At 40.3% G+C, this 57,671-nt stretch carries 54 protein-coding genes, 1 tRNA gene and 3 pseudogenes (1 of these 58 running past the window's edge); 28 read left to right on the top strand and 30 right to left on the bottom strand.

Annotation, left to right across the window (positions count from 1 at the left end):
- Window positions 1-300: 300 nt before the first annotated feature.
- The 4 genes from D1092_RS07295 to groES all read right to left on the bottom strand — a co-directional run bounded on the left by D1092_RS07295 (window position 301) and on the right by groES (window position 3,502).
- A complete protein-coding gene (locus D1092_RS07295) occupies window positions 301-507 on the bottom strand; it encodes a hypothetical protein (RefSeq protein ID WP_148255694.1) in 207 nt (68 codons plus the stop codon).
- 79 nt (window positions 508-586) lie between these two features.
- Window positions 587-1,126: a hypothetical protein gene (locus D1092_RS07300; protein ID WP_148255695.1), complete on the bottom strand. Its 540-nt coding sequence runs from the start codon at window positions 1,124-1,126 to the stop codon at window positions 587-589.
- Window positions 1,127-1,501: 375 nt separating this feature from the next.
- Window positions 1,502-3,145: a chaperonin GroEL gene (gene groL, locus D1092_RS07305; protein ID WP_120121123.1), complete on the bottom strand. Its 1,644-nt coding sequence runs from the start codon at window positions 3,143-3,145 to the stop codon at window positions 1,502-1,504.
- Window positions 3,146-3,205: 60 nt separating this feature from the next.
- On the bottom strand, window positions 3,206-3,502 hold the full coding sequence (groES, locus tag D1092_RS07310) for a co-chaperone GroES (protein WP_005774667.1): 297 nt from the start codon (window positions 3,500-3,502) through the stop codon (window positions 3,206-3,208).
- A gap of 230 nt (window positions 3,503-3,732) precedes the next feature.
- On the opposite strand from groES, the gene fumC (D1092_RS07315) reads away from it, so the two are divergent.
- The 3 genes and pseudogenes from fumC (D1092_RS07315) (at window position 3,733) to D1092_RS07330 (ending at window position 7,984) form a co-directional block, all read left to right on the top strand.
- A complete protein-coding gene (gene fumC, locus D1092_RS07315; protein WP_120121125.1) occupies window positions 3,733-5,121 on the top strand; it encodes a class II fumarate hydratase in 1,389 nt (462 codons plus the stop codon).
- A gap of 136 nt (window positions 5,122-5,257) precedes the next feature.
- Window positions 5,258-5,416, top strand: a pseudogene (fumC, locus tag D1092_RS07320) (class II fumarate hydratase); the annotation flags it as partial.
- A gap of 1,677 nt (window positions 5,417-7,093) precedes the next feature.
- Window positions 7,094-7,984, top strand: coding sequence for an outer membrane protein (locus D1092_RS07330; RefSeq protein ID WP_120121131.1), 891 nt, complete (start codon window positions 7,094-7,096; stop codon window positions 7,982-7,984).
- A gap of 1,519 nt (window positions 7,985-9,503) precedes the next feature.
- On the opposite strand, the gene D1092_RS07335 is transcribed toward D1092_RS07330, so the two are convergent.
- Window positions 9,504-9,588: transfer RNA gene (locus D1092_RS07335), tRNA-Leu, on the bottom strand.
- Window positions 9,589-9,812: 224 nt separating this feature from the next.
- Between D1092_RS07335 and D1092_RS07340 the strand changes: the two genes are divergently transcribed.
- A complete protein-coding gene (locus D1092_RS07340; RefSeq protein WP_120121134.1) occupies window positions 9,813-10,418 on the top strand; it encodes a YqaA family protein in 606 nt (201 codons plus the stop codon).
- A 12-nt stretch (window positions 10,419-10,430) separates the two neighbouring features.
- A complete protein-coding gene (locus D1092_RS07345; RefSeq protein ID WP_120121136.1) occupies window positions 10,431-11,000 on the top strand; it encodes a disulfide bond formation protein B in 570 nt (189 codons plus the stop codon).
- A 1,077-nt stretch (window positions 11,001-12,077) separates the two neighbouring features.
- Here the strand turns inward: D1092_RS07345 and D1092_RS10060 are convergent.
- The 3 genes from D1092_RS10060 to D1092_RS07360 all read right to left on the bottom strand — a co-directional run bounded on the left by D1092_RS10060 (window position 12,078) and on the right by D1092_RS07360 (window position 13,542).
- Complete coding sequence (locus D1092_RS10060) at window positions 12,078-12,203, bottom strand: hypothetical protein (RefSeq protein WP_277623151.1); 126 nt, start codon at window positions 12,201-12,203, stop codon at window positions 12,078-12,080.
- Window positions 12,204-12,353: 150 nt separating this feature from the next.
- Window positions 12,354-12,569 (bottom strand): hypothetical protein, encoded by a 216-nt coding sequence (locus tag D1092_RS07355; protein WP_120121138.1) that lies wholly within the window; start codon window positions 12,567-12,569, stop codon window positions 12,354-12,356.
- 337 nt (window positions 12,570-12,906) lie between these two features.
- Window positions 12,907-13,542 carry a hypothetical protein gene (locus D1092_RS07360; protein ID WP_120121140.1) on the bottom strand — a complete coding sequence of 212 codons (636 nt, stop codon included), beginning with the start codon at window positions 13,540-13,542 and terminating at the stop codon, window positions 12,907-12,909.
- Window positions 13,543-14,601: 1,059 nt separating this feature from the next.
- Here D1092_RS07360 and D1092_RS07365 point away from each other — a divergent pair.
- Together D1092_RS07365 and dut are read left to right on the top strand one after the other, a co-directional pair.
- Window positions 14,602-15,411, top strand: coding sequence for a VIT1/CCC1 transporter family protein (locus tag D1092_RS07365; RefSeq protein ID WP_120121144.1), 810 nt, complete (start codon window positions 14,602-14,604; stop codon window positions 15,409-15,411).
- Window positions 15,412-15,810: 399 nt separating this feature from the next.
- Window positions 15,811-16,350 carry a dUTP diphosphatase gene (gene dut, locus D1092_RS07370; RefSeq protein ID WP_120121146.1) on the top strand — a complete coding sequence of 180 codons (540 nt, stop codon included), beginning with the start codon at window positions 15,811-15,813 and terminating at the stop codon, window positions 16,348-16,350.
- Between the two features lie 1,208 nt (window positions 16,351-17,558).
- Here dut and D1092_RS07375 read toward each other — a convergent pair.
- Entirely contained in the window at window positions 17,559-18,149 is a 591-nt protein-coding gene (locus D1092_RS07375; protein WP_120121148.1) for a biopolymer transporter ExbD, read from the bottom strand.
- Window positions 18,146-19,021, bottom strand: coding sequence for a MotA/TolQ/ExbB proton channel family protein (locus tag D1092_RS07380; RefSeq protein ID WP_120121150.1), 876 nt, complete (start codon window positions 19,019-19,021; stop codon window positions 18,146-18,148). Before D1092_RS07380 ends, D1092_RS07375 begins: the two co-directional genes overlap by 4 nt.
- Window positions 19,022-20,071: 1,050 nt before the next feature.
- Between D1092_RS07380 and D1092_RS07385 the strand changes: the two genes are divergently transcribed.
- Both D1092_RS07385 and D1092_RS07390 read left to right on the top strand, forming a co-directional pair.
- Complete coding sequence (locus D1092_RS07385) at window positions 20,072-20,410, top strand: ElaB/YgaM/YqjD family protein (RefSeq protein ID WP_120121153.1); 339 nt, start codon at window positions 20,072-20,074, stop codon at window positions 20,408-20,410.
- Window positions 20,411-20,413: 3 nt separating this feature from the next.
- The gene (locus D1092_RS07390; RefSeq protein ID WP_120121156.1) at window positions 20,414-20,866 is read left to right on the top strand and encodes a phage holin family protein; all 453 of its coding nucleotides are present in this window, start codon (window positions 20,414-20,416) and stop codon (window positions 20,864-20,866) included.
- A 34-nt stretch (window positions 20,867-20,900) separates the two neighbouring features.
- On the opposite strand, the gene D1092_RS09920 is transcribed toward D1092_RS07390, so the two are convergent.
- The 3 genes and pseudogenes from D1092_RS09920 to D1092_RS07400 form a co-directional block, all read right to left on the bottom strand.
- Window positions 20,901-21,257 (bottom strand): hypothetical protein, encoded by a 357-nt coding sequence (locus D1092_RS09920; protein ID WP_241440176.1) that lies wholly within the window; start codon window positions 21,255-21,257, stop codon window positions 20,901-20,903.
- Between the two features lie 294 nt (window positions 21,258-21,551).
- Window positions 21,552-21,746: a helix-turn-helix domain-containing protein gene (locus D1092_RS09925; protein WP_241440178.1), complete on the bottom strand. Its 195-nt coding sequence runs from the start codon at window positions 21,744-21,746 to the stop codon at window positions 21,552-21,554.
- A gap of 172 nt (window positions 21,747-21,918) precedes the next feature.
- Window positions 21,919-22,651: pseudogene (locus D1092_RS07400) on the bottom strand (nuclease).
- 149 nt (window positions 22,652-22,800) lie between these two features.
- On the opposite strand from D1092_RS07400, the pseudogene D1092_RS07405 reads away from it, so the two are divergent.
- The 17 genes and pseudogenes from D1092_RS07405 to virB11 all read left to right on the top strand — a co-directional run bounded on the left by D1092_RS07405 (window position 22,801) and on the right by virB11 (window position 35,264).
- Window positions 22,801-23,149: pseudogene (locus tag D1092_RS07405) on the top strand (TrbC/VirB2 family protein).
- A gap of 28 nt (window positions 23,150-23,177) precedes the next feature.
- Window positions 23,178-23,504 (top strand): VirB3 family type IV secretion system protein, encoded by a 327-nt coding sequence (locus D1092_RS07410; RefSeq protein ID WP_120121158.1) that lies wholly within the window; start codon window positions 23,178-23,180, stop codon window positions 23,502-23,504.
- The gene (locus D1092_RS07415; protein WP_120121160.1) at window positions 23,501-25,861 is read left to right on the top strand and encodes a VirB4 family type IV secretion/conjugal transfer ATPase; all 2,361 of its coding nucleotides are present in this window, start codon (window positions 23,501-23,503) and stop codon (window positions 25,859-25,861) included. The genes D1092_RS07410 and D1092_RS07415 overlap by 4 nt, the downstream gene beginning before the upstream one ends.
- On the top strand, window positions 25,858-26,613 hold the full coding sequence (locus D1092_RS07420) for a TrbJ/VirB5 family protein (RefSeq protein ID WP_120121162.1): 756 nt from the start codon (window positions 25,858-25,860) through the stop codon (window positions 26,611-26,613). Before D1092_RS07415 ends, D1092_RS07420 begins: the two co-directional genes overlap by 4 nt.
- A 25-nt stretch (window positions 26,614-26,638) precedes the next feature.
- A complete protein-coding gene (locus D1092_RS07425; RefSeq protein ID WP_120121164.1) occupies window positions 26,639-26,929 on the top strand; it encodes an EexN family lipoprotein in 291 nt (96 codons plus the stop codon).
- Window positions 26,930-27,066: 137 nt separating this feature from the next.
- Window positions 27,067-27,447: an EexN family lipoprotein gene (locus D1092_RS07430; protein ID WP_120121166.1), complete on the top strand. Its 381-nt coding sequence runs from the start codon at window positions 27,067-27,069 to the stop codon at window positions 27,445-27,447.
- A gap of 36 nt (window positions 27,448-27,483) precedes the next feature.
- Window positions 27,484-27,678, top strand: a complete 195-nt coding sequence (locus D1092_RS07435) for a hypothetical protein (protein WP_120121168.1) — start codon at window positions 27,484-27,486, stop codon at window positions 27,676-27,678.
- A 59-nt stretch (window positions 27,679-27,737) separates the two neighbouring features.
- A complete protein-coding gene (locus D1092_RS07440; protein ID WP_120121171.1) occupies window positions 27,738-28,121 on the top strand; it encodes an EexN family lipoprotein in 384 nt (127 codons plus the stop codon).
- 280 nt (window positions 28,122-28,401) lie between these two features.
- Window positions 28,402-28,806 (top strand): EexN family lipoprotein, encoded by a 405-nt coding sequence (locus tag D1092_RS07450; protein WP_120121175.1) that lies wholly within the window; start codon window positions 28,402-28,404, stop codon window positions 28,804-28,806.
- 290 nt (window positions 28,807-29,096) lie between these two features.
- The gene (locus D1092_RS07460; RefSeq protein WP_120121180.1) at window positions 29,097-29,516 is read left to right on the top strand and encodes an EexN family lipoprotein; all 420 of its coding nucleotides are present in this window, start codon (window positions 29,097-29,099) and stop codon (window positions 29,514-29,516) included.
- Between the two features lie 290 nt (window positions 29,517-29,806).
- Window positions 29,807-30,190 carry an EexN family lipoprotein gene (locus tag D1092_RS07470; RefSeq protein WP_120121185.1) on the top strand — a complete coding sequence of 128 codons (384 nt, stop codon included), beginning with the start codon at window positions 29,807-29,809 and terminating at the stop codon, window positions 30,188-30,190.
- A 47-nt stretch (window positions 30,191-30,237) separates the two neighbouring features.
- Window positions 30,238-31,134 carry a TrbL/VirB6 family protein gene (locus D1092_RS07475; protein ID WP_120121187.1) on the top strand — a complete coding sequence of 299 codons (897 nt, stop codon included), beginning with the start codon at window positions 30,238-30,240 and terminating at the stop codon, window positions 31,132-31,134.
- A gap of 6 nt (window positions 31,135-31,140) precedes the next feature.
- On the top strand, window positions 31,141-31,431 hold the full coding sequence (locus D1092_RS07480; RefSeq protein ID WP_120121189.1) for a type IV secretion protein VblB7: 291 nt from the start codon (window positions 31,141-31,143) through the stop codon (window positions 31,429-31,431).
- On the top strand, window positions 31,428-32,099 hold the full coding sequence (locus D1092_RS07485; protein ID WP_120121191.1) for a VirB8 family type IV secretion system protein: 672 nt from the start codon (window positions 31,428-31,430) through the stop codon (window positions 32,097-32,099). The genes D1092_RS07480 and D1092_RS07485 overlap by 4 nt, the downstream gene beginning before the upstream one ends.
- Window positions 32,100-32,101: 2 nt before the next feature.
- The gene (gene virB9, locus D1092_RS07490) at window positions 32,102-32,953 is read left to right on the top strand and encodes a P-type conjugative transfer protein VirB9 (protein WP_120121192.1); all 852 of its coding nucleotides are present in this window, start codon (window positions 32,102-32,104) and stop codon (window positions 32,951-32,953) included.
- Between the two features lie 29 nt (window positions 32,954-32,982).
- Window positions 32,983-34,164 carry a type IV secretion system protein VirB10 gene (virB10, locus tag D1092_RS07495; RefSeq protein ID WP_120121194.1) on the top strand — a complete coding sequence of 394 codons (1,182 nt, stop codon included), beginning with the start codon at window positions 32,983-32,985 and terminating at the stop codon, window positions 34,162-34,164.
- A 47-nt stretch (window positions 34,165-34,211) separates the two neighbouring features.
- A complete protein-coding gene (gene virB11 / locus D1092_RS07500) occupies window positions 34,212-35,264 on the top strand; it encodes a P-type DNA transfer ATPase VirB11 (protein WP_120121196.1) in 1,053 nt (350 codons plus the stop codon).
- Between the two features lie 106 nt (window positions 35,265-35,370).
- On the opposite strand, the gene D1092_RS07505 is transcribed toward virB11, so the two are convergent.
- The 11 genes from D1092_RS07505 to D1092_RS07565 all read right to left on the bottom strand — a co-directional run bounded on the left by D1092_RS07505 (window position 35,371) and on the right by D1092_RS07565 (window position 48,035).
- A complete protein-coding gene (locus tag D1092_RS07505) occupies window positions 35,371-35,592 on the bottom strand; it encodes a helix-turn-helix domain-containing protein (RefSeq protein ID WP_241436031.1) in 222 nt (73 codons plus the stop codon).
- A 450-nt stretch (window positions 35,593-36,042) separates the two neighbouring features.
- Window positions 36,043-36,153, bottom strand: coding sequence for a type II toxin-antitoxin system RelB/DinJ family antitoxin (locus D1092_RS09930; protein ID WP_241436032.1), 111 nt, complete (start codon window positions 36,151-36,153; stop codon window positions 36,043-36,045).
- A 170-nt stretch (window positions 36,154-36,323) separates the two neighbouring features.
- Window positions 36,324-37,847, bottom strand: a complete 1,524-nt coding sequence (vbhT, locus tag D1092_RS07520; RefSeq protein ID WP_120121198.1) for a type II toxin-antitoxin system protein adenylyltransferase VbhT — start codon at window positions 37,845-37,847, stop codon at window positions 36,324-36,326.
- Window positions 37,834-38,022 (bottom strand): antitoxin VbhA family protein, encoded by a 189-nt coding sequence (locus D1092_RS07525; RefSeq protein ID WP_120121200.1) that lies wholly within the window; start codon window positions 38,020-38,022, stop codon window positions 37,834-37,836. Before D1092_RS07525 ends, vbhT begins: the two co-directional genes overlap by 14 nt.
- Before the next feature lie 195 nt (window positions 38,023-38,217).
- Window positions 38,218-38,466 carry a HigA family addiction module antitoxin gene (locus tag D1092_RS07530; protein WP_120121202.1) on the bottom strand — a complete coding sequence of 83 codons (249 nt, stop codon included), beginning with the start codon at window positions 38,464-38,466 and terminating at the stop codon, window positions 38,218-38,220.
- 397 nt (window positions 38,467-38,863) lie between these two features.
- A complete protein-coding gene (gene glmM, locus D1092_RS07540) occupies window positions 38,864-40,234 on the bottom strand; it encodes a phosphoglucosamine mutase (protein WP_120121203.1) in 1,371 nt (456 codons plus the stop codon).
- A 557-nt stretch (window positions 40,235-40,791) separates the two neighbouring features.
- The gene (gene ftsH, locus D1092_RS07545) at window positions 40,792-42,963 is read right to left on the bottom strand and encodes an ATP-dependent zinc metalloprotease FtsH (protein ID WP_120121205.1); all 2,172 of its coding nucleotides are present in this window, start codon (window positions 42,961-42,963) and stop codon (window positions 40,792-40,794) included.
- A gap of 115 nt (window positions 42,964-43,078) precedes the next feature.
- The gene (tilS, locus tag D1092_RS07550; RefSeq protein ID WP_120121207.1) at window positions 43,079-44,557 is read right to left on the bottom strand and encodes a tRNA lysidine(34) synthetase TilS; all 1,479 of its coding nucleotides are present in this window, start codon (window positions 44,555-44,557) and stop codon (window positions 43,079-43,081) included.
- Between the two features lie 18 nt (window positions 44,558-44,575).
- A complete protein-coding gene (locus D1092_RS07555) occupies window positions 44,576-46,570 on the bottom strand; it encodes a tol-pal system YbgF family protein (protein WP_148255696.1) in 1,995 nt (664 codons plus the stop codon).
- A 51-nt stretch (window positions 46,571-46,621) separates the two neighbouring features.
- Window positions 46,622-47,143, bottom strand: a complete 522-nt coding sequence (gene pal / locus D1092_RS07560) for a peptidoglycan-associated lipoprotein Pal (protein WP_120121211.1) — start codon at window positions 47,141-47,143, stop codon at window positions 46,622-46,624.
- Window positions 47,144-47,339: 196 nt separating this feature from the next.
- Entirely contained in the window at window positions 47,340-48,035 is a 696-nt protein-coding gene (locus D1092_RS07565) for a DUF1013 domain-containing protein (RefSeq protein WP_120121212.1), read from the bottom strand.
- A gap of 380 nt (window positions 48,036-48,415) precedes the next feature.
- On the opposite strand from D1092_RS07565, the gene D1092_RS07570 reads away from it, so the two are divergent.
- Window positions 48,416-49,162, top strand: a complete 747-nt coding sequence (locus tag D1092_RS07570; RefSeq protein WP_005774608.1) for a YebC/PmpR family DNA-binding transcriptional regulator — start codon at window positions 48,416-48,418, stop codon at window positions 49,160-49,162.
- Between the two features lie 995 nt (window positions 49,163-50,157).
- Here D1092_RS07570 and tolB read toward each other — a convergent pair.
- The 4 genes from tolB to tolQ form a co-directional block, all read right to left on the bottom strand.
- The gene (tolB, locus tag D1092_RS07575) at window positions 50,158-51,483 is read right to left on the bottom strand and encodes a Tol-Pal system beta propeller repeat protein TolB (RefSeq protein ID WP_120121214.1); all 1,326 of its coding nucleotides are present in this window, start codon (window positions 51,481-51,483) and stop codon (window positions 50,158-50,160) included.
- Between the two features lie 39 nt (window positions 51,484-51,522).
- Window positions 51,523-52,905 carry a cell envelope biogenesis protein TolA gene (locus D1092_RS07580; RefSeq protein ID WP_120121215.1) on the bottom strand — a complete coding sequence of 461 codons (1,383 nt, stop codon included), beginning with the start codon at window positions 52,903-52,905 and terminating at the stop codon, window positions 51,523-51,525.
- Between the two features lie 108 nt (window positions 52,906-53,013).
- A complete protein-coding gene (tolR, locus tag D1092_RS07585; RefSeq protein WP_120121216.1) occupies window positions 53,014-53,466 on the bottom strand; it encodes a protein TolR in 453 nt (150 codons plus the stop codon).
- Between the two features lie 15 nt (window positions 53,467-53,481).
- Window positions 53,482-54,195 (bottom strand): protein TolQ, encoded by a 714-nt coding sequence (tolQ, locus tag D1092_RS07590; protein ID WP_120121218.1) that lies wholly within the window; start codon window positions 54,193-54,195, stop codon window positions 53,482-53,484.
- Window positions 54,196-55,136: 941 nt separating this feature from the next.
- Between tolQ and D1092_RS07595 the strand changes: the two genes are divergently transcribed.
- Window positions 55,137-55,499, top strand: a complete 363-nt coding sequence (locus D1092_RS07595; protein WP_148255697.1) for a helix-turn-helix domain-containing protein — start codon at window positions 55,137-55,139, stop codon at window positions 55,497-55,499.
- Between the two features lie 563 nt (window positions 55,500-56,062).
- Here the strand turns inward: D1092_RS07595 and ybgC are convergent.
- Together ybgC and ruvB are read right to left on the bottom strand one after the other, a co-directional pair.
- Window positions 56,063-56,503 carry a tol-pal system-associated acyl-CoA thioesterase gene (ybgC, locus tag D1092_RS07600; protein WP_120121222.1) on the bottom strand — a complete coding sequence of 147 codons (441 nt, stop codon included), beginning with the start codon at window positions 56,501-56,503 and terminating at the stop codon, window positions 56,063-56,065.
- A 213-nt stretch (window positions 56,504-56,716) separates the two neighbouring features.
- Window positions 56,717-57,671, bottom strand: partial view of a Holliday junction branch migration DNA helicase RuvB gene (gene ruvB / locus D1092_RS07605; RefSeq protein ID WP_120121225.1) — the 3' portion only. Its footprint extends 137 nt past the window's final position; 955 of the gene's 1,092 nt are visible here — the last part of the coding sequence; the start codon falls outside the window, past its right edge; its stop codon occupies window positions 56,717-56,719.

A 57,671-nucleotide genomic window follows, 5' to 3' on the forward strand; every position in this document is an offset into this window, starting at 1 on the left:
ACAAAATAAAAGGGATAAAAGATGACCGGCTGCTCTTGGGAACATCACGGACCGTGGTACATTGAGAGTCATAGAGGCTATAGTGTATTTTGTATCTTATTTTACACCTGTCAATTGTTTGAAGAAGAATGATACCAATCAACAGGCTTTGAGAGCGATGATGACTGGGATGATGATTATCGAATCCCGACTGTTTTATGTAAATTTGTAAAATCGTAAAAACGTGTAACTGTAAAAATAAAGGGCGTGCGCTTTATCAAGAGCATGAGAGTTTGGGAATAACACGACACCAACCCCGCATTACGATACCAACCCCGCACCACGACACCAACCCCGCACCACACACCAACCCGCACCACACACCAACCCCGCACCACACACCAACCCCCGCACCACGCACCAGCCTCGCACCACGCACCAGCCTCGCACCACGACACCAACTCGCACCACGGCACCAACCTCGCACCACAGCACCACCCCCATCGCAAAATCGGCTTGAACGCGCAAAGTCTCTTCCCTACTGTTTTATGTAAATTTATAAAATCGTAAAAACGTGTAACTGTAAAAATAAAGGGTGTGCGCTTTGTCAAGAGCATGAGAGTTTGGGAATAACACGGCACCAACCCGCATCACACACCAACCCCGCACCACGCACCAACCCGCACCACACACCAACCCGCACCACGCACCAACCCCGCACCACACACCAACCCCGCACCACACACCAACCACGCACCACGCACCACGCACCAGCCTCGCACCACGCACCAGCCTCGCACCACGCACCAGCCTCGCACCACGACACCAACCCCGCACCACGGCACCAACCTCGCACCACACACCAACCCCATCGCAAAATCGGCTTGAAAGCGCAAAGCCTCTTCCCTGCCGTTTTATGTAAATTTGTAAAATCGTAAAAACGTGTAACTGTAAAAATAAAGGGTGTGTGCTTTATCAAGAGCATGAGAGTTTGGGAATAACACGACACCAACCCCGCACCACGGCACCAACCTCGCACCACACACCAACCCGCACCACGCACCAACCCCGCACCACGCACCAACCCCGCGCACCACACACCAACCCGCACCACACACCAACCCCGCACCACGCACCAGCCTCGCACCACAGCACCACCCCCATCGCAAAATCGGCTTGAAAGCGCAAAATCTCTTCCCGACTGTTTTATGTAAATTTGTAAAATCGTAAAAACGTGTAACTGTAAAGTGAGCCATAAGAATGTGTGCTTTATAAGAAAAATAACGAGTAGGGAAAAAGGCACAAAATAAAAATAAAAGGGATAAAAGATGACCGGCTGCTCTTGGAAACATCACGGACCGTAGTACATTAAGAGTCGTAGAGATAGACCACTAGAGATAGGCGTTTGGAGCCTTCTTTTCTATGTAAAGGAAATCCCTTTCAAGAGCGTAAGAAACAAAAGAAATAGACAAAAAAAACGGGCCGAAAAGACCCGTTTTTTATTCTCTCTAGGGAAAAGAGCTTAGAAATCCATTCCGCCCATTCCACCCATTCCACCAGCCGGCATTGGAGGCATTGGAGCCTCTTTCTTTGGCATTTCAGCAACCATTGCTTCTGTTGTAATCAGAAGGCTAGCAATTGAAGCTGCATTCTGAAGAGCAGAACGGACCACCTTCACAGGGTCAACAATTCCCAAAGCAATTAAATCACCAAATTCACCCGTTGCGGTGTTGTAACCAAATGTGTCAGCATTATTTTCCAACACTTTGCCAACGATAATAGCCGCTTCTTCACCAGCATTGGTTGCAATTTGACGCGCAGGCGCTTGAAGAGCACGACGAACGATATTGATACCCGCTTCTTGGTCAGGGTTACTACCCTTAACGGTCAATGCACTTGCTGCACGCAACAATGCGGTACCACCACCAGCAACAATACCTTCTTCCACAGCTGCCCGTGTTGCATTCAACGCATCATCTACACGGTCTTTCTTTTCTTTCACTTCAACTTCTGTTGCACCACCCACACGGATAACAGCAACACCACCAGCGAGTTTAGCCAATCTTTCTTGCAATTTCTCACGGTCATAGTCAGAAGTTGTTTCTTCAATTTGCGCTTTAATCTGATTAACGCGTGCAGTAATTTCAGCCTTTTGTCCAGCACCATCAATAATGGTGGTGTTTTCTTTAGAAATATTCACTTTCTTTGCACGACCAAGCATATCCAAAGTGACATTTTCAAGCTTAATGCCTACATCTTCAGAAATCACCTGCCCAGATGTCAAGATAGCGATATCTTCAAGCATTGCTTTACGGCGATCACCAAAGCCTGGCGCTTTTACAGCAGCAATTTTCAAACCACCACGCAACTTGTTGACCACGAGCGTTGCCAAAGCTTCACCTTCCACATCTTCAGCGATGATAAGAAGGGGTTTTCCAGACTGTACAACCGCTTCTAAAACAGGCAGCAAGGATTGCAAATTAGACAGTTTCTTTTCGTGAATGAGAATATAAGGATCATCAAGATCCGCAACCATTTTCTCAGCATTTGTGACAAAGTAAGGGGAAAGATAGCCACGATCAAACTGCATTCCTTCCACAACTTCCAATTCTGTTTCAGCTGTTTTAGCTTCTTCCACGGTAATGACGCCTTCATTGCCGACTTTTTCCATGGCGTTAGCAATCATTTTACCAATTTCTTCAGCACCATTGGCAGAAATGGTTCCAACTTGCGCGATTTCTGCTGAAGTTTGGATTTTTTTGGCTTTTTTGAAAAGATTAGCCACCACTTCATCCACAGCCGCATCAATCCCGCGTTTAAGATCCATAGGGTTCATGCCTGCAGCAACAGCCTTAACCCCTTCTTGCACAATCGCTTGTCCCAAAACAGTTGCCGTTGTTGTTCCATCCCCAGCAATATCATTGGTTTTAGAAGCAACCTCGCGCAACATTTGCGCACCCATATTTTCGAACTTGTCTTCCAGTTCGATTTCCTTTGCAACGGACACACCATCTTTTGTTATGCGCGGAGCACCGAATGATTTATCAATCACCACATTGCGCCCTTTAGGGCCGAGTGTCACCTTAACCGCATTAGCAAGGATGTCGACACCGCGCAACAAACGCTCACGCGCTTCACGGCCAAATTTGACTTCTTTAGCAGCCATTTAATTTCTCCTTGGAGTTTTTTCAAAATAGTACACAATGAAAAATTGAAGGACCTTCAATTAGCCCATAATTCCCATAATGTCAGATTCTTTCATGATTAAGAGGTCTTCCCCATTAATCTTGACTTCAGTTCCAGACCATTTTCCAAACAAAATACGGTCCCCTGTTTTGACTTCTAAAGGCACGCGCTTTCCGTTATCATCCAGAGCGCCATTGCCAACAGCGATCACTTCGCCTTCTTGTGGTTTTTCTTTTGCTGTATCAGGAATGATAATCCCACCAGCGGTTTTATTTTCAGATTCAACCCGACGAACAACGACACGGTCGTGAAGTGGGCGGAATTGTATATTAGCCATGTTTTAAATCCTTAAAACTGAACATAATTGCATTAATCTTAGAAAGTTCTTGCTAGCACTCTATGAGTGTGAGTGCTAACACTATCCAAGATATAAAATCGGCCTTTCTCAATGTCAAGGATAGCCATAAAATAATTTCTCTATAAATAAAACTTCCACGTCTTGCTTCTTCTTGCCATTTTGCGTTATCTAGCTTTTTAAGAACCCGTAAACAAATAAAGGATCTTATCATGGTTGAAACACGTCAGGAAACGGATAGCTTTGGAACGATTTCGGTACGCCAAGATCGTTATTGGGGAGCACAAACTGAACGTTCTCTGCATAATTTTAATATTGGCAGTGAAAAGCAGCCTCTTACCATCATTTACGCCCTAAGCCTTGTGAAAAAAGCAGCCGCCCTTGTCAATATGGACAAAGGCAAACTTTCTCCCAAGATCGGCAAAGCGATTGTCACAGCAGCTGATGAAGTTCTCTCTGGAGCTTTCGATGAGCACTTTCCCCTTTCTGTTTGGCAAACAGGCTCAGGGACACAAAGCAATATGAATGTCAATGAAGTGATCGCCAACCATGCCAGCATGCTTTTGGGGGGAAAACTGGGAAGCAAAAAGCCCGTTCATCCCAATGACCATGTCAATATGAGTCAATCCTCCAACGATTCCTTTCCCACGGCACTTCACATTGCCACCACGCTGCAAACACGCCAACATCTTTTTCCTATTCTTGAAGCGCTCATTACCACTTTCAAGAAAAAAGAAGAAGAATTTGCCGACATCATCAAAATTGGACGCACCCATACACAAGATGCCACCCCCTTAACGCTTGCACAAGAATTTTCAGGTTATCGGGTCGCGCTGGAAGCCAATCTTCATCGTATTGAAACAGCCCTTGCTGATGTTCAAATGCTTGCTCAAGGTGGAACGGCTGTGGGAACGGGGCTCAACGCCCCGAAAGGCTTTGACGTTGCCTTTGCACAAACAATCAGCTCCCTCACAGGAATACCCTTTAAGACGGCACACAATAAATTTGAGGCGCTAGCGCATCATGGTGCTCTTGCACATTTCCATGGCAGCTTGAATGCCTTAGCAGCTGATCTCTTTAAAATTGCCAATGACATTCGGTTTTTAGGTTCTGGTCCCCGTTCCGGCTTAGGCGAACTCAACTTGCCTGAAAATGAACCCGGCTCCTCTATTATGCCCGGCAAGGTTAACCCCACCCAGTGTGAAGCCATGACCATGGTTGCAACCCAAGTTTTTGGCAATCATACCAGTGTAACCTTTGCCGCCAGTCAGGGGCATTTTGAACTCAACGTCTATAAACCTGTTATTGGCTATAACGTTTTACAATCGATAACCCTTCTTGGGGATTGCATGCGTTCTTTTGATATGCATTGCATTCAAGGATTACGCGCCAATCGCGTTCATATTCACGCTCTCATGGAGCGCTCACTTATGTTAGTCACAGCTCTTGCCCCAGAAATTGGCTATGAAAAAGCCGCTGAAATTGCCAAAGCAGCACATAAAAATGATACAACTTTGCGCACTGAAGCCCTCAAAGCAGGCGTTTCTGGAGAAGATTATGACCGGTTGGTTGACCCCAAAAAGATGATCACTCCTCAATAAAGGAGCCAATAAAGAAGAGGCAAACTTCTTCAACCTTATCCATCAAAGCCATCGGGGTGTATCACACCCCGATAAACGTTGCCCACAGTGTTTATTTTAGGCTCTCATCTCCATTTTAGCTCTTTCCAAAGAAACGCTTACTCCCAAAATTGGCGATGAAAAAGTAGCTAGAATTGCCAAAGCAGCACATAAAAATGATACAACTTTGCGCACTTCAAGCCCTCAAAGCCAAGCGTTTTTAGGAGAAGATTATGACCGGCTGGTTGACCCCAAAAAGATGATCACTCCTCAATAAAGGAGCCAATAAAGAAGAGGCAAACTTCTTCAACCTTATCCATCAAAGCCATTGGGGTGTATCACACCCCGATAAACGTTGCCCACAGTATTTATTTTAGGCTCTCATCTCCATTTTAGCTCTTTCCAAAGAAACGCTTACTCCCAAAATTGGCGATGAAAAAGTAGCTAGAATTGCCAAAGCAGCACATAAAAATGATACGACTTTGCGCACTTCAAGCCCTCAAAGCCAAGCGTTTTTAGGAGAAGATTATGACCGGCTGGTTGACCTTAAAAAAGATGATCACTCCTCAATAAAGGAGCCAATAAAGAAGAGGCAAACTTCTTCAACCTTATCCATCAAAGCCATCGGGGTGTATCACACCCCGATAAACGTTGCCCACAGTGTTTATTTTAGGCTCTCATCTCCATTTTAGCTCTGATGAAAATATAGTTTGATTTATAATGATAATATCTCATTATTTAACTTGAATGAGAGTCCTAAATACCCGTAAGATTTTCTCATTTTAAAGCCATTTATATTAGCCATGTTTCTTGCACCACACAATCGAGATGTATCTATGACATAAAATTATAGTAAGAAAAGACTCAAAATACTTCTCATGAACCGTCGAGAAGAACTAAAGGATAGTTCACAACATTTTAGAACAAACCCCAATTTTAGAACAAGCTCAAGTGTATGATGAAAACCAGCTTGCCTTTTTTATGAGGCGTAATAATAGAAGTTCTCAATAGAAGCAACAGCTATTGGAACAAAACACAAGGTTCCACAAGGTTTTGACCTTACCTTTACTCAAAACAATCAACGCCCTCTCAAGAATATCCTTTAAAACAACGCGCACTCAATTTGAAGTGCTCGCGCATCATGGCATCCTTCTCCATTTCCTCAAATGCCTAACTCCATACGCTAATCCCTTTAAAACTGCTCTCATTAAAAAATTGCCAATGATATTTGACCTTTAGGATCTCATCCCTACTCTGGCTGAAACGAACGAGAAGAATGGTTCATAATTTTTCCTGAATGAAAATTTACATGAAAGAAAACCGGAAAAACACGCCCCCCCTTTACCCCCTGTTATTGTTCATATCCCCCCTTTTTAAATATCCCCCCTTTTTAATATTTCATTGAATCAATCCAAATGATGCGCTTGGATTGTCATAAGTAAGCATGGCATATCGATAAAAAACAACTGAAAAAAAAGGGGGGCTTTTTCTTAAATCCCCAAGGCTATCGTTATACAAAGGCACTCACAATACTGAAAAGCGGCAAAGAATGGAAAGGGCTCTCCCTACCCTTTTTAAAGACAAAGGATATTGATATTCAGCATATATTAGGCACAAAGATAACAATCGTTATGGATAATGTATTTATATATAAATAATAAAAAGTATTTTTTATCTATAAAATAATATTTTTCAACAAGATAAAATTTTATTTATTACACCATAATGTTCTATATAATACAGAGAACACTGAAAGAATAAATCAAAAAAATCATTTAAATTAAGATAGTTATTATGAAGTCGTAAGATAAATATGTTTTTTAAAAAACGCTTAACACTGAAAAATTATAGATTTTTTGTATTTTTTATTTTTTCATAATGAAATTATTTATAGATTTTTTTAACTAATTTATGCATAATATATTATGTAATTGAAATAAATTGGGGACGTTTTATGAATACAAAATGTTTAATTGCACTCTCTCTTTTCACTTTTATGACTGCTTCAACAGTGCAAGCAGCCGATACGGTAATGTTTCAGCCATCAACACCGAATATTTCATCGTCAAGTGGTTTAGCCCCAAGGATTGCGCCAGTGACTTTTTCTACGCCTTTTTCTTGGTCTGGTTTTTATTTTGGGGGACAAATTGGACATGTTTCCAATAAGAGCCGTTTAAATTATGCACCAGAAACGATGAGCGGAAAATGGGCTTTGGTCAACAGAGATTTAGCACCAAAACCATCGGGATTTATTGGCGGTTTTTATGTAGGTTCTAATATTGATTTAGGAAGTAACCTTATTATCAGTGTTGATACAGATGTAGTCTGGTCTGGTCGGAAAGACACCCAAACGGATAATGGCAAGAAAATTCTCGATAAATTAGACACTCTTAACGCAACCTTTCAAGAAGCTGGGATTTCTATTCTAAAACCTGCAAATCAGGATGAAACAATCCCCAACGCTGATGACATTATTGTGAGCAGTGTAACATTGAAAGAAAAATTGGGGGGCGCTTTGCGCGCACGCATTGGTTTTGCTTCCCATCGTCTTATGCCTTATATTGCAGGGGGTGTTGCCTACACACAGATGCAATATATCCTATCCCTTTTAACAAAATCGCATGAAGATTCAACGGTATTTGCTTCTGGCAAAGTGTTTGATAAAACAAAAACAATGATTGGTTATACAATTGGTGGTGGCTTTGATCTTGCCATGACCGATGACATTATCATGCGTACAGAATATCGTTATACAGATTTTTTTAAAAAGAAATTTGCAAATGATGAACTTAAAATAAGCGATCAAGCGCATAATTTTCGCCTTGGCATCGCTTATAAATTCTAATGTCTTTTAAAAAAAATGAAAGGTTTAAAAAACCCTGTTTTTAACAGGGTTTTTTTTCATGCCTCTCTCCTCCTTAAGAAACAAAGGCTCTAAAAACCAGTGCTCAACTGTCAACAAAGGATTGCAAAAATAGTGCAGCTTTTTGCAAGTTCTTCTCACCTCTCCCTTTTAGAGAATGCATTAAAAACATAAGAGCTTTCCCCTCACGACTATTGCATGAAATAAGTAAGAGCACTGATATTTCTTTAAAACAAAGATACATACTGCGCATCAAGAGCAACAGCTGATGATAACGTAACAGCCGCATAGAAGAGAAGCTTGTATGTTCATTTTTCAACCTCTTCTTCACCTCTCCCAAAGGCATGTTTCTTCGGCGATAAACAATCCAGTTTTTTCAGTATCAATTCACCGATCACTTCCCTTTCCCTCAAGTAAGATCACTTGATAGGATCACGGGAATTTACTTCGCGCCCTATCTTTTAAAAAACAAAGATCTTACTCCCCTTTAAAATCTCATGTCGGTTTATAAAGAAACAACAACTCTTGACTTCCCATTTCATGGGTTTCACTTAAACCTTAAAAACATGATGAGAAAATTCCCACCTGAATATTCAAGACACACTGAAAACAATACTGAAACGGCTTACCTTCTATCACCCCACTTTAGATGACGCTGTTTACAACTGTTCTAAGCCAGAATGGAACAAGGATATTGCCTCTCTCTGTTTGTTTTATACCTGAAACGAAAGAGATAATCTGATTAGAGAAAAACACATTAGAGAAGAATATGAAATTATAAAGATGAAAAAAATATTTGTGAAAAGCCGTTTCCAGCCTTACCCTCTCTCCTTTAACGTCTGCTTTCGGCAAGCAAAAGCCAAACAGTATCTTTTAAAGAGTGGAGGCTTACACATAGGCCTCACACTTTTGTTTCTCAATCCACATTCGGGCTCACACCTCTCATGTCATAGGAGAACGCTCCAAACCAAACCCTGCCCCCATACAAAACACACCTGCTCATTTGCGAGCATATTTTCAAAAAATATTGTATCCTCAAATCTATTTCGCCACAACGTCTATGACAAATAAAATCTAAAAACAAAATCTATTGTGCGCCCTCTTTACCCTTCATCAAAGAGCACGCTGGGAGCTTCCTATTCCTTTGTCCCCTCCAAGGATATGTCCCCTCTAAAGATGTCCCTTCGCACCTAATAAGATTCATGAAAAGGGATGTTTTCTTGTACAATTTTACGACACGCGAGTGCATCCGACTTATACGACCACTACGACCGCTACAGCCGCACGATACACACGCACGATAAATGTGCAAGAGACAAATTTTGGCTGATTGGGGATCAATAGATTTAAAAATAAGAGCCCTCTAATCTTCGAGGTCGTTCATTCAACAAGCAAAAGAATGAATACGCCTGATAAATCCCAATATTTTACAAAAAATATGATTGCCCTATGACAAAGTAAAGTGAAAGTCTTGATCGATAAAGGGAAATCTTCATCAAAGTGGTGCGGGTGGTCGGACTCGAACCGACACTCCTTTCGGAACCAGATTTTGAGTCTGGCGCGTCTACCAGTTCCACCACACCCGCACTTGTGTTATAAAAGACAGAGCTATAAAAGACAGACTTGTCGATTATCTCTTTGCACTATATGAAGAAGGATAGATTCGTCAACAGCAGACTTTTGATTTTTTAAGAATTTCTCTCATTTTCTTCTCTGTTTGATGGAATATTTTTTTTATCGGATTTATAGCAATTTCATTTATAGCAAACTCATTTGTAAAGTTTTTACCACTTAAATTTATAAAAAACGCATGATATTAAACAAATTAAAGCTTTGGACGATTTCTCTAGCAAATCGGCGTACAGCACCACATTGGCTTGGTTTCATTGCCTTTATTGAAAGTTCTTTTTTTCCAATTCCCGTAGATATTTTATATATCCCACTGCTGCTTATTCGTCAAAATCGGGTTTATCGCTATGCTTTGATTGCAACGATTTGTTCTGTTTTAGGAGGCATTGCCGGTTGGTTTATCGGACATTTTGCCTATGACACCCTTGCCAAACCCATTTTAGAATTTTACGGTAAAGTTGAAAGTTTTGAATCTCTAAAAAACAATGCAACCCTGCAATTTCTGATTATTTTACTGATAACATCAGGTTTTTTTCACCTTCCCCCCATCAAAATTGTCACAATTTTGGCAGGTGTGATGAATGTCCATCTTGAACTTTTCATTCTCATTTGTATTTTTTCCCGAGGAGCTCGTTTTTATCTTCTCGCATGGTTGATTAAACATTTTGGACAAAAAGCAATGAATTTTCTAAGACAGCATTTCAAATGGATTATCCTCATGGGATGTGTTAGTCTCCTTTTAATTTATGGGATTTTCATAGTTTTTTTAAACAAGCAGCTTTTATAAGGAACAAACTCAATGGCATGTGTTTTGTCTTCCCATTCCCTTTTAAACAAGCATCTTCATCTAGAACCCAGCAGAAAAGAGCAAAGTTTATGGGCTTTTTTTCTCGCTTTTTGCTTGTCTGCTACCGTAGGTCTCGCCCTTGGTTTTGAACATTTTGATGGGTATCTGCCTTGCGATTTATGTCTAATCGAGCGTTTTCCCTATTACGGGGCCATACCATTTTTGCTCTTAGCAGGTTTTGGAGCATGTTTTTTTCGCATGTCTTCTTGGATAAAACTTTTATTTTTATGTGTTTTTGTCTTAATGAGCATCAGCCTTGTTTTAGCCATTTATCATGCCGGTGTTGAATATGGCTTTTGGGAAGCGCCTCTCAGTTGTGGTTTAAATGCTGCGCGAAAAACCTCAGACATTAACCAGCTTTTTAATCAATTAAACAACATTCACCCTCCGTCTTGTTCAGAAGCCCCCACACGTTTTCTTTTTCTTTCATTTGCCGGTTGGAATGTGGTTGCAAGCCTCCTTTTCACCCTTATGAGCCTCTATATTACGTCAAAAGGCATTCTTTCAGGCTACAAGAAATAAAAAGAATTCCCAAAAAGAATTCCCCCACGCAGCACAGCATACTTTCCCTTAAAAAACACCGCATAGCGCGTGGGCTTCTGCAGCAAAAGAACGCCCTAGCACAAAACGTCCAGAACAGGAAAAAAATCATCCCTTTAACACGCATCCACAAACATCATCTTCTCATCAAACTTCTCCTTAAACGTTAAAGAGGATGAAACAATCTTTTATTTGTAAAATCTCCCTCTGTTTTTTATGCCTTTGCAGATTTAATGTTGTTATCAATATCCTCCTCTTAAAAAGGAGAGAGAAACAACAAAACAACCAGTACCGTATTTTATTGTTTTGCTTCTCTGTATTTATCAGCAATATTTTGATAGAAACTGACGGCAGAAAAGTGATCAGAGGATTAAGTAAGGGAACCAATCACTGTTGAATGATCAACCATACCTAAAAATAAAAATACAACGTCTCCCCCGCTCACTCTTTCAAAAGATCTATCACCCTAAAGAACCGCATAGTGTGATGGAACATGATCACGCCTCATAGCAAGAACATGAGACATTTTGAGATCTCAATACGCCTTATCCCCCTCACATATAAAACATCGGCTCAAATCAGCACTACGCATTCGACAAGTTTTTAGGTGCGATTTTCCACATGATTTGATTTTACCAGAACTTTGAAAAAAACGTCCTATTTGAGTGCTCTCTAAGAAGGAAAAACGCTACGGGAATGGTACGGTTTTGCCATTTTTAACAAAATCGCACCCCAATAATCCTGCGGCTTATGCTTGACAATCTCTAATAGAACCTAAAAAACATGGATTCTGTGCAATTATGCGACAACCGTTTCGGTAAACCATCTTAGTTCACTCGCATGGCGTCCCAAGGTTATCAGAGGAAGAATTTCATAAGGCTGTTGCTCTTATGTTTAAACATTCCCCCCCTTTACACCTTTGGCTTTTTAAAAAAATAAGCATATATAGGAAAACATATACGGGCATCAGTAACGGTATCCGCTTCCCGCAAGGAGAGAACGCAGGAATGGTTTCCTACTCCTTTTGTCATGTTTCATCATTTAAATTCCCCCTTTGATTTAAACGATCCAATTAAGAGCATAACCACCATCACCATAAAACAAAAGCTGCTGCTCATCATGTCCACTGATAAGCGATAAACTGAAATATCGCTCATCATCTGTACGAGCGACAAATTCTTCCAAAGTAACCACGCCCTACAATCGTTTTTTTTCGCATTTTCATCATGATAAATCATAAGATATTCTTTTCATATTATGCCATAGAGAGGGTTTTACCATGGCGCCAATTTTTCAAGAAAAATCCTTCACAAAGCAATAGAGAGCAAGGTTTCTTTATGGAGAGCGCTCAGGACGCCGTATTTTGACCTTTTCCATCACAATGATAAATTCAAATTTTAACCAAAACGATAATACGCTCCCTCTAAACGATTTGCGCACCACCTCATCCGCCACAGGCTGCTCCAATATCGATCCATTCATCGGTGTATTTCCTTGAGAATTTTTTACGCTTTCAGTCCCCGTAAAAAAAGACAATATTTTTTTTAGCATTGTCACCTCCATAGTATTGTAAACTCCAGTGCATTTTTAACTTCATTTCAGTTGATTCGAATTGAACAATGCCCAAAAAAATTCAATAAAAATAGAGGGTTAAGTTATGAAAACGAGAGGGGAGGTTTCAGTCTTATGTAAGCCTTTTCCAGCCTAACTTATCTTTATAAAAAACGTTTTTAAAAAATATAAAGAATATTTTCTTATGTAAAAACAATTGCTTATAACCTGGAGGAGAAAGACAAAAACCTCCCCCCTAAATAGGAAGACATTCTCAAAATTATTAACAAAAACGACGTCATTTTAGTGATCTTTTTATTTTTTTCTTCTGATAAAATTAATTGGCAGGTGTCTTCGGAGGAGCCCCTCCGGTAGGTTCCCAATTAGCAACACTTGAAGCCTGCTGAATGAGCTCCTTTGTTACTTCACCATTTTTCTTTACATATTTTTTACCATTCTCTTGCAGCCATTGTGCGAGCGTTGCTTTAACACTTTTACCTGGTGCAGCCTCACTCACCACTTCCCATGCTGCCACAGCTGCTGCAAGCTTTGGAGCATAACGAGGATGATTTGGATTTTGAAACGCATATTTTTGATCTTTCACTTCACCAGCACCACCCTCGGGAAAGAAAAATGCAGGGCGCTGACCACGTGATGAAAGCCATTCTTTTAAATCTTCAACGAGGACATGTGAAGAAGGTTCATCTATATCCTCTGGAAAACCCACCTCCCATTCTATCTTTAACCGATTGTTGCGTCCTGCTTGAACGATAGCATAATAAGCTGCTCGAAAATTAGCAGCGTTCTTTGAAGATAACCAATCGTCATCTTCGTAAATAATACTATTTTCTAGTTTTCTTAAATCAGCAACTCTACATCTCGCAGGATTCAAACCAACTATTAAAAACGCTGCCTGCACTATTGTTAATTTTTCAAGAAGTCGCCATAATTCTAAACCTTTATCAATTTCCATATACTACGTCTCTTTATTATCTACAAAAATTTAACCATTTTTTTAAACATCAAGAGTACTCGTCCTTTGATGTTTAAAGACTATGCACTTCTCACATTGCAACTCATCCCATGCTTTAAACAAAAACACAGCGCCCCTCCTCGTGATTCACAAGGAAATGATTTTGATATAAGGAGTTTTTAAGTGAGAGAATCATAGTGAATTTGGGGCTTTCATGCAAGATATAAGGCGCATTTCAAGGCGATAAATGCCCCTTCATAAAGCATAAATTTTCATGCGTGATCAAACAATTTGATATGATAATATATCTCGCTCGTTTATGCACCCCAGCCGTTAAAACCAATCCCAATCACAGCACAAAAGATAATTTATTAGACGCCAATAAATCCACCTCAATGCCAATATCATAAGAGGACTAGATTACACTTAAAACGGGATGCGGGCTGTACAACGATCCAATAAAAATGCCGAGAATACCACGCTAAAGACTGTCGAAAACAGTGGGGACTAAGCAGGTGTCATGGTACCGGCATGCTCTTTTATGAAGCATCAAAATGAGAAGACTCAAGAGATTTTTATTATTTCACGGGGGAAATTTATACTATTTCATGGGTGCCTTACTGCTCTCCCCTTCACCAGCACTTTCGCGAAAAGAGGCTTGGCGCCCTTAAAACAAGGTATTTTTTTAAATGATTTCAAAATTCAAAAAATTTTATCGGCTTTTTTATCGTCTTTTGAACGCATCAACTAAATGACGGTGCTGACTTATTTCTTTTCATCCATTCTCGAGTCTAAATCCATGAGAATGCTTCATTCAAATGCTCCTTTTAGCAAAATAAAATATATTTTTTCTCAATTCTTTCACGGTTTCCCCTCTCAACACCCTTGGATAAATCTCCTTTATTGATTGGATTTTCCAGCTTTATTTTCATGGTGTCACCACATTCTTTTTTTTCAGCGCAACCTTTTTGCACTTTTTCAGTTTGTAACTTTTAGGTTGACTTCCAATTTATTTTTATTAAGGTTTTAGAATTATTCTAAAGTGCAAAGGAACAGAGGATGTTGAGATCGTTTTTTTCACTTGTACGGCGTAAGGCTCTGTTTTTTCGTTCAGCACAAAAAACTCTCCTTCAAGCGCTCAAAGTAAAAGAGCAGCAGGCTGCACTCTATTTAAAATATGCAAAAGCTCTAGAGCCTTATTCCTCTAAAGAAGCGGCGGTTTTTACCGCCATGGGGCTTCAAGAGCTTGAGAGTTATAAGCAACTTTTGTGTCTTTCTTGCCATAATCGTTCCCACACGGCGGATAGATTATGTGAGCAAACTTCTTTTATAAAAAGCAAGGGGAGCCAACCCTCTCCTAAAAAAGCAACAGCAAATCACACTATAAAAAAACCCTCGAAAGCGGAAAAACAAACACTTTTGACATGGATTCAACCAGGTCTTGCTGGGTTAATGGATGGCTCTGTCTCCACCCTTGCCCCCATTTTCGCCGCAGCATTTGCCACAGGAGAAACGCATCAAACTTTTTTGATTGGTCTCTCAGCTTCCATTGGGGCGGGACTTTCAATGGGGTTTACAGAAGCAGCCCATGATGATGGAAAATTATCAGGGCGTGGTTCACCTTTGAAAAGAGGGCTTGCCAGCGGCATTATGACAACATTAGGGGGCTTAGGTCATACGCTTCCCTATTTGATCCATTCTTTTTATGTTGCAACAGTGATTGCCTGTATCATTGTTTTTTTCGAACTAGGCGCCATCGTCTGGATCCAAAACAAATACATGTCGACCCCTTTTTGGCGCGCCTCTTTACAAGTCATCATTGGTGGAGCTTTGGTTTTTGCCACAGGGATTATTATCGGCAGTATTTAAAAAAAACGCGTCCCCCATCATTTCACTCTCGCATATAATTTTGCCTATCTCATAGCGTGTCCCTTTTTTAAGGGGACACCAAATCATCGTTGGCAATCCCTTTATTGAAAGGGGCTCTTACTAATGATTTGATAGTCTTATCGGTCGTATCTAAAAAATCTCACCTGACTATTTCGTTTTAAATAAGCATATGTTCCTTTATAGGCATAAACCATTCTGCTGATATCATTATTGGAAAATGCTATTGGTGGAGCTGTGAAGTCTTGTGGATTAACAAAAGATAATAACCAAGCTCTGGGGACAACCTACATCAAAAAATCTTTATCGACTTGTTTTATGGATATCTTTTGTTAAAGTACCATTTTTTTCTAGATCTCATATTTTGGAAATGCTTTGATCATGCCGCATACTGAAACCAACGCACCGCTAAACAACCAAGAAAATTGTGTTTCTTCAAAATCTTCACATCCCGTGACTTTATTCGTTCAGCGTCTTGAACACGGACAAGGCTTAGAACTTCCTCACTACGCAACAGCGGGTTCTGCGGGTCTTGATCTACGGGCCGCCATTGGAGAAGAAGAAACTCTCGTCCTTTCGCCAGGACAACGTGCTCTTATTCCAACGGGTCTCATTTTTCATTTATCACCAGGGTATGAAGCACAAATACGCCCACGCTCTGGTTTAGCTTTAAAACACGGCATCACATGTCTTAATACCCCTGGAACGATTGATAGTGATTACCGCGGTGAAGTCAAAGTCCTTCTCATCAATTGTGGTCAGGAAGACTTTTCTATTGAACGAGGCATGCGCATTGCTCAAACTGTCATCGCCCCTGTCACCCAAGTTAATGTTTGTGCCATTGAACCAGCGCAAGAAGACAGTCAAAGTCATGCAGAGAGCCGTGGAACAGGAGGTTTTGGTTCAACAGGGCATACTTAAAGCACAATAAGTAAAGGCTAAAGCAACACAGACTTATTTCAAAGGTTCTCTCACTTTCGGATTCCTTAATTTTTGGGAGCTCCCTTGACGTTTGAAAATCCCGTGACGTTTGAGAATCCTTTGAAATCTAGAGAAATCCTTTGCGTAGTACGTCATCATAATACTGATACCCTAACAGCTTGAAAAATTGATTTGATGTATTCTTATTTCAGAGCTCTTAATTTTTGAGGCATCTTAAGCTTTTAAAGAAAAGCAGCGCCCACTCATGCCCAAGGCTCTCACCTTTTAATCAAACACACAAACCCTGCATCCTTCCTCCCCTTGTGTCTCTTCAAAATCTTAACAACCCCATACCTTTATCAATTCAGCATCTTGCACACGGACAAGATTTAGAACTTTCTCACTAAGCAAAAGCAAGTTCTGCGATCCTTGATTGATAGTGCCCCCCTAAAGAGAAGCATAAACCTTTTACTTAAGATATACCCTAATATGTCTTTCCTTGACCCCTTAGAGCTTTTAAAGCACGCATTCTTCCACGCTTCTCACTTAAAACGCACAAAGCCTCTCCATAACTCTCCCCTCACATATCCCCTAACCCGCTAAAACAATTGGTTACGATGATCTAGAAGACACATCCTCTTGAGAGGATTTGAGTAAAATTCATTGTCTTGTAAAATGAATAATCCATAAGATTTTCTCATAGCCAATTTGTTTTTACAGCCATCATAACCTACGTCTCTTATCCGTTACAAGCGCTGTTGTCCGTACAGATAAAAACGAAAAAAAGACTAAAAATTCCTATAGTTATAATGAACACATGTGCCAAGGGCGACCGCAACATTGGAAGAGCATAAAGAATACTCACTTGCTCTTTTATAAGGCATCAAAAATGGAAACACTCAATAGATTTTTTTACTCTTATTTTATAAAAGCATGACCATTTATTCATGAACGCCATTGCAAAAGCTTTATCTCTATTCAGCCCCAAAGAACAATAACCACGGCTGCTTTATAGAGCCTCTCTTGCAGCAAGATTGAGAGCGTTTTGTAATCCGATCAGACCAATTTTACGCTATCCAGTGCATACGACTTTGATTGAATCAATCAATGACAGTTGCCTCATCAATTTTATTCTATGGCTTTGATATAACTTTGATGAAGTTGCTTTGCATCCTTCAACAAAGCTATTTTTTTATCAGCTATTTTTATCATGGTGCAGAAGCCGTTCCAGAAATATGAGCATTGACAGTATCATTTATTGTTTCCACCTGTCCATGATCCACCACGTTAACGCCCACTCCACCCTCTGTCACAACAGGCTCCTTTGTTCCATCTGCGGTTTTATGATTTTGCCCACCTCTTGCGGCAAAATTAGAAGCGTTTTGCAATCCGACAAGACCGATTTTACCATATCCAGCCATGCGTATTTGATTTAATAAATCGATGACAATGCCATAATCAATTTCACTATCGGCTTTGATTAAAATTTTTGTTTCTAAATTTTGCTTGGTCTCCCTCAACAAAGTTTCTCTCAAAGCTGCTTGTTCGATAAGATGATTGCCAATGTAAAGAGAATGATCTTTTTGCAAAGTGACATACAGAGGCTCATCAGGTTGAATCTCTAAAGGTGCTTGCGTTATCGAAGGCAGCTGAACAGGAATGACAGATGTTGCCAAAGGTGCAGCAACCATAAAAACAATCAGCAACACCAACACAACATCAATAAAAGGAGTCACATTGATTTCACTGTGCAACCCATTTTCATCGAGATCAAAATCATCATTAAAGCTTGCTTTCATTTTTTATGACTTTTCTGTTGTTTTTGTCGATCCAGTTCACGACTCAAGAGCCTTTCAAGAGCAGCAGCAATATCGCCTAAATCACTGCGATAAGCATTCAAAGCACGCATAAGACTATTATACATAACAACGGCGGGTATGGCTACAAAAAGCCCAATCGCCGTTGCAAATAAGGCTTCAGCAATTCCAGGAGCAACCACATCAAGCCGCGTTGTTTGCGATTGAGCAATCCCAATAAAAGAATTCATAATCCCCCAAACCGTTGCAAAAAGCCCCACAAAGGGCGCAATAGCGCCAATGGTTGCAAGAACAGCGTTTCCACACGCAATACGACGTGTTGCAGCCAGCAAGCAGCGCGACAAAAGCGAATGAACTCTTTCTTTTAAACCTTCATGAACATCGCGGACATAAACATCGCGAGATACGTCTCCATATTGCTTATTCTCCTCATAAAAGAGAATATCCTCAAGCGTTTGTGCACTTTTCTCTGGATTGGCTCTTTCAACAGAGCTTTCACTTACCTCTTCGAAAGCAGCAAAATGAACCTCTTGTGTCGAAAGATAGACCTCTTTAAGGACTTCTTTGAGAAAAAACACCCCAGCCCCTTTGCTTTCTTTCAAGCTCGCCGCCAAACGCGTGAGAGTCTGAGCGTTCAGAACCAATCGGAGTTCATGACGCACGCGTCGTTTTGCCACAGTGACCTCAATAATTTTTACAAAAGCAATTGTCCAAGATATCAAAGAAGCAAGCAACAAAAGAATGATAACAGCTTTCACCACCCAATCAGCAGTCATAAACATAGAAAAAGGCGAAAAATCATGCCCTACCAATATAGCAGAACTCTTCTCTAAAGGGACTGTTTCAGATTCCATTTCTGTCTCACACTATTGTCATCTTATCTTTTTATGCGCTGAACCCCCCTCCCGCAGAGCACCACTCTTCCACACTGCCACTCCCCTTCAACGTCACTTTCGCATTTCTTAAGAAAGAAAACTTGATAAATCAAGTATAGTTTTATTCCCTAAATTTTCTTTTACCCTAGCCAGATCACTCAAGAAATTTTTTTATACCTCTTCACAAGTTTATCTTAACTCAAGTCGCTTTACTGCGTAAATTTGTCAAAATGATAGACTTGTAAGAAATATCCCATACAATGTTTCAATATGTAAAAACAATGCATCATTTTTCTACTTACAATACATTGACTTATAAGAATAATTTATCATCATTGTTGTTGAATAAGCCCCTCATATCGCAAGCTTATCTCAATTCAACCGCTCTTGAATAAACCCAACAAAATATTTTCCATCATAGAATAATTTGTACGGGATAAACAGAAAAGATAGAAACACTTGAAGAAAACAATCTTCTCCTTTAAAAAAATGCTCTAAAATCCTCTTCTCACTATTAAAAAAAATCGCATTCTTTTAAAGAAGCAAAAAGGATCATGGAGATATACTTTAAGCCTTCAAAGACATAAAAGAAAAGAGCAGGCAATATTATCTTCTCTCCTCTGTTTCAAATCTGTTTCAAAAGACTTAAAACTAGCGTGATTTCTCACGCAAAATTTCTCCTGGAAAATCGTCATACGCCTATTTTTTATCTGTCCCCAATCCTAAAAGAACCAATCTCAACGTATCTCTTTAAAAAAGTTACACCACGAGAAGCTAAAAAATGGTGCACAATTCCTTGAAAGGCATAAAAACAATTTCACCACAGGAGATGCTTTATAGAACAAGAGCTCCTCTTACAAGCTGAGTAATCGATGAGATTTATTTTATCAAAAACAATTTTAAATTGCACAAAATAAAAGGAACCAAAAAAAACTTTTGGCGTTACCCCAGCAGTAACAATTTTCACTCCAATGCAAATGATTACAATGAACACACCAACAAAACTATACAAGAGAAGGAAAGACCATCATGGACAATAATAAAAACACAAAAAAAAATAAAACCACCGCAGAAAAAGACCCACAAAACGAGCTCCAAGGACAGCTTGAAACGTTACGTCATGAAATTTCAGGGATGACCTCAACACTAACAGATCTTGGTACAAAAAAATTCAATGCGGCCAAAGACAAAGCGGAAAAACTGTATCACTCAGCAAAAGAAAGTGGTGAAGACATCATGGCTCAAGCAAAAGACAAAATCAGTGATCTTGAACAAACCATGAATCAATGTGTTCGTAAAAATCCTGGCAAAAGCGTTTTGTTTGCAGCAGGCGTTGGTTTTATTCTTTCTCAGTTACTGCGTCGTTAAGCAATGCATAAGTTTATCGCTCCTCTTTTAAACCATCTTGTCGGTGGAGGGCTAAAAAGCACTGTCAAACAAGTGCGCCTTCAAGCAATTTGCTGTGGGTTTATTGGCATTTCATTATTTATGGCTTTGCTTTTTTTATGTATCATTGGGTTTCTTGCGTTATGTACTGTTATGAAGCCACTTTTTGCCGCCAGTATCATGTTTTTAATTTGGCTTTTTCTTGCAGGATTAGCGTTTATAATCAACAGGATTCTGAAAGTTTATCAACGCTATGAGCAACAAAAAAAGACCGAAGAACAACGCCACACACTAATGACAGATGCGACTATTTCCAGCCTTTCGGTTCTCAGTCAACATCTTCCTTTTGCCAAATTGAGTGTACCCATTCTCGGACTAGCAACGTATTTTCTGTGGAAAAAAGATAAAAAAGACCGCTTTTTAGATGAAAATATGTAAAGCTGTAATCCTATCCCCCCCGAAGTGCTTTCTTTTACCATACAAAGAAAGCACTTTTTTGCTTTTTAGCTTCTTCCACAGCATGAGAAGAAATCCTCTTCATCTTAGCTAAAAACGCCATAGCCCCGATTAAATCTCTTTCAGATTGCAGCCCATGTTTCATAAACATAACAACATTAGGTAATGCTTCAGTTAAAAATTCTGATTTGAAGTGATTTATTATTTTTTTAAGGAAAATATTTTCAGTTTTGCTTTTGTCTATTTTTTCATAAGCCTTTTTATTACAATTACAAATATGATTAGGGGTTGTATATTCTATGTGCATTTCATCAACGAAATGCCTGTATTTCGTTTTTAATGTTTTTTCCTTAAAAATCTCTCTAAAATCCACTAAAAAAGACCTATTGCTTTGTGCAATTTTTCTACCGAAGCTTTGGCCGGCCGACCAATGATCTGAATAATTTTTTGCATTCTAGAAAAAAGCAATGATATAAATAGTGTAGCTTCAATTAATGCAAAAGAAGGTCTAATTTGCCGGACCAAACCTTTAAAGCATTTTAAAGCTTCTTCATGCTTTTTATGGACGTCCCATATCTCGTCTGTTTTTTTCTTAAGTTCATGATATCGCGCAACCAGAATACATCAAATCAATCCCACAAGCTGCTATAATTCCATGATCACAGCTTCATATTGGATAGCATTTAAAGTTAGCAGAGTCCCGCATGACAATGAAACCGCCCTCATAAAGGCGTAAAAGCAATATAATAACGTGTCCTTCACTACGGCCAATGTCTTTACCAAGACAGTGATTACTTTTAAAAACGATAGGAACGCCACCTTTTTCAAATGAAGATATAAGAGCCGTATTCAATAAAGCCAAGAGAAGTTTACCTTCTGTCTCTCGTATAAAACCAGCCCTCTCTAATTTTTAGCCAATCCAATGAGTTTTCCTATGGAGGCTTTTAGTTAACTTTTAGCTGTTAAGGTTCGCTGTGACATATTATCTTCATTTTTGAATAGCACTGAAAATGCTTGATCAATTATGATCAAAATCAATTATGATCAATGGGATTATAGCTTCCATGATCTCTTCGCCAATCTTCTGGTTGTTGAAATTTGCTCGACCACAAGCCATTTTTTTCTTTTTGAGCGATCAATTGTAAATTTTTATAGTCTGCGGGGGATGGAAAACTATGCTGATCTTTTGTCAAAACCATCAACCCTTCTGCAAGCCCCAAGCGTGCCAGATCAACGCCATCCACAAAACATTGAGCATAATGAACTTGTCGAACGACACGGGCTTGCCGACAGGTAACATTCTTATCGATTGTTTTTGAGACAAGCCACGCCGTGACAAAAGCCCCACAGGGCCACTTAACACCATTGCGGGTAGCAAATTGCCTCGTTTCACAGGTTTCCACACCATAGAGGCGGATATCACGGACGATCCTTTTTCTCCACCCCTCATCTGTTGGTGTGATCATTTTAAAGGTCACACCACTTGTGACCTGAATAGCACCTGAATAAACGGGGACATTTTCTTCATAAAATTCTGTTGATAATGATTCTAAAGACAAAGGCATTTCTTGTTTATGATCATGATTACGTACGGTTAAATTTGGTTCTTGAGACTGTTTTTCCACGACCTTTTTTATGTTTTGCACAACAGGGCTTTGCATAAAATCTTCAGAGTTTTGACGAAAATAAAAAACAGCCGAAAGAATAAAAAAAAATAAAAATCAGATATTTAAATGCTGATCGAGAAGTTTTTTTAAAAAATATCATTTTGTATATTATAAAATAATTTTGTTTATTTTACTCTAAAAAATAAAATACTATAAATGAAACAGTAGAATTTTTTATTTATTTCCGTTATACATTACAGTAAATTAATGTTAAGCAATTTTTAATTTTTAATAAGCGGGGAAATTTTCATGAAAAACATGAATAATTCGTTCAATCGTGAACACACCTTACAAAAATCAATTTTATCCAACACTCAAAAGAAATGGCTAAACCACAGCATTGATGCTTTTTATTGCTTTCCTTGCACTCAGTGAGCCAGCATTTGCAGACGGCTTCGGAAAAGTTGAAGATGCCCTTCAAAAAATAGTTGACGCTTTAAAAGGACCTATTGCAACATCAATTGCCACCATTGCGGTTGCGGGTATTGGGCTTGCCTGGATTGCTGGTTATGTTGAAATGCGTAAGGCATTTTTTGTTTGCGTTGGTATCGGCATTGTTATGGGTGCAGCGCAAATCGTATCCATGCTTAAAGCTTAATTAACGTGCTCTAGCCTTTTCAAAAATCATGAAGGAGCGTGAGAAGTTAACGGAGGATACGTTATTTCTTGCTTGCACGCGCCCTGCAATGATTGCAGGCGTGACGGTGGAGGCTATGGGATTAAATGCGATAGGATCGATGATATTGTTTATTATGGCAGGCAATATTTTTCTTTTAACCATTGGTGTTGCCATCCATTTCATATTCAAAGAAATCCTAAAGCATGACCATAATAAATTTCGTATTCTTCTGACATGGCAAAAGACAACTATTTTTGCCAGAAATTCTAGTCTATGGGGTGGGGGAAGTATTTCTCCATTACGATTAATTCGTAATTATGAGGAATTAAAATGAAAACAGCCGAGCGCAAACGTGAAAAGCAGCCAGAGGCGATCATTCCTTATGTTCGCCATGTTAACAAGCATATTATAGCGCTGGATTCAAGGGCACTGATGAGTGTTATTGCCCTTGAAGGCATTAACTTTGAGACAGCAGATATCATTGATCTGAATGTACTTCACGAACAGCTCAATAATCTGTTTAAGAACATTGCGGATGAACGGATTGCGCTTTATAGCCATATTATCCGAAAGCGTGAAACTGTTTATCCGGATGGGACTTTTCGCTCAGCCTTTGCCAAGCAATTAGATGATAAATACCGTGAGCGAATGGTTTCTCAGGAGCTTTATCGCAATGATCTTTATCTTTCGATTTTGTGGAATCCACACGTTGATAAGACAGATAAATTATTAGAATTTTTCAAACGTTTAGGCAAAGCCAAGCAAGAAAAGACAGAAGTTGATGAAGAATCCGTTCGCAAGCTTGAAGATATTACGACAGATGTTATTCAAAATTTAGAGCGTTATGGCGCAAGAAGATTAAGTCTTTATGAGCATGAAGGTAGCATTTATTCGCAGCAAAGTGAGTTTATTCACCAACTGGTAGGCGGGCGTCGTGAACGCATACCCCTCACATGGGGGACGATAGCGTCGACTGTTTATTCAGACCGTCTGATTTTTGGGAAAGAGGTCATAGAAATACGCACTGAGGCGGGACAGCGTTTTGCGGGTATGTTTGGTTGGAAAGAGTATCCAGCCAAAACCAGAATAGGCATGGCGGATGGTCTTTTAACACTTCCCTTTGAGTTTATTTTTACGCAATCTTTTGTTTTTAAGAGCAAAAATGTTGCCAAGCAGATTATGGGTCGCAAACAAAACCAGATGGTCAATGCCGGAGATCGTGCGGGCTCACAAATCATGGAGCTAGATGATGCGCTTGATGATCTTGAATCGAATCGTTTTGTTTTAGGGGAGCATCATTTATCGTTAGCGGTTTTTGCCGATGAGCCCCAAGAGTTAGCGGATAATCTTGCCAAAGCGCGTTCTCGTCTCACCGATGGTGGTGCTGTTATTGCGCGGGAGGATTTAGGGTTAGCGGCGGCGTGGTGGGCACAATTGCCTGGCAATTATGTCTATCGCACCCGCTCTGGCGCGATAACCAGCCGCAATTATGCAGCGCTTTCACCTTTTCATTCTTTTCCGGTTGGCAAAATAGATGGCAATGTATGGGGACCAGCGGTAGCCTTGATGAAGACATCTGCTGGTTCACCGTTTTATTTTAACTTTCACTTTGGTGATTTAGGCAATACCTTTGTCTGTGGTCCGTCAGGTTCTGGTAAAACGGTTATTGTTAATTTTTTACTAGCGCAACTTCAAAAGCATGATCCCAATATGGTCTTTTTTGATAAGGATCGTGGAGCAGAGCTTTTTGTCAGAGCGGGTGGCGGCACATATATGCCTTTGAAAAATGGTAAGCCGACGGGGATAGCACCCTTAAAAGGTTTAGATTATAGCAATCCAGCAGACAGGGTTTTTTTACGGCAATGGATTACCAAGCTTGTTTCTGCTGAGGGTCAAAAGATCAGTGAAGCGGAAAGGCAAGATATTGCTTCTGCGGTTGACCAACTTGCTCTATTGCCTAAGGAGCAACGGACCATATCGGCCTTACAAATGTTTTTTGACACCACGCACAGGGAGGGTATAGCGGGGCGTTTAGAGAGATGGTGTAAAGGCAATGCCTTGGGGTGGGTATTTGACAATCCTGATGATGACATAGGGATTGATGCCAAATTTATTGGTTATGATATGACGGATTTTTTGGACAATGACGAAATTCGTCCACCATTAATGATGTATCTCTTTCATAGGATTCTGTCTCTGATTGACGGGCGTCGTATTATCATTGTCATTGATGAGTTTTGGAAAGCGCTAGAGGATGATTCCTTTAAAGCCTTTGCGCAAGACAGGTTAAAGACCATTCGGAAGCAAAATGGTTTGATGTTGTTTGCCACGCAATCACCCAAAGATGCGATTAATTCGACGATAGCTCACACCATTATAGAGCAATGTCCCACTCAGATTTATTTTCCCAATCAAAAGGGCAATCATTCAGATTATGTAGAGGGTTTTAAATTATCCGACAGGGAGTTTAACCTAATACAAGCAGAGTTAAGCCGGGAGTCACGGCGTTTTCTCATCAAGCAGGGGCAAAGTTCTGTTGTAGCAGAACTGAATTTACGGGGCTTTGATGATGAAATAGCCATTTTAAGCGGCACCACGAAAAACATTGAACTTCTCGAAACGATTATGGAAGAAGTGGGTGCCTCTCCAGAAAAATGGCTTCCCATTTTCCAAGAAAGGTCAAAACAATGAAAAAACTTTTATGGGCAACAGCCTTCTGTGCAATTTCTTTAAGCTTAAAAACAAATGCTTTAGCAGCTATGCCTACATTCGATCTAAAATCTTATCTGCAAGGAGGGAAACAACTTCAGAAATTGGAAAAACAAATTCAACAAGGCACACAACAGCTTAAGAACTTAGAAGATCAACTTAATCAAATGAAACAACTCTATAGCTCCTTAAATGCCAAGCCTGACATTTCGGCATTGAAGGAAATGTTTAACAAGCAAGGGAGCAATGGCGCTCTGCCTTCTGACTTTAACCACTTTCAACAATCGATGGGCAGCGGCGGCGGCGGCGGCGGCGGCGGAAGCACCAGCAAAAACGCACAAAAATGGGAAGAAGAGCTTAAATATAAAGAGCCCTCAGGCGGTGCAGGATCAAAAGAAGCGGTAGATGCTTTTTACGCAGAGGAAGTCAAAAAAGCCGAACAACGTGTAGTCGGACAAGCCGCCACAGGCCAAGATGTCTACGAAGAAGCCAGTGAAACACAAAAAGAAATTAACAAGCTTCTCGATAAACTTGGGAACACTGAAAAGGCTGGTGAAATTCAAGGCATTCAAGCAAAACTAGAAGCAATACAAGCAAAACTGCAAACACAAGTTCTCCAAATGCAAGCCGCCGCGATGATTCAACAAGCAGAAGAAAAAGCGGCAGAAAGACGTGAAATGGAAGAGTTTAAAGCACGATATAAAGCTTTAGCCCAAAAACTGCGTGGTCAATAAAGGGTAAAAAAAGAGGGGCTTGAACATGAACAAGATCATCATAACAACATTGCTACTTTGCACAGGGCTCATCGCTGCTGGATGTGAAAAAACCTACAGCGTAGAAGATTTTAGAAAAGATGAAAAATTACGCGCAGAATGGGCAGCTAGATGTGATGGAGCAGGAGATTCGACAAACTGCCAAAATGTACGAATAGTAATACATGAAGATATGCGAAAAGACTTTCGTGAGTTTCGTAATCGTCTTTTCGGAAATAAAAATAAGCAAAAAACAAAAGAACAATCTGAAAAAGAACAAGACAAAGGCAATAACTAAATCAGTAGAAACATTTATGTCAACATTATGTCACTGCCCTAGATTTATCATCACTGGTTATAAAAACCGATAACCGAGCATAATGTAAAAATTGTGCTCAAACCTTGTAAAACTGAAAGGAAAAAGGGGAAATATTGATGAACAAAGTTCTCATAACAACATTGTTGCTTTGCACAGGAATTATCGCTGCTGGCTGTGAAAAAACCTATAGCGTCGCAGAATTTAAAAAAGATGAAAAATTACGCCTAGAGTGGGATGCGAAATGTGGATTTGCAGGAACTTCAAAGAATTGTGAAAACATGCGGTTAGCATTTTTAGAACTTCAAAAAGAATATGAAGCAAAAGCAGCAGAAAGAAGTCGTAAAATTGACGAAGAAAATCGCAAATCAATGGAAAAATTGAAAGCTGAACAAGACGCTTGGATTGAAAAAATGAGAGCTAAACGAGAAGCAAGAGAACATGCGGAAGAAGAACGAAGAGCAAAAGAGCGCGCGGCAAAAGAACAAAATAACCATTAAACTATAAAAATATAAAATGAAAAGGGGAGCATCTAAATGGCAATAGAAACCAAAGGCATATTTTCTTATATCGACAATATGTTAATGGAGCCCATTACAGAGCTAACGGATAACATCTATTGCACTTTAGATGCTCAACTTAAAGAGCTGTACACACTTTATACTTCATTTATGGCAACATTATGTCACTGCCCTAGATTTATCATCACTGGTTATAAAACTAGAGCCTAGCATAATGTAAAAATTGTGCTCAAACCTTGTAAAACTGAAAGGAAAAAGGGGAAATATTGATGAATAAAGTTCTCATAACAACATTGCTATTTTGCACTGGAATTATCGCTGCTGGCTGTGAAAAAACCTATAGCGTCGCAGAATTTAAAAAAGATGAAAAATTATTTGATGAATGGGTCACGAGATGTGGAGGGGTAGGAACTTCAAAAAATTGTGAAAACCTAAGAGTAGCAGGCGCTGAACTTGAGAAAGAACGTCGGGCAAAAATTGACGAACATAATCGCAAAATAGATGAAGAGTTAAAAGCTAAACGAAAAGCCTGGATTGAAAAAATTGAAGCTGATACTAATAGATTACGAGCTGAGCGAGAAGCAAAAGAGCGCGCCGCAGAGGAACGAAGAGCAAAAGAGCGCGCGGCAGAAGAACAACAGAATAATAATTAAGACATAATGAAGAGCGGAGCATCTAAATGGCAGTAGAAAGCAAAGGCATATTTTCTTATATCGATAATATGTTGATGGACCCCCTTACGGAGGTAACGGATAACATCTATTGCACTTTAGCTGCTCAACTTAAAGAGCTGTACACACTTTATACTTCATTTATGGCAACATTATGTCACTGCCCTAGATTTATCATCACTGGTTATAAAACTAGAGCCTAGCATAATGTAAAAATTGTGCTCAAACCTTGTAAAACTGAAAGGAAAAAGGGGAAATATTGATGAATAAAGTTCTCATAACAACATTGCTACTTTGCACGGGACTTATCGCTGCTGGCTGTGAAAAAACCTATAGCGTCGCAGAATTTAAAAAAGATAAAAAATTGATGGAAGAGTGGGATGCTAAATGTGGATTTGCAGGAACTTCAAAAAATTGTGAAAACATGCGGTTAGCATTTTTAGAACTTGAAAAGGAATATAAAGCACAAGCAGAAGAAAGAGCACGTAAAGATGATGAAAAGTTTCAAAAAATGATTAGAGATTCCAAAGCTAAAATGAAAGCTGATCTTGAAAAAATGGAAGCTGAAAATCAAAAATTCCGCGCTGAACAAGAAGCAAAACGACGTGCTGAAGAGGAACGAAGAGCAAAAGAGCGCGCGGCAGAAGAAAAACAAAATAACAATTAAATTATAAAAATAAACAATGAAGAGTGGAGCATCTCAATGGCAGTAGAAACCAAAGGCATATTTTCTTATATCGACAATATGTTAACGCCACCCCGTACAGAGCTAACGGATAACATCTATTGCACTTTAGATGCTCAACTTAAAGAGCTGTACACACTTTATACTTCATTTATGGCAACATTATGTCACTGCCCTAGATTTATCATCACTGGTTATAAAACTAGAGCCTAGCATAATGTAAAAATTGTGCTCAAACCTTGTAAAACTGAAAGGAAAAAGGGGAAATATTGATGAATAAAGTTCTCATAACAACATTGCTATTTTGCACTGGAATTATCGCTGCTGGCTGTGAAAAAACCTATAGCGTCGCAGAATTTAAAAAAGATAAAAATTTACGCCTAGAGTGGGATGCTAAATGTGGATTTGCAGGAACTTCAAAAAATTGTGAAAACATGCGGTTAGCATTTTTAGAACTTGAAAAGGAATATAAAGCACAAGCAGAAGAAAGAAGTCGTAAAGCAGCAGAGAAGTGGAGAAAAAGTATGGATGAACTTATGGCTAAAGAAAAAGCTAGACATGAAAAATGGGAAGCTGAATTTGAAGCAAAACAACGAGCTAAAGCTGAAAAAGAAGCGAAAGAAAAAGCAAAAGAACAAGCCGAACGAGAAGCAGAAGAGCGCGCGGCAAAAGAACAACAAAATAACAATTAAACTATAAAAAAACACGATGAAGAGCGGAGCATCTCAATGGCAGTAGAAACCAAAGGCATATTTTCTTATATCGACAATATGTTAATGGAGCCCATTACAGAGCTAACGGATAACATCTATTGCACTTTAGATGCTCAACTTAAAGAGCTGTACACACTTTATACTTCATTTATGGCAACATTATGTCACTGCCCTAGATTTATCATCACTGGTTATAAAACTAGAGCCTAGCATAATGTAAAAATTGTGCTCAAACCTTGTAAAACTGAAAGGAAAAAGGGGAAATATTGATGAATAAAGTTCTCATAACAACATTGCTACTTTGCACGGGACTTATCGCTGCTGGCTGTGAAAAAACCTATAGCGTCGCAGAATTTAAAAAAGATAAAAAATTGATGGAAGAGTGGAATGCTAAATGTGGATTTGCAGGAACCGCAAAAAATTGTGAAAACTTAAGGTTAGCGCAACTTGAACTTCAAAAGGAATATGAAGCAAAAGCGGAAGAAAGAGCGCGTGAACGCGAAGAAGAATATCGCAAAGAAATGGAAGAATATGACGCAAAAATAAAAGCTGAACATGAAAAATGGAAAGTTGATTTTGAAAAAAGAAAAGCTGAACAAGAAGCAAAAGAGCGCGCTAAAAGAGAAGCGGAGCGGAAACAGGATAATAATTGACAGCAGAATTAATCATATTGGGAAAAATTTGATAGAATGGACGTGCAATGACATTCGACAAAATAATTTACTTTACCAGAGCAGAAGATATATTAACCAAGCCTATTATGAAAATAATGAATGAAACCATTAGCAACCTTTCATTGGCTTTAAGTGGTCCACTTAGACTATCTTGCACCATTTACATTATATTTATAGGGTACAATATCATCTATGGGCGTTCTTCCATGCCATTGTGGGACTTTATAGCAACAATTTTCAAACTTGGCATCATTGTTGCACTCGCCACAAACGCTGCTCTTTATAATGAGTGGGTCGGGGATTTATTTTTCAATAGCCTGCCGAATGCCATTGCACAGGCCACACAAGGGACAATACACTCAGATAAAAATGTATGGGATGATCTGTTAAATAAAGCTGTTTCACATATTCTTGATGAAGCAAAAAAAGCTTCATGGCTTGCACTAGGGACGTATCTTGTTACATGGACTCATGCTTTATTGTGTTATACAATTGCGCTTATTTTTTGCCTCATTGGTTTTTACGTCACAATGTTTGCTAAGCTGGGGTTGTTTCTTGTCCTATCAGTAGGACCAGTCTTTATAAGCCTCTATATGTTTTCCTCAACCAGAAGATTTACAGAAGCATGGTTAGGGCAAGTAGCAAATTTCGTCATTTTGCAGGTATTAGTCGCGCTGCTTGGGGGTATGTATGTCGAACTTGCAATGAACGTCTTTACAAAAGACATTAAAGATTTTGTGTTAGCCTATGGCGAATTCTTTGTGGTTGGCATTGGGGGTATTTTTCTTTTCTTCAACTTACCTGGCATGGCATCCGCTTTAGCCTCTGGGGGAGCCTCCCTTACAGGCTCAGGAGGAGCTAAAACAATAACGGGTGGCGTAAAAAAATTAGCATCACTATTAAAAAAAATACCAAAGGTCTAAATTAAAATGCGGGAATTAAAAAAAATTGGGGTTATTTTATCACTCATCCTCTTGAATGGCTGTATGTCTTCATCACACACGCTGAAGTCACTTCCAAAGTGTGATGGATATTCTAAACGTCCACTCAACCGCTCCATGTGGAATTGGGAAGGGAAAAAACCCACACCCACCCCCATCATCATCAGTAACAACACCACCCCCTCACCCTTAAAAGAGGGAAAGCTGGAAATGCTTCTGGCACAAAAGCTAACGGATGAAGAAATGAAATCCTATAAAAATTGCGGGCAAAAAGCATGAAAAAAAAAGACGTAGAACAATACATTGCTGAAGCGCGCTCCTTTGATCAAGATCGCATGCTCGCCGCACGCCGCACCACCCGCGCCTCCCTCACGATTGCCGCGATAGCCGTTATCGTCGCACTCATGTCATCCTTTGCGGTCATCACCCTCACACCACTTAAAACCGTGGAGCCTTTTGTCATCCGTGTGGACAATTCAACCGGCATCACAGAAGTGGTGGAAGCCTTAAAAGAAGCACCCACCAATGTGGATGAAGCCATCACACGCTATTTTGCCGCAAAATATGTCCGCTCCCGTGAAGGCTTTGCCACAGAAGAAATACAAAACAACTTTAAAACGGTCTCTCTCCTCTCTTCCACTGAAGAACAGGAAAGATTTGCCAGCTGGTATGGCGCAAGAAATCCACAAAGCCCACAAATTCTCTACAAACATGCCACCGTTACAATAACGATAAAATCAATCTCCTTTATCAATCAAGATGTTGCTCAAGTGCGCTATTACAGAACAATCCATGATAATGAAAACAACAAAGAACTCATCACCCACTGGGTTGCAACGCTCACCTTCGAATATATTAACGCCCCCATCTCTGTCCAAAACCGCCTGATAAATCCTCTTGGGTTTATTGTTAAAGAATATAGAACTGATCCGGAAGTGGTCAACTGATCATGACAAAAAAAATCCTTTTTCTTTTCCTAAGCATCCTCGTCCTTTCTCCTACACCTTGGAGCAACGCCAGTGTTTTTCCCACCCGCGCGCCCCATGATAGCCGCATTCGCTTCATCAATTATGATGCTTATAATGTCACAAAAATTATTGGCTCTATCCGCTCTTCCGTTCAGATAGAGTTTTCTCCCAATGAAGAAATTGCGCATGTCGCCATTGGCAACAGCGTTGCATGGGAAGTCGCCCCCGCTGGTAATATTCTCTTCCTCAAAGCGCGCGAAGTCCAACCTATCACCAATCTCCAAGTCGTCACCACAAAGCTTGATGGCTCAAAACGCTCCTATCAATTTGAACTGATCATCAAAGATGGGGAAATTTCCTCTGGACATGAAACCTATTTCCTTGTGAAATTTCACTATCCCCAAGAAGAAGCAGAACAAAGAAGACTTGCCGCCCTTCTGCGACAAGAAAAAAAACAAGCCAGGCAAATTGATAATGTCTTCAACGCTTATGAAACCTACGGACCACGCAATTGGGCTTACACCGCACAAGGCTCAAGCAACCTTGAACCCTCCTCTGTGTACGACAATGGAAAAACCACAACATTCACTTTCCCTGACAACCAAGAAATCCCTGCCATTTACATCGTGAGCAGTGATGGAACAGAATCGCTGGTTCCCAAAACCACAAGAGGCAACATGGTTATTGTCCATGCCATTAGCGCACGCTTCACCCTAAGACAGGGAAGAAATGTCCTATGCATCTTTAACGAAGCCTATCAACCAAAAGGCATCAATCCAGACACCGGAACAACCTCACCATCTGTTGAACGTAAAATTGCATCAGATCTTTAAATAAAGCGGGAATTAAAGGGGACCAACACATGAGTGATAAAACCACTATCAGCGATCGAGGATCCATTAGCGATAAACGCAACAATACCTCACAAAGCCTTGGCAAAAAAATAGTTGTCGCAATCGCCTGTATAGGAATCTGCGCCTATGTGGTCTGGAACATCTTATCCTCCCCCGAAAAAGAAAAAGACACTGCAAAACCTCATAAAAAACAAGAACAAAGCTTTCGCAACACCCTCGCGCCTTTAGAGATCCTCCCCTCCACCCCGCGTGCAAAAATGGCGCCCATAACCCTTCCACCCCCACAACCACTCGCACCAGCCCCCAAAAAAGATGACCCCTTACTTGATGCCGCAAGACGCGCCCCTGTCTTAGCTTTTGCTAAAGGCTCTAAATCTGAATTAAAAGATGTCGTCAACAATGCTTTCAACCCTCTTGAGAAGTTGAATGCCCTTGAAAATCTCTCTCAGATGCAAAATTCTCCTGCCGCTCAAAACACACAAAATTTTGCAACCCTGTTAAAACCCACCACATCAGAAGAAACAAAAGCAAAACTCATCGGCAATAGAAACTTTATCATCGCCATGGGAACCTCTATCCCCTGTATCTTAGAAACCGCCTTAAACAGTGACCAACCAGGCTTTGCCAGCTGCATTATTAACCGCGATATCCTCTCTGACAATGGACGCGTTGTTTTACTTGATAAAGGAACCCAAGTGGTTGGCGAATATCGCGGAGGCATCAAACAAGGGCAATCCCGTCTCTTCGTCCTCTGGACCAGAGCAAAAACCCCAAACGGCATCATCATCCCCCTTGCCTCACCCGCAACCGACAGTTTAGGACGAGCCGGCTTTGATGGCAACATCAACACCCATTGGTGGGAACGCTTTGGCTCTTCCCTTTTACTCACCGTTATTGATAGCGCCACAACCACCCTCACCAATAGAATGCAAAACAATAATAAAGCAGGTGCAAACAACGCTGGAGGTGGTGGTTTTGAAGGCGCAAACAACATGGGAAAAGATGCAGCAAGTATCGCTCTTGAAAACCAAATCAACATCCCCCCTACCTTAGAAAAATTCCAAGGGGAACTGGTCAATATTTTCGTTGCAAGAGATCTCGACTTTTCCTCTGTCTATAAACTAAAGCTCACCCATAAAAGGAACAACGCTTACTCCCGCTCAACCCCGGGCTATTCCTTTTTTCATTAGTCACGCCACAGTCAATAAAAATGTATAAGAGTATATAAAGTCATAGTATGGCCACAGCAAAAAATATAGAACGAGCCTCCATCGTTTTAACAAAATTGAAAATCTTAGATGATTTTCTCAATAATGAAAATTTATTCGAAATTGTCGTCAATCGTCCCGGTGAAGTGATTGTTGAGGGTCCAAACGGTTGGCAAACCCACACCCTTGAAGAACTAACCTACAGCGAGCTAGAAGGTATTGCAAAAGTTGTTGCTGCCTACACAACACAAAAAATCAGTGTAGAAAACCCTGTTCTCTCCGCAACACTCCCCAATAATGAACGCATACAAATTGTCATGCCCCCTGCTGTTGCCCCCAATACTATCAGCATGACAATTCGCAAACCCTCATCACGCACTTTTTCCCTTGAAAGTTTACACGAAAACCAACTGTTTTCTGTGGCAAGAAATGTCACTTTCACCCCCCTTGAACAAATGAAAAAGCGCGCCAATGAACTCTCCGACACAGAAAAAGAACTAACAGACCTCTTCATCGCTAAAGATTTTTGTAAATTTTTAGAACGCGCCGTTATCACCCAACAAAACATCTTAATATCTGGCAAAACCGGCTCTGGAAAAACCACCCTCTCCAAAGCTTTAATTGAAAAAATCCCTGACGATGAACGCATTCTCACCATTGAAGACACACCAGAACTGGTTGTTCCCCATTCAAACAAAGTCCAACTTTTCTATTCAAAAGATAACCAAGGCTTAGCAAAAGCTGGCGCAAAAGAACTCCTTGAATCGGGACTGCGCATGCGCCCCGACAGAATCCTTCTACAAGAGCTGCGTGATGGCACAGCCTTTTACTATATCCGCAATGTCAACTCTGGTCACCCAGGCTCCATCACCACCGTCCACGCCTCCACAGCCCTTGCCGCCTTTGAACAAATGACCCTCCTTGTCAAAGAAAGTGACGGGGGTGGTAATTTAGCAAGAGAAGATATCCGCGGCTTATTAATTTCCATGATAGACGTCATCATCCAATGCAAACGCCTTGAAGGTAAATTTCGTGTCACAGAAATTTACTACGACCCCTTCAAACGTCGAGACGCTTTTTAAAAAAAACGACACCACCCTTCTTAAGCCAATAGAGATTTTTTAAGAGTACAATTGATCGCTTCTGGTTCATTTTCAATGATTGAAAACAACAAACGAGAAGAAGTATCTATCGTCCCTGTTTCCAATCACGAATGCGACCTACAGAAAAACCAAAACGTTCCGCAAATTGAGCCTGTGTCAACCCAATATTTTTTCTGATTTTTTTGACATCAACATTTGCAGGAATATGGATAGCAAATTTGCTGACATCCGCTTCACCTTTAGCATAGGCAAGAGCTTCACGAGCACCCTGTAATATACGAGAACCAGCTCTACTTGTCTTATCCATTATTTTTCCTTTCGATATTCATCAAGAAGCGCAGTTAAAATTTTCTCCCATGCATTCCTCTCTGATTTTGTCAAATTTCCTTGAGATGATTTAATATCTTCGCTCAACACCAGAAGATTTTGACCACCAAAATTTGACTACCAAAAAAGGTAATAACCCTATATCCCCCACTTTTACCCTTATGTTTTGCTGGAAATCTAACTTTCCTTGGCTTCTTCCCTCATACCTTGTATAAGACCACCAACATCTAAATGAGCAGCAATAAAAGAAACAATATTAAATCATTCTTCAGACAATACACCTTCTTCTTTTATAGAAGTAAAATAAGCTGTCCTTTCACTCACCGTTTACATATATTATTCAACATAAAGTATCCCCACCAATGATCAAAAAGCTCAAATATCCAAATGACAAAACAAACCTTACCTATCTTTAGCTATATATATCTTCTCATCTTTCACTTTTCTTGAAAGTCCGTTCCGTATGAAGAATATACATCTCAAACGGTAATCCCTTTTCATTGACAACTTTTGTCAAAGCAATCCGAATAAAATCAGACACCGTAAATCCTAGACTTGCTAATATTTCATGGGGCTTGCTTTTTTAAACGTCTTATCTACGCGTGCACGTACAACATCTTTTTTCTTCACTCATATTAAACCTCCTTTGGATGACCTCTCTTTTGTCATATGGCTTAATAGGGCTACAAACATAAGGCTTTATCTCCTGCCTTACCGTATCACATCTTTCGACCTTTCACGCGCTATCGCATTAATTTTCTCTTGTATATGCTTCTGTTGCAAAAATTTAATAGCCGTTTGAAACTCTTTTATATGTTCTTTATCATGAGACTGTTGTTTTGGGATCACTTTTGATAAATCAAAATCTTGCTTATGAATAGCATCCTTTCCAAAACGCTTATCTAAAGCACTTTGCAGCTTTGAAAATTCCTTATTAACATGCTCTGGTATCTTCGAATAATCATTACGACCAGCCTCAACATTTTTCATATAAGTCACTGCTTCTTGTGAAAGTGACGGGACCTCTACTTTTAATTGTTCACGCTCTCGTGTAACCCTATCCATATGGATCTCGTAAGAATTCTTATAAAAGGATTGAAGCTCTCTCATGGTAGAAACAGCAAGAGGAACATTGTAAAGCGCTTCTTTACGCTCTTTTCCTATCGCCTTTAATTTATCGATTAAACGATCTGACCCACGCAATTCACCAGCCTTCTCTGGAGACTTGGCTAAAATGTCAGGGAGTTTATCGCCTTTCCCCGTTAAAATTGTTCGCTCAATCTTGAGTGCGGCCGCTTGCGGATCTTTATAAATAGATGCTAAGCGACTGTTTAACTCTTTAAACATATTAACATAAGATTTTTCATTTCTAAGAGCGCTTAGCACCTTTTGTTCTAGATTAAAGTTATCTGTATAAGCCGCAAGGTATAGAGCTTGTTCTGTTAACTTTGAAGCAACATTCAAATCTTTTTGTGGTTGTTCTATTTCAAGCTCTTCTTTTTGAAGTTTAGAAAAATTTGTCTTTTCTTTATCCAAAATGGTTATAATTTGTTCCTTTTGTCCTTCGTATAATTCTTTATTAATCTCAATATAAGAGAAAATTTTCTCCCCAAGATGGGTAACATCATCTCTTTCATTTTCTGTAAATTTGATAAGGTTCTTATGGATGAGTACAGACAAATGTTCAGACTTCCCAAAATGTGCCGCAATAGATGCCTCTATCATTTCTTGTTTCTCGATCCCCTTCCAGCTGATATGATAACCAGCTTCACGAGCAAGTTGCCCCATAAATTCACGCAACGTGCGCCCATTTCCCTCTCGAAATGGATGCAACGCATTTATTTCACCCATGTAATATCCAGCCCTTTGGCTAAATTCATCCATATTAAGACCACGCAGATACTGTTCTTTTGCAAGCTGTTGCGTAATCTTCGGGGCATAACTTTCAATCTGATGATAACTCGCAAACATACTATTGCCTTTGGCAATATCCACTAAACGAACCTCTCCCGCCCATTCATATATGTCACCAAACAGCTTTCTATGGATCTCTTTCATGTAGCTGAGATCAAACTTACCACGAATAGCAGCAAGCATAAGTTCAAAAGACCTTACATAAGCGAAAGTAGATTCTACACGATCCAATGTGGCTTTGTCTTTAATACCAAACCGATTATATAGTACACCAGTTTTAGGATCAGTATAAGGATCACCACTCCCTTTATACTTCTCCACGTTTTACCCGCTCCATATAATCTCTAATTACGTCACTTGTTTCAAGTTCTCCAATAATAACACGCTCCATTTGCTCAACGACTTTTGGATCGGGTTCCAATCCCTCTAACCGTTGGCTTGCTAATGCATTTTTAGCAGCAAAGCGACGTCGTTTAATTTCGTCTTCACTCAACATATAAAATCCTCCCTTTTCTTATATTCATTATAGCTCAAGTGTGTTACAAGCATAAGGTTTTATTCCTTGCCTTACCGCATCACATCTTTTGATTTTATACGCACGACTGGCGTTGTTTTGCTCTTCTCAATATCTCTGTTGCAAAAATTTAATAGCCGTTTGAAACTCTTTTATATGTTCTTTATCATGAAACTGTTATTTAAGAATTGCTTTTGATAAATCATAATTTGTTTGCAGTGCGAGCCAAGCTCGTGCTGTGCTGACACCAGCCATTTCAAGCCTAATAGCAAGATGAGCCCTAAGAGCGGCTTTTCCATTTAAAACTCTAGAAAGGGCTTTTCGAGATATACCAAGCCACTCTGCGGCTTCATTAATCGATAAACCAAGTTCTTTGATCACATCTTCACGCAATAATTCACCAGGATGTGGTGGATTTTTCATCATTTTTTAGCACTCCTTAGTGATAATCACGATAATCAACTAATTCAACATCTATGCCATCAAAGTGAAATATTACACAACAATTTCCATTGATAATCATTGACCCAGCATCTTTGCGATCACCTTTTAGCAGATGTAATCAAAAGGACGCATAACTTTAAATCTTTTGGCAAAACATCTCCCCACCTATAGCAATATAGACGGTTCTAATCCTTTTAGTCGCATCAGTAATATTATAGAAGGCTTCAATCCTTTTATATTTAAATCCTAAAATCATAAATTAAGAGAATGTGTAACACGACAAGATACAAAAAATATTGATTATTTTTTATATCACATGGCTTTTTTTATTTTATAAACATTAGAATGATCATGAAAAAAATTGATTATTCTCATCACCTTATCTTTCAAGTGCCGTACTCACACGTGTATCATGCTGAGTGATCACATCCATCAACTCTGTCACAACCGTATCCAACACCTCTCGTGCATCTCCTTCGGCCATAAGGCGGATAACCGGCTCAGTTCCAGAAGCACGGATCACCAATCGTGCCTCTTTTCCCAACTGATTTTTTGCTTGATCAATAGCCGTTTTGACGGGGGTTTTTTTCAAAACATTTTTATTTTTAATCGTTACATTTTTTAAAATTTGCGGAACAGGTTCAAACCGTTTACACAATTGGCTCATAGGGCTTTGACTTTCCTTCATACAAGCTAAAATCTGCAAGGCTGCCACCAACCCATCACCCGTTGTCCCAAAGTCACTGAGCACAATATGCCCAGAAGCCTCACCTCCAACATTATATCCCTTTTGACGCATGGCATCGACAACATAACGATCTCCAACTTTTGTTCTGATCAAGTCTAACCCTTTGGCATTCAAAAACCGCTCCAGTCCCAAATTGGACATAATCGTTGTAACAACCCCATTGCACCGTAACCGTCCCATTTTATGCCAATTTTCAGCAATCACAGCAATCAACTGATCCCCATTAACCGCTTGTGCTTTTTCATCAACAATGAGGACACGATCGCCATCTCCATCAAGAGCAATCCCTACATCAGCACGCACTTCATGCACTTTGCGTTTTAAAGAGCTTAAATCGGTTGAACCACATTTTTGATTAATATTGGTCCCATTGGGCTCATCATGAATAGCAAAAACCTCAGCCCCCAACTCCCATAAAGCACGAGGAGCCGCTTTATAAGCAGCGCCATTAGCACAATCCACAACAATACGCACCGCATCTAAGCGAACATCACGAGGCAAAGTTCGTTTGGCATATTCAATATACCGATAAATATCTCCCTCAACCCGTTTTGCATAACCAATTTCGGCAGAACTTGCTAAAGATTTTGAAAGATCTGTATCAATCAATTGTTCAATTCTTGCTTCCATATCATCTGAAAGCTTAAAACCATCAGGACCAAAAAGTTTAATGCCATTATCATAAAAAGGATTATGAGAAGCAGAAATCATCACACCAAGATCCGCGCGCAAAGAGCGGCAAAGCATTGCAACAGCAGGTGTTGGCACTGGCCCCAATAAAAAAACTTCCATCCCCGCAGCAGTCAGTCCTGAAACCAAAGCATTTTCCAACATATAGCCAGATAATCGGGTATCCTTACCAATCACCACACGACGCGATTGATGTTGTGAACGGAATAAAACCCCTACAGCCATCCCTACCTTCATGGCAAAATCAGGCGTCATGGGAAATGAATTGGCTTTTCCCCGAATTCCATCTGTCCCAAAATATTTTTGCACCACGCTTCGTTCCTTTATCCTTCTTCCCTTGGCTTTTCTTTAAAATGCTAATAGCCCCCTTGGGTACAATAGCCCTCTACTCTATACCCCTCACTCTGTAAATGATACATACCATTGGACTTTCCCCTCATCTTTTTAGATCATCAAAAACCCTTTCACTATTGACACATCTAAACGACGCCCAACTAATAATGTTTCTCCTCTGCACACATAAAGCAATATTATTTGCTAAACAAGCTTTACACATCCCTTGAATACACCCAAAGGATAGTCTCACATCCTGCCAAACCCGCAAGTCAACTCATCATCAAACCTCGCAACCCTCAGTGCAAAGCCGCAAAGCACCCCTATCGCCTCACCTTTGCACCTTGAGCAAGACCTGCAAGAGAATAGACCACTTTATCCCTGCTAACGCTGTCATAATAAACGGATTTGCTTAATTTTTTGCTTCCATGTTTTGGCAAACATTACGTCAAGGGCGCAAAGCTTTGCTCGCGCCCTTTTCAAAAAATTTAGCAGTTTTCCCAAAACATAGTCACTCAAGTATTCTTAAAGGATTCTTATTTTCCTTTATCAGATTCCGAAGGTTTTGACTTCTTTTCAACGCTGTTTTTACTTTGAGAGTGATTGACTGTTTTTGTAGGACCTTTTGCGTTTTGTTCTTTTTTCTCAGCTTCACCCGATTGCACTTTTTTAGACTCAGTATCCTTGGACTTAGTATCACTGGATTTTGCTATTTTCTTTCCAACAGCGCCTTCTGCCTTACCGTCGTCCTTACCTTTAACGACTTCTGTTTTATGGAGCACTGTTTTAGGTGCTGTTTTAGCATCTTTTTCATCGTCCACAGAGGTCTCTACCTTTACTGTTCCAGTTTTGGGAACAGAAGAAGTCCGCGGTACAGCGCTCTCATCTTTCTGCGTGCGTGAAGGAGGCTTACCTGCAATGACTTCGTTAATCTCAGCACCCGTTAAAGTTTCATATTCCAATAAGCCTTGAGCGAGCGCAAACCATTCTTTTCTTTTTGTTTTCAAAATATTAGTTGCACTTTTATAAGCATCATCAATAAGCTTACGCACTTCCATATCAATCATGCGTGCTGTTTCTTCAGAGACATTTTGTGTTCGGGCAACAGAATGCCCTAAAAAGACCTCATCTTGGTTATCGCCATAAGCGACATTTCCAAGCAGATCAGAGAATCCCCACCGTGTTATCATGGCACGTGCTAATTTCGTTGCTTGCTCAATATCAGAAGAAGCCCCCGAGGTAATATTTTCCTTTCCAAATTTCAATTCTTCAGCCACACGTCCACCCATCATGATGGCTAAACGAGAAATCATCCATCGATAACTCATGGAATAGCGATCGCCTTCCGGTAATTGCATCACCATTCCCAAAGCCCTTCCCCTTGGAACGATTGTTGCTTTGTGGACAGGGTCAGCAACCGGAACATTGAGAGCCACAATAGCATGCCCTGCTTCGTGATAAGCCGTGAGTTCTTTTTCTTCTTGTGTCATAGCGGTTGAACGACGTTCAGCCCCCATCATCACCTTATCTTTTGCATCTTCGAATTCTTGCATTGTCACAACTCTTTTATTGCGGCTCGCAGCCATAAGAGCAGCTTCATTGACAAGATTCATGAGGTCCGCACCGGAAAACCCTGGTGTTCCTCTTGCCAAAACTTTCAAATCAACATTCGGTGCTAAAGGGACATTGCGCACATGCACTTTCAAGATTTGCTCACGTCCAGAAACATCTGGATTTGGCACCACGACTTGTCGGTCAAAACGCCCTGGTCTCAATAAGGCAGGATCCAGCACATCAGGGCGGTTTGTTGCAGCAATCAGAATAATACTCTCATTAGGCTCAAACCCATCCATTTCGACAAGCAACTGATTTAAGGTCTGCTCGCGCTCATCGTTTCCCCCACCCAATCCAGCACCCCGATGGCGTCCAACAGCATCGATTTCATCGATAAAGATAATACAAGGTGCATTTTTTTTAGCCTGTTCGAACATATCCCGCACACGGCTTGCCCCAACACCTACAAACATTTCAACAAAATCAGACCCTGAAATGGTAAAGAATGGTACATTAGCTTCACCTGCCACCGAGCGCGCTAATAGCGTTTTACCGGTTCCTGGAGGACCAACAAGCAAAACACCGCGAGGGATACGCCCTCCTAAGCGTTGAAATTTTTGTGGTTCGCGTAAAAATTCAACAATTTCTTGCAAATCTTGTTTTGCTTCTTCAACGCCAGCAACATCCTTAAAGGTAACACGTCCTTGCGCTTCATTAAGCAACTTCGCCTTTGATTTTCCAAACCCCATTGCTCCGCGAGATCCATTTTGCATTTGTCGCATAAAAAAGACCCATGCCCCAACAATAATAATAACAGGCAACAAAGAAAACAGGAGATTAAGGAAGATACTATTTCCAGAACTTTCAGGAATAGCTTTAACATTGACGTTTTTGCTTTCCAATTTTTGTATCAAACCAGGATCACGTGGTGCAAAAGTTGAAACAGTTCTCTGTTCGACAGTTTGTCCTGTTAATTTTTGACCTTGAATGGTCACCGATTTCAGTTCATTATTCTCAACTTTTTGTAAAAACTCAGAATAGGAGACTTCTCCACCACCAGAACGTTGACTATCTCCATTGAAGAGAGAAAACGATATAATCAAAATCAAGGCAATAACTCCCCAAATGAGGAGAGAGCGGTAATTGGAATTCATATTCAGCCCACTTAATCAAATATAGATTTCAAACAGTTCCCCCTTAACATATAACCTTGTCAGCCCCTTGCCAAGGGATGAGAGACGGTTTATTCTCTTTTAGCGTTATTTTTCTTTATCTTTTCACCTCAAGATTAAAAAAAGGTTCCACAACATTCACCAGCGCAGCATCTTCACGTGAGGAAAGCCAATCGAAAGGCGCCATAATTCGCTTGATGATAACATTTTTATGAATAATCGCTTGAGAAATCAACTCAGGAATATCACATCCTTTATCATTTGAAAGCATCAGTAACGATTGTAAAGAGGGGAAATGAGGTTTTTTAAGATTAAAATTGCTGTTTTGCAATAAAGATTTCAGCTGTTCTAAATTTGCGGCTCCAACCTTTATAGCCTCAGATCCATGATTGGTAATCTGATAGCGCCCATCCCACATGAGTGTTTCCTCTGGCCCTACCAGAACCTCTTTCATATTGCGCCCTTCACGCCATAAAGCAATACCATCTTTGTTATATTCAATCACACAGCCCGCATAAGTAAAACGCCGTTTTTCGGAAGAATGGAGACAAAGTTTTTGGACAAGCGTGCTTAATTTTTTTGCGGGAAGCAAATAAAATCCCCCACCCATCAACACCGCAAAAAGCCCAACAACGAAAGGGAAACAGGTATGTTTGTGTAAAAGTGGCGCAGGCTTTACAATAAAACAACGCCCATATTGAACCGTAATATCCAGTGCTAAGATTAAATCGGCAATATTTTGCGCGTGTTGACGCCGCCGCAATGCGGCTTGATTTATTTTTTGAGCAATATCAGCAAGCTTTTGCGGAGAAAGAGATTGGCGCACACGCACGCGTTCAAAATTGCGATCTTCGTTTGTGGGATCATCAATCCACACTTTTCCTTGTATGCTTAAATAATTGCGCAATGTTTGGCGTTTTACACCAAGAAGCGGCCGAATCAAACGTACTTTTCTATGCAACAATGCCTCACGCGGTATACAAGATAAACCACGCTCTAAGACTCCATCGTTTTTTTCAGCAATATTTTCTCTCGTTTTTCTGGCATGATCTTCATCACCCATAGCCCCACCGCACAACGCACTGGCAAAACCACCCGTGGAAAAACCATTACGCGTAGCACCAGCGTCACCGCGCCAAGACTCTCTACTCTTTTGGAGACGTTGAGACCGCATTTGATAGGTTTCAACCTGATCATTGAGTGTATGGCCCGTCATAATAAGAGAGGCACCTTGTTTTTGTGCTTCCTGAACTAAGAGATTATAGCGTGCAATACGAGCACTGGCAGCAATATGCGTCTTTGGTTTTTTGCCTTCCCACCGCACAGTGATATGTTTAATGTGATGGTCGTGACAAATTTCCGCAACAGTTTCTGCCTCACGCGCTGATTCTTTACGCAATTGATGATCAACCGTAACAGCAATTATTTCTAAAGGAACAGAGAGCGTATCCAAATACTCTTTAACCAAAAACATCAAAGCCAAAGAATCACTTCCCCCTGAGACAGCAAGAATCACTCGTCGACACTGAATAAAATCCGATGTTTTAAAGAGATTTCTTGCCAGTCTAACGCACACCGAAAATGACCTCGCTGCTTACTTTAGAGAGTTACAAAACACAGACTCTAACATTTGATGATGTTTTTTGTTTTTTGCAAAAAGAGCACAATCCTTTTCATTTTTCTCAAGAGCGATCATACTTCTTGCTAATTTCAGCAAAATCTCGGATGTATAGAGCTTCTTTTTATCGGCATACCATGCGGACAGATAGACTTGTGCTGCTTCATAATAGCGTTTTTGTCCCAACAAAGATTCAGCCAACCAAAACAAAGCATCATCACTCAAAGGATCTTTTTTGTAGCGATTTTGAAAAGCACAAAAGCTCCTTTCAGCCTCAACATAGTTGGCAGAACGAATAAAGTCATACCCTTCCTTATACAACGCTTTAGAAGAAGAAAGAGTGTCACTCTGATCTGCTTGAGCCGTTACATCATGCGCTTTTTTTAAAATCTCCCCTGTTTCCTTCACAGCATGATCCTTCACATCAGCAACCTTCGTCTGGTCATCTGTACGATGCTCCTGAACCATCTTTTCTTTTACAGTCTGAGATTTTGCATCCAAAGCGGCACTTTCAACGGAACAAGAATAAACAGAAGAGTCTTTTTTACCAAAAAGTCGGTGAAACTGCTTGTTCACATTTTTCAAATTGTTATGCTCAAGCACAAACCGTATTTTATGCAAAAGCTTATCTAAATCATAATCTTTAAATAAGTCCTGCTGATTATCTAAAATAATCCCTTGATACGCCGAAACCCCAGAGGCTTTCTTCATCACATCAGAAGAAGCCTTATCAGCAGCATCTGAAGCAGCTTTATCAGCAGCATCAGAAGCTTTCTTCACCACATCAGAAGAAGCCTTATCAGCAGCATCAGAAGCTTTCTTCATCACATCAGAAGCCTTATCAGCAGCGTCTGAAGCAGCCTTATCAGCAGCATCTGAAGCTTTCTTCATCACATCAGAAGCCTTATCAGCAGCGTCTGAAGCTTTCTTCATCACATCGGAAGCAGCCTTATCAGCAGCGTCTGAAGCTTTCTTCATCACATCAGAAGCCTTATCAGCAGCGTCTGAAGCTTTCTTCATCACATCGGAAGCAGCCTTATCAGCAGCGTCTGAAGCTTTCTTCATCACATCGGAAGCCTTATCAGCAGCATCTGAAGCTTTCTTCACCACATCAGAAGCCTTATCAGCAGCATCTGAAGCTTTCTTCACCACATCAGAAGCAGCTTTATCAGCAGTATCTGAAGCTTTCTTCATCACATCAGAAGCAGCTTTATCAGCAGTATCTGAAGCTTTCTTCATCACATCAGAAGCAGCTTTATCAGCAGCATCAGAAGCTTTCTTCACCACATCGGAAGCCTTATCAGCAGCATCTGAAGCTTTTTCTGCCACATCAGAAGCAGCCTTATCAGCAGCATCAGAAGCTTTCTTCACCACATCAGAAGCAGCCTTATCAGCAGCGTCTGAAGCTTTCTTCACCACATCAGAAGCAGCTTTATCAGCAGTATCTGAAGCTTTCTTCATCACATCAGAAGCAGCTTTATCAGCAGTATCAGAAGCTTTCTTCATCACATCAGAAGCCTTATCAGCAGCATCTGAAGCTTTTTCTGCCACATCAGAAGCAGCCTTATCAGCAGCATCAGAAGCTTTCTTCACCACATCAGAAGCAGCCTTATCAGCAGCATCTGAAGCTTTTTCTGCCACATCAGAAGCAGCCTTATCAGCAGCATCTGAAGCTTTTTCTGCCACATCAGAAGCAGCCTTATCAGCAGCATCTGAAGCTTTCTTCACCACATCGGAAGCCTTATCAGCAGCATCTGAAACTTTTTCTGCCACATCAGAAGCAGCCTTATCAGCAGCATCTGAAGCTTTCTTCACCACATCAGAAGCAGTCTTATCAGCGTTACCAACTTGATCCTTATCATGTGCTGGATATTCAGAAGCCTTTCGAGCCGCACTTTCAGCAAATGAAGTAGAACAAGCTATGAAAACCGCCATATAAAAGATTGTTTTCCAATTGATTTTACGATACATTTTTCTCCCCTTAAGAGTTCATTGAATGGTAGAAACGAACAATTTGCTCACTTAATGACTGTTCATACCACTTAGCGTTGTCACAGCACGTCGATTTTGATTCCAACAAGAAATATCATCACATACCGCGACAGGTCTTTCTTTTCCGTAAGAAATTGTTTGAATCCGTTGCGCAGACACACCAAGAGACACGAGATAATTCCGCACAGCGACAGCGCGGCGCTGTCCAAGTGCCAAGTTATATTCACGTGTCCCTCTCTCATCAGCATGACCTTCAATCATAATAGAATAATAAGGATAATGAAGCAACCATTCTGCTTGGCGCGTTAAAATACGTTCAGCATCTGCATCCAATGAAGAAGAATCGAGACTAAAAAACACACGATCACCCACATTAACCGTAAATTCTTGTCCTGAACCTGGTAACACCTGATTTAAACCAGCATCATTCATATAAGCGCCATTCATACCGTTAAATGCACCGGTATTTTTTTTGCCACATCCACCCAAACACAGGCAGAAAAGAAAGAGTATCGCTAAGGAACGAGAGAGAGTATTTTTGGTAGAACACATAGTCCATTTTTCCTTTAAAGAAGGGTAAATTCTTAAAAATATTTTTTAAGAATAACTGTTAATTCCTAATGAAGACGAAATTTTTTTGTTTTTTTGTCATCATTTTTCAGTCTCTGCCAATTTCTCCTCCCTCCCAGTTATTTCTCTAACATTTGCATGATAAATTGAGAAACATTGTCCTGATACGTCCTACCGCTTATGCTTCTTCTTGATCTTGACGATTTTTTTGCAGCGCATTCAATTTTGCAAAAACTTTATCAGCATCAAAAGTTTTGTGGGAATTATCTTCACTTTCATTTTCCTCTAGAGCGGCATTTTCCGTCACAGAGGCGGGAAGCAATGACCTATCTTCTTCTGCAGCAACAGGGCGATTTTTTGCCGCACGCTGGAGTTCAAAATCTAAATCGATTTGCGAACACAAGCCAAGCCCTACAGGATCAAGAGGAGATAAATTGGCACTATTCCAATGGGTTCGAAGGCGAATTTGTTCAATTGTTGCTTTTGTTGTCCCAATCAACCTTGCAATTTGTGCATCTTTCAACTCAGGATGATTCGTAACCAACCATAAGATGCCATTGGGACGATCTTGACGTCGAGAAAGAGGGATATAGCGTGCTCCTTTACGCCTTTTTTCAGGAATATGCACCCTTGATTGAGAAATTTTCAAGCGTGCGTTTTGATCTGCCTCCACCCGTGCGATTTCACTGCGCGTCAATTGTCCAGAGTTAATCGGATTGAGACCTTTAATACCATAAGCTGCCTCACCATCGGCAATAGCTTTTACTTCCAAGACATGCAATTTACAAAATTCTGCAATCTGCTCAAAAGAAAGCGCTGTATTATCAACCAACCAAACAGCTGTTGCTTTGGGCATCAAAAGTTGCGTTGCCATTTTTATAAATCCTCTTCTGCGCCTCTTCTATGAGGCAGTTTACCGCCCACTCAAGAGCACTGGAACTTCTTCATTATATGTTCTTATATGTTCGTCTTTTCCACCCACTTTTATAATAAAGCGAGGCATGGAATAAACCATTTTGCCATGAAATTATACTCTGTTATAGCGTGATTTTTGCTCAACGACAAGAGATCTCTCTTGGAATGATCCTCAACGAAGGTGTCTTTACCTTTAAGATGAATTTTCCTATAAAGGATTTATTTGATTATTTCACCTCATGCTGTGGCACATTTACTCTGGTGGGATGCGTGATTTTATCGCCTTACATTCTAAAAAAACTAACCCAGAAGTAAAGCCCTCAAACAGGAAGGAAAACTATGGCAGGCCATTCACAATTTAAAAATATTATGCACCGTAAAGGGCGTCAAGATGCAATGCGCTCGAAAATATTTTCTAAGCTTGCACGCGAAATTACCGTTGCAGCAAAACAAGGTGCTCCTGATCCAGCCATGAATCCACGTTTAAGGCTGGCTGTTCAAAATGCCAAAGCACAGTCAATGCCAAAAGATAATATTGAACGCGCGATTAAAAAAGCGTCAGGAACCGATGTCGAAAATTATGATGAAGTACGCTATGAAGGTTATGGTCCAGGTGGTGTTGCCGTCATTGTTGAAGCTTTAACCGATAACCGTAACCGCACCGCTTCAAACGTGCGCGCCGCCTTCACAAAATCAGGCGGAGCTCTAGGGGAAACAGGGTCGGTCAGTTTCATGTTTAATCGGATTGGGGAAATAATTTATAAGCCAGAAGCAGGAACAGCAGACAACATCATGGATGCAGCCATTGAAGCTGGTGCCGAAGATGTACAATCTGAAGAAACCGGACATCATATTACCTGCGCATTTGAAGATATTGGTGAAGTTTCAAAAACACTGGAAGCAAAACTTGGTGAAGCAGAATCAATCAAAACAATTTGGAAAGCCACCACCCTTGCGCCAATAGATGAAGAAAAAGCTTTATCCGTTTTACGACTGATTTCAACATTAGAAGAAGATGATGATGTGCAAAATGTTTATGCTAATTTTGATGTCAGCGATGAGATTTTGGCAAAACTGTCCGTATAATTCTCATCATTGATCCCTCTCTTCATCGATGAGGGACTAAAAAACATCTATCACCTTGCCTCTTTGGTCATAAATATAAAAGCCCCGCGTAAAAAGCGGGGTCAATCATTGATAGCACCCCAAAAAACTACAATCAATCAACCGCAAAAAATAGAACCAATGGGCCCCAAAAGCAGATTAACGAAAAAAGAAAGCATAAAACAAGTTTCCCCCTTGAACACCCTTGAACGCTCAAACAGTTTTGATGATAAAAGCCAAGACTCTACGTCTCACGCTTTTCTTATATATCCCAAAGATTATCCCTCTAACGCCTCTCTCTTTGTTTTTGTAAGAGTCGCCTCCCTCCCCTCAAGGAGCGAAAATTTCATCCAGATCTGATCTGTAAACCATTCAGATTTTCTTAAAGACGCATTCCTCTTCTCACCCATGAAATTTACGTGAAACTGAAAGCAACAATCTTATCACATTGATTTAATAAGGTCAGTTTAGCGTTATTAAACTTGAATAAAGAATAAATTATGATTATAAATCAATAAGTTGTATTTATTATGAAACCTCACAAACGTCCAGAGACATTCAATATTTTTAAGAACGTGCACTATTTTTTGAAAGACGCAATCCATCGTCTTGTAAATAGAGCTGACCCACAAAGATTTCTTTCGTTTAAGGAAAACAGCTTAAGGGGAAAGCAAAGAGAACCGGCTTGAAAACAACCTGGTCTTTAAGCAAACCAGATCAGAAAGGAAGTCAAAAAGATCTATAGCGACAGTTTGGAGAATAAAAGCAATCTAGAAACCTTAAAACAGCCCTATTTAAAAAAATGTTTTCGTCTCAAGAAAATTCTATTATCGATACACGACAGCAAATGCTGAATGAAATTGATAAAAACCACCCATGCCCCCTCTCACAAGTACATTCTTTTAACTAATTAGACCATTGAGATTGCGTAGACTCTATAGGTTCTCTGTATTTATCTTTTTATCAAGCATTTTGTTTTATTGTATATTGAGCAATGGCGACCATGCTGGATCGGAAGCATCATTGGGTGTGGGGAGTTGGCGTTCATTGCGTCCCGTAATGTCAATGGTATAGATTTTTGGTCCCATACCGGGGTTTTTACGAAAGAACATCAGCACACGACCATTGGGGGCCCAAGTCGGTCCTTCATTATGAAACCCCGTGGTTAAAATTCGTTCTCCTTGTCCATCAGGGCGCATAACACCGATAGAAAATTGTCCACTTAATTGTTTTGTAAAGGCGATATAATCCCCCCTTGGCGACCAAATGGGTGTTGAATAACTCCCCTCGTTTAAAGAAATACGCTGAATATCACTACCATCGGCATTCATTTTATAAATTTGTGGCTTTCCGCTACGGTCTGAGGAAAAGACAATTTGTGTTCCATCAGGTGAATAAGAAGCGGAGGTATCAATGGCGGAAGTTGTTGTCAACCGCGTCATTGTACGGGTCCGCAAATCCATGGTGTAAAGATTTGCACTACCATCATTTTGCAATAAACTCATGATAACTTTTTGTCCATCAGAAGAAAAACGCGGAGCAATTGTCATATTGTTAAACGTTCCAATCAACTCCCTTTGCCCCATTTCAATTTGTTGTAGATAAACATGAGGGATTTGATGATCCTCATAAGCCATATAGGTGATTTCTTGCCTTTTTGGTGAAAACCGCGGTGTAAGCACCAATTCACTTCCATCAGACATATAAATCAAATTTGCGCCATCTTGATCCATCATAGCTAAACGTTTAATGCGTGCATTTTGGGGACCTGTTTCATCGATAAAAACAATTCTTGTATCAAAATAGCCACTTTCTCCTGTCATTTCACTGTAGATCTCATCAGCGATCATATGGGCCACACGCCGCCAACGTTCTGTCGCGGTATAAAAACGCCGTCCTTTTAATTGTCGCTGTCCAAAAACATCCCATAGACGAAAATCAACCCTCAACCGTCCGTCGATTTCTCTCATGACTTGCCCCGTCACTAAACCTTGCGCTTTTATTTTCTGCCACGAAACAAAATGCGGTTGTTTATTCGGATTAGAAATTTTTTCAAAAAAATGTTCCTTATCAATCGGTAAAAAAAGCCCCGATCGTTCAAGATCGGCCGTCACCACAGCTGATATTTTCAATCCAATCGAATCATTGGAAATAAAATCTGTAATTGCAATAGGAATGGGATTAAAATCAGCACTGGAAATTGTTCCTTTCAATTGCGCATAACCCGACGAGAGACTTGAAAGCCACAAACTGCAAGTGACAATAAACCAAGTAAAAACTTTATGTCTTGTTATAGTCATCATGGAATGTGTCCTTTCATTAAGCGATTTTTTCTTTATTTATCATCTTATTTCTTGGAGGGGGTCAACATTAAAGTCAAAACCTTGTCCCCACAGATCATATTGATCACGGGGGAGATCTACATAAGGTTGGCATGAAAAGACAGCCGCATACACCTGCCTTATCATAATCGCCTGTTGACTCTTAAGACCGCTTATAGGATCAATGATAGGCTCACCCACCACCATCCCTTCACGGTCTAAATAAAAGCGCAACCGCACGATGGGACGATTTTTTAAATCGCCACCAAGTGCCACAAGTTTAAGCTTCTGTTGAATACATCCCCCCGCGATATTGACCAATGTTTGTGCCATTTTTGTGGTATCATGAATATTTTTTCTTGCCCCCAAAGCTTCTGGTGTATGAGAACGTTTTGCTCCTCCTCCTTGTGAGCGCGCACGATTGAGCAAATTATTTTCTTCCAGAGCTAAAATATCTTCAATGGTCTTTTCCTCTTTATTTTTCTTGTTAAGCTTTGACGTCTTTTGATTCAAGGCAGCCCCATTCTTCATTGGAAGTTCTTTATTAAATTTTGGTTTAAAATGCGGAAGAAGGGGTTTTTCTGGAAGTGCAATTTTAGGCGCTTGCTGAACAACCTGCTCTGCTGGTGCCTTTTGTACCGTTGGAGCCAATTCTTTCGGCAATATCCTCTCTTCATTTTTGTGCACAGGCTTAGATACAATCTTAGACACTTCCTCCAGTGCTTCTACGGGGAGCTCAGGGGTAAGCTTTGATGCTTCTTCTGGAGCGCTCAAAGGTATCTCAGGGGTAAGCTTTGATGCTTCTTCTGGAGCGCTCAAAGGTATCTCAGGGGTAAGCTTTGATGCTTCTTCTGGAGCGCTCAAAGGCTCCTCAGGGGTAAGCTTTGATGCTTCTTCTGAAGCGCTTAAAGGCTCCTCAGAGGTAAGCTTTGATGCTTCTTCTGGAGCGCTCAAAGGTACCTCAGGGGTAAGCTTTGATGCTTCTTCCGCTGCTTTTGAAATCTCTTCTGTTTTTGCTTCTGTTGGTTCCCTACGTTCAGATATTTCCGATGCGTGCTCACTTGGTAGGGGTGGTGTTGTCTCAACGGAGCGCGGCTTTTCTTTTGGCTGAAAAGGTGCAAGACTATCTCGTTGTCCTTCTCCAATATGGCGAGCATCTTCTATCTCTTGGGGGGCAGTGGTTGGTTTAACAGCGGGGATTGCATGGAGTGGCGCTTCCACAGCGCCTTGTTGAGAAGAAAACTCTTCGCTCAAGGGTGCAAGAGTGATGGGAATTGCTTCCAAGGGTTGTGGTAAAGAAACAGAGTTTGTAAATTGAACAGCCCCCCAACTGATCAAAATAACATGGACCACAAGGGATAAAGCCAAGCCTCGTTTCATACTATGATAGGAGTCTTTGTTCATTCTTTATGCCTTAATTTATACCTTGTATTTTTTCACTTTCAATCACGCTGTAATCTTTTTAAAAACATTTAAAAACAACCAGTTGTGGACAATATTTTTATCTGTTATTTATTGTGCTAGACTTGCTAGCGCAACTTGAGAAAACCCTGCCTTTTGAATATCTGCGAGCAATTGTAAGACTTGTTGATATTCAACAGTTTTAGCAACCCGCACAAAAATCCGTTGATCTTTTTGTGTAGGGTCCGCTTCCAGAAGAGTTTTAAGCTGTGCAATCAACGCTTGTGAACTGTCATAATAATCTTGATGAATGGCAAAGCGGCCTTGCGCATCCAGTGAAACTGTAAGGGGTGTTTTTTGCGCGCGGACGGGGCCCGCTTGACTGCGTGGCAAATCTAAGGGAACACCGTTCACCAAAAGGGGAGCAGAGACCATAAAAATAATAAGCAACACCAACATCACATCCACAAAAGGGGTAACATTAATCTCACTCATCAATTGGCTTCGTGAATGATGCCGCCTTCGTGTATTTTTTCGAGAAGAAGAAGCAACAGAAATTCCCATGGGGCAAGCTCCTTTTTATAAAGAGGAAGATGCTGTACGTGTTTCATCAATACGCCGCGAGACAATTGTTGAAAATTCATCAGCAAAATTTTCGATTTGTGCAATGATGTGCGCACTTTCATGCGTCAACTTATTGTAGGCAATAACAGCTGGAATTGCTGCAAACAAACCAATAGCTGTTGCCAAAAGTGCTTCTGCAATTCCTGGTGCGACAATGGCAAGAGATGTATTTTGAGAAGCAGAAATGGAAAGAAAAGACTCCATAATACCAATCACTGTTCCAAAAAGACCGATAAAGGGCCCCGCAGACCCTAGTGTTGCAAGAAAACCTAACTTTGATTCTATTTTTTCACTTTCACGTCCCAGTGTTAGATCCATCGCCTTATCAATTCTGCTCTGCAAACTGATTGAAGTATGAGTTCCTTTTTCAAGAGATTTTTTCCATTCAGCCATTGCAGCCATAAAAACAGCCGATATGCTATTGGTACGTTGGCTTTTACAAGCGACATAAAGATCTTCTAGCGCTTTGCCTGACCAAAAAGTCCGTTCAAATTTCTTTATTTCACGCCGTATTCTCCGGTAGGTAAAAATTTTATCAAAAATAATGGCCCAACTCCAGACGGAAGCAAGTAGTAACCCAACCATAACAACTTTAACGACGAGACTTGCTTGCATAAACAAATGCAAAATTCCCATTGTTTGCGGATTCATTAGTTCACCATGCGGCATAATTTTTGTCCCTCTAAATGAAAGGTGCACTTCTTAAAATTTTATAAAACAGATTGTTTTATAGTTTCTAAATTTAAGTAAAAAACCTTAGTTTCACATAAATCCATGCACTAAAACAAGACCTGTTTTTTAAATTTCTTTAAAAAGTGATCATCAGAAACATCTCTCAAGACACCGCCCCCTCCATCAACACCTATAAAGTATGAAACCCAATCTCCTTTCTTTCCGTTTATGAAAAGAATGCTCCACCATTTTAACTTTTCCTCCTCACCTCAAAAGACGAAAATTCCACCCCACACCGATCTCGTCTGAACAATCCGGTTTCTCTTGGCAGATTCCTCCTGCTGACCATTCATGCGATCCACTTGCATAAGGCTCTAGGGACAAACCCCGCTCAAAATATTCTTAATCCCTCCCCCCTTCAAAGAACGAAAGTTTCTCCAACCCCATTTCTAAAGCCCCCACAAAGCCCAAAACCTCCTTTTAATTTTTACAGATCCACACCTTTACGCTTTTCTATCTTAATAGAAAGCAGCAAATAAAGCGAACCCCGCACCACTTTACAAACAATAACCTATCAACTCGCCAACTTTCCTTAAAGCGAATTCCCTCTCGTTGACTTCAGATCAACACCTCTCAAACAGGCGCTATTTTACAATATCATAGAGTAGCAAATGTTTTAATTTTTCTTGCCAATCTCTTGAAAGTGCTTTATCAATCAAAAGATATTTTGATCGTCTACGCACCGATCAAGAGGGTTAGTAAAGCCCTAAATCCGAGCGTATAAATAAACCCACTGTTGTGGATATCTCCCGGATTCCGGGAGCTTTTGCTATGTCCAGGTGCTTACTAGCACTAAAAGCAAAAGGCTGACTGAACTCAGTACTTTTAACTCCCGGAATACCAATGCGAGGGCGCTCGCAACCGGCGGGGGGCTTAACATGCAAACCAAAAATTCACATTTTAATGATATTTCTATTGGCAAAAGAATTCGTCATAGAAGAATATCGATGAAGCTTTCTCAAAAAGAATTAGGAAGCCATTTAGGTGTCAGTTTCCAACAAATCCAAAAATACGAAAAAGGGTTAAACCGTGTAAGCGCAGGACGTTTGCTAGAAATTGCCAAGCTACTGAAGGTTCCAATGAGCTTTTTTTATGCAGATATTTCAAAAGAAGACATTCCAGAAAATCTCTCACACGATGATCAAGAAATCTATAGCGAAAAAGAACACACCCTTTTGAAAACTTTTAGAGAACTCCACCCTAAAAAACAAAAGGCAATTTGGTGGTTAATTTCCCATTAGGCAAAAGCACGCACAAAGCCCCAATCCTTTATTGCATTTTTACAGATCCACGTTTTTACGCTTTTTCATTTTGACAGAAATCAGCAAACGAAACATTCAAACCACGCTTCACGCCGTAAAAAAAGGTCTATCAACACGCTGGCTTCTGGTTATAGCGGATTTCTCAACTGATTATTTCATAGGGTTATCACTCTCTCTCAAAAAAAAGTGTTCCCCAGCCTATCCTAAGATATTCATCCCCCCGCTTTCACAAGCCCCCTTACATTTACATTACCCAACGATTACCGCCTAAAGAGCAGTGTTTTACAGCATAATAGGATAAGCGTTCCTAGCTCAAAATTTGCGATCAATCTTGGCACTTTAAAAGCTTTATAAAAGGCATTTTACGCCTTTCTTAATCCTTTTTATCTCCACCCATCAACCCTGCGTGTGACAAGAAAATGATTTTAATGAATTCACAAAAGAGCTTGAAATGAGAAAATTGTCTACGGTTCTCATTTAAATTAAATAACCCTATCTTATCATTATCAATCAAACTGTTGTAAATTCAACAACCAAGAGTTTTAACCAAGCAGTTTTGCAAACAGCTCTTTGGGTAAACGTCGCGGTTTTGCCTCTTCATTAATCAGAGCAATTTCAACTTTTGCTGTTACCAACGTAGTCGCCTCATGCACAATCAACTGCTCCATAAAAAAGCGTGCTCCTTGGATATGATTAACACGTGTTTTAACGACTAAAAGATGATCAATTTGGGCTGGTCGTAAAAAACTAATTTCCATATGACGCACAACAAAAAACAGTTTTTCCCCTTCCCCCCCTGCAGCTAACATTTTATTATTAAAACCGGTATCCCGTAAAAACTCTGAACGTCCCCGTTCAAAAAATTCCAGATAACGCGCATGATAAACCACACCGGAAAAATCTGTATCAGCCACATAAACGCGCACCTGAAAGTTATGAAAAGCATTTTTATGATTGCTCTTGAAAGGCGTTATTTCTGTCATTGACTTCATGTCCCGTAAAATCATTTAAGATAGCAAATTGTTTATCAATCAAAAGATTGAACACATTTTTGTGTTGAAGTTGTGAAAAGAAAAAACACAAAATCCTCCATCGTCCTAAAGCTGTGCGGTCAGAAATAAGGACCAGAAGCGTTCTTCCTGTCCTTAGTAAGAGCTTGCGATAAATCATCCGTACAGTTTTTTAAAAAAGGGGCCTCACTCATCCTCCCCATCCCATAAAGTTGCCTGCAGTGATGCATTATCTTGGGCATCAGAAAGTTGCGTACGCTTTTGTATAGATGTTGAAGCAGGCGCAGCAAGTCCTAAATGGCTCCACGCCTTTTCGGTCAGAATGCGTCCTCGAGCCGTTCTTTGAATAAAACCTTGTTGGAGAAGATAGGGCTCAACAATATCTTCAATAGCATCACGGGGTTCTGATAAAGCAGCCGCAATGGTTTCAATGCCCACCGGTCCCCCTAGAAAAGTTTCCGCAATCAGCAGCAAATAACGCCGATCAAGTGGATCAAGTCCAAGATGATCGACCTCAAGGCGCGAAAGCGCTTCATCGGCGATTTTTCGATCAATTTGTTTTGCTTTTTTTACCAAAGCAAAATCACAAACGCGCCGTAAAAGCCGTCCAGCAATGCGCGGGGTCCCCCGTGCCCGGCGTGCAATTTCATGGGCACCATCATCACTAATCTTGACAGCAAAAAGCCGCGCATTACGCTGCACAATATATTCCAATTCCTCTATCGTATAAAAATTAAGACGAATAGGGATGCCAAAACGGTCTCTGAGCGGTGTGGTCAAAAGCCCCAACCGTGTAGTTGCCGCCACTAAAGTAAATTTAGCCAGATCAATTTTAACCGAGCGTGCCGCCGGCCCCTCCCCAATGATCAAATCGAGTTGATAATCTTCCATCGCTGGATAAAGAATTTCTTCAATCGCCGGATTTAAGCGATGAATTTCATCAATAAACAAGACATCGCGTTCTTCAAGATTGGTCAAGAGAGCGGCTAAATCTCCTGCTTTAGCAATGACCGGTCCTGAAGTAGAGCGAAAATTAACCCCTAATTCTTTTGCCATAATCTGTGAAAGCGTTGTTTTTCCCAGTCCTGGTGGTCCTACAAACAAAACATGATCTAGCGCTTCTTGCCGTGTTTTTGCAGCT

Source organism: Bartonella krasnovii, assembly GCF_003606345.3.
In the GTDB taxonomy this organism is placed as follows: Bacteria; Pseudomonadota; Alphaproteobacteria; order Rhizobiales; family Rhizobiaceae; genus Bartonella; species Bartonella krasnovii.

What these genes read in the sequence shown, in the direction of transcription:
- D1092_RS07430 (WP_120121166.1), top strand. Translation starts at nt 27,067, where the DNA reads ATGAACAAAGTTCTCATAACAACATTGTTGCTTTGCACAGGAATTATC.
- D1092_RS07485 (WP_120121191.1), top strand. Translation starts at nt 31,428, where the DNA reads ATGAAAAAAAAAGACGTAGAACAATACATTGCTGAAGCGCGCTCCTTT.
- D1092_RS07355 (WP_120121138.1), bottom strand. Translation starts at nt 12,569, where the DNA reads ATGCTAAAAAAAATATTGTCTTTTTTTACGGGGACTGAAAGCGTAAAA.
- D1092_RS07345 (WP_120121136.1), top strand. Translation starts at nt 10,431, where the DNA reads ATGGCATGTGTTTTGTCTTCCCATTCCCTTTTAAACAAGCATCTTCAT.
- fumC (WP_120121125.1), top strand. Translation starts at nt 3,733, where the DNA reads ATGGTTGAAACACGTCAGGAAACGGATAGCTTTGGAACGATTTCGGTA.
- D1092_RS07415 (WP_120121160.1), top strand. Translation starts at nt 23,501, where the DNA reads ATGAAAACAGCCGAGCGCAAACGTGAAAAGCAGCCAGAGGCGATCATT.
- tolQ (WP_120121218.1), bottom strand. Translation starts at nt 54,195, where the DNA reads ATGCCGCATGGTGAACTAATGAATCCGCAAACAATGGGAATTTTGCAT.
- virB11 (WP_120121196.1), top strand. Translation starts at nt 34,212, where the DNA reads ATGGCCACAGCAAAAAATATAGAACGAGCCTCCATCGTTTTAACAAAA.
- D1092_RS07480 (WP_120121189.1), top strand. Translation starts at nt 31,141, where the DNA reads ATGCGGGAATTAAAAAAAATTGGGGTTATTTTATCACTCATCCTCTTG.
- D1092_RS07360 (WP_120121140.1), bottom strand. Translation starts at nt 13,542, where the DNA reads ATGGAAATTGATAAAGGTTTAGAATTATGGCGACTTCTTGAAAAATTA.
- D1092_RS07340 (WP_120121134.1), top strand. Translation starts at nt 9,813, where the DNA reads ATGATATTAAACAAATTAAAGCTTTGGACGATTTCTCTAGCAAATCGG.
- groL (WP_120121123.1), bottom strand. Translation starts at nt 3,145, where the DNA reads ATGGCTGCTAAAGAAGTCAAATTTGGCCGTGAAGCGCGTGAGCGTTTG.
- ftsH (WP_120121205.1), bottom strand. Translation starts at nt 42,963, where the DNA reads ATGAATTCCAATTACCGCTCTCTCCTCATTTGGGGAGTTATTGCCTTG.
- D1092_RS07410 (WP_120121158.1), top strand. Translation starts at nt 23,178, where the DNA reads ATGAAGGAGCGTGAGAAGTTAACGGAGGATACGTTATTTCTTGCTTGC.
- pal (WP_120121211.1), bottom strand. Translation starts at nt 47,143, where the DNA reads ATGTGTTCTACCAAAAATACTCTCTCTCGTTCCTTAGCGATACTCTTT.
- D1092_RS07435 (WP_120121168.1), top strand. Translation starts at nt 27,484, where the DNA reads ATGGCAATAGAAACCAAAGGCATATTTTCTTATATCGACAATATGTTA.
- D1092_RS07595 (WP_148255697.1), top strand. Translation starts at nt 55,137, where the DNA reads ATGCAAACCAAAAATTCACATTTTAATGATATTTCTATTGGCAAAAGA.
- D1092_RS07555 (WP_148255696.1), bottom strand. Translation starts at nt 46,570, where the DNA reads ATGTATCGTAAAATCAATTGGAAAACAATCTTTTATATGGCGGTTTTC.
- D1092_RS07420 (WP_120121162.1), top strand. Translation starts at nt 25,858, where the DNA reads ATGAAAAAACTTTTATGGGCAACAGCCTTCTGTGCAATTTCTTTAAGC.
- virB10 (WP_120121194.1), top strand. Translation starts at nt 32,983, where the DNA reads ATGAGTGATAAAACCACTATCAGCGATCGAGGATCCATTAGCGATAAA.
- tolB (WP_120121214.1), bottom strand. Translation starts at nt 51,483, where the DNA reads ATGATGACTATAACAAGACATAAAGTTTTTACTTGGTTTATTGTCACT.
- D1092_RS07450 (WP_120121175.1), top strand. Translation starts at nt 28,402, where the DNA reads ATGAATAAAGTTCTCATAACAACATTGCTACTTTGCACGGGACTTATC.
- D1092_RS07375 (WP_120121148.1), bottom strand. Translation starts at nt 18,149, where the DNA reads ATGAAAGCAAGCTTTAATGATGATTTTGATCTCGATGAAAATGGGTTG.
- D1092_RS07365 (WP_120121144.1), top strand. Translation starts at nt 14,602, where the DNA reads ATGTTGAGATCGTTTTTTTCACTTGTACGGCGTAAGGCTCTGTTTTTT.
- D1092_RS07440 (WP_120121171.1), top strand. Translation starts at nt 27,738, where the DNA reads ATGAATAAAGTTCTCATAACAACATTGCTATTTTGCACTGGAATTATC.
- D1092_RS07580 (WP_120121215.1), bottom strand. Translation starts at nt 52,905, where the DNA reads ATGAACAAAGACTCCTATCATAGTATGAAACGAGGCTTGGCTTTATCC.
- D1092_RS07470 (WP_120121185.1), top strand. Translation starts at nt 29,807, where the DNA reads ATGAATAAAGTTCTCATAACAACATTGCTACTTTGCACGGGACTTATC.
- D1092_RS07330 (WP_120121131.1), top strand. Translation starts at nt 7,094, where the DNA reads ATGAATACAAAATGTTTAATTGCACTCTCTCTTTTCACTTTTATGACT.
- D1092_RS07505 (WP_241436031.1), bottom strand. Translation starts at nt 35,592, where the DNA reads ATGGATAAGACAAGTAGAGCTGGTTCTCGTATATTACAGGGTGCTCGT.
- D1092_RS07460 (WP_120121180.1), top strand. Translation starts at nt 29,097, where the DNA reads ATGAATAAAGTTCTCATAACAACATTGCTATTTTGCACTGGAATTATC.
- D1092_RS07570 (WP_005774608.1), top strand. Translation starts at nt 48,416, where the DNA reads ATGGCAGGCCATTCACAATTTAAAAATATTATGCACCGTAAAGGGCGT.
- D1092_RS07425 (WP_120121164.1), top strand. Translation starts at nt 26,639, where the DNA reads ATGAACAAGATCATCATAACAACATTGCTACTTTGCACAGGGCTCATC.
- D1092_RS07380 (WP_120121150.1), bottom strand. Translation starts at nt 19,021, where the DNA reads ATGGAATCTGAAACAGTCCCTTTAGAGAAGAGTTCTGCTATATTGGTA.
- ybgC (WP_120121222.1), bottom strand. Translation starts at nt 56,503, where the DNA reads ATGACAGAAATAACGCCTTTCAAGAGCAATCATAAAAATGCTTTTCAT.
- D1092_RS07390 (WP_120121156.1), top strand. Translation starts at nt 20,414, where the DNA reads ATGCATAAGTTTATCGCTCCTCTTTTAAACCATCTTGTCGGTGGAGGG.
- D1092_RS07385 (WP_120121153.1), top strand. Translation starts at nt 20,072, where the DNA reads ATGGACAATAATAAAAACACAAAAAAAAATAAAACCACCGCAGAAAAA.
- D1092_RS07475 (WP_120121187.1), top strand. Translation starts at nt 30,238, where the DNA reads ATGACATTCGACAAAATAATTTACTTTACCAGAGCAGAAGATATATTA.
- D1092_RS07565 (WP_120121212.1), bottom strand. Translation starts at nt 48,035, where the DNA reads ATGGCAACGCAACTTTTGATGCCCAAAGCAACAGCTGTTTGGTTGGTT.
- D1092_RS07525 (WP_120121200.1), bottom strand. Translation starts at nt 38,022, where the DNA reads ATGTTGAGTGAAGACGAAATTAAACGACGTCGCTTTGCTGCTAAAAAT.
- D1092_RS07530 (WP_120121202.1), bottom strand. Translation starts at nt 38,466, where the DNA reads ATGATGAAAAATCCACCACATCCTGGTGAATTATTGCGTGAAGATGTG.
- tolR (WP_120121216.1), bottom strand. Translation starts at nt 53,466, where the DNA reads ATGGGAATTTCTGTTGCTTCTTCTTCTCGAAAAAATACACGAAGGCGG.
- dut (WP_120121146.1), top strand. Translation starts at nt 15,811, where the DNA reads ATGCCGCATACTGAAACCAACGCACCGCTAAACAACCAAGAAAATTGT.
- virB9 (WP_120121192.1), top strand. Translation starts at nt 32,102, where the DNA reads ATGACAAAAAAAATCCTTTTTCTTTTCCTAAGCATCCTCGTCCTTTCT.
- groES (WP_005774667.1), bottom strand. Translation starts at nt 3,502, where the DNA reads ATGGCTAATATACAATTCCGCCCACTTCACGACCGTGTCGTTGTTCGT.